Origin of the sequence: Plebeiibacterium sediminum, from assembly GCF_026013605.1 — a bacterium.
Taxonomy (GTDB): Bacteria; Bacteroidota; Bacteroidia; order Bacteroidales; family Marinilabiliaceae; genus Saccharicrinis; species Saccharicrinis sediminus.
The window spans coordinates 1-56,250 of the sequence record NZ_JAPDPJ010000043.1 but is presented as its reverse complement, the minus strand read 5'-3'; the positions used below and the strand labels follow the sequence as shown (position 1 = coordinate 56,250).

Genomic DNA, 56,250 nt, shown 5'->3' with positions numbered 1-56,250 from the left:
TTTCATAGCCAATTAGTATTTTTATGATTAGACACCACAAAAATAATTGTTCCAGGAAACTGGAACCTAATTGGCTTTATTTAGGACAGATGTGATTTTAACTATAGAATTATTCCTATTTTTTTTCGCATTCAGCTTTTGCTTTCTTGCATTCGCTTTTCTTTTCTTTTGAACAGCATTCTTTTTTATTCTCTTTTGAGCAACACTCTTTTTTAGCTTCTTTTGAGCAGCATTTCTTTTCAGTTTTTTGAGGCTCCTGAGTATTTTCTGATGCCATTACTGGAGATGCGATTGCTACCATAAATAAAAATAGGAATGATACTGCTATTGACTTCTTCATAATTTTAAATTTTAAATTGATAAAATGTTACTTTGTACAAATATGATATGATTATTAATAAGTTCTTGTTATTGTCTTGTTAATCCATGTTAACGTGTTGTTAATTTGCGTATGGCTCTACTTAATTATTTCTATTTTTGTAATCTGTTTGAAATATAGTAACATAAAAGGTAACAATAGGTTTAAATGATAAAAAAGAAAGTTAGACAAGAGTGGTTAGCGGGGTTAACCTTTTTGGTACTTTTAAGTCTGGTAATTATGCAGGTCATGTTTTTAGTTAAATCTGCAAAGCTTGAACAAAAGCATTTTAATCATCGAGTGGTATTGGCATTAAGAGAAGCTCGTAATGAAATTGCACGAGAGGCAAATCAGTGCAATAATATGCATAATTACGTTTGTGGAAATAAATGTTCCAGCGATGTTCAATATATTAATTTTCATAAAGTTGATAGTATTATACAGTCTAATTTATATATTCATAAAATTAGATTAGACTACCAGTTTGATTTTATAAATGAAAACGATAGTGTTAAGGATAAAATTTGTATTTCCTGTTATGAACAATCATTAAATGGATTATTGGCTCAAAACGGAATCAAGCTGCAAATAGAATTTCCTGATCAAAGCAAGTTTATTTTTGCTCAATTGGGAGTGTTGTTTTATTTGTCTATAGCAGCAATTATTTTTGTTATGATTTCTTTTGTGATTATTTACCGACTGTTTGCTAAAGAACAATCCATATTGGTAAATACAAAAGATTTTATTGATAACATGGTTCATGAATTTCAAACGCCATTAGCTAACATTAAGTTTGCCGCCGGTTTGATTAGGAAAAAAGTGGATTCAGATTCAGAAGGTTCATCAAAAATACTTCAGTATACATCTTTAATTCAGGAAGAAAATTCAAAGTTAAGTCAGAATGTTAATGATATCCTGGATGTGGTGTTATTGTCTTCAGAATCAGGTGAAGCAAAGAATGTAAATGTGCATGAAGTATTACATTCTTGTGTTGATATGTATCAATCCTCAATGGAAGAAAAGCAAGGTGCAGTGAATTTAGATCTTAAAGCTAATAATTTTATAGTTGTGGGAGATGTAAAATATTTAAAGCATGCTTTTTTAAATCTATTGGATAATGCCATAAAATATACTAAGGTTGCGCCTGTTATTGATATAAAAACCTATAATAAAAACAATAAATTGGTTATTATTGTCAAAGATAATGGTATTGGTATTCCTGCAATTGAGCAAAATAAGGTGTTTGAAAAATACTACAGAGTATCTACTGGTAATTTGCATGATATTAAAGGTTTTGGATTAGGACTTAATTTTGTAAAGAAGGTTGTAGATAAGCTTAAAGGAAGTATAAAGATAAAAAGTGAACTGGGTAAGGGAAGTGCTTTTATCATTACTTTAAAAGTTAATGAGGTTTAAATATGGAAGCGAAAAAAATTCTGCTTGTTGAAGATGATACTACCATGGGTTTTTTGTTGGTAGAGTTTCTTGAGTCGAATGGTTTTGATGTTAAGTTATACAAAGATGGACTGCTGGGATTAAATGCATTTAGTAATTATAAATTTGATTTTTGTATTCTTGATGTAATGCTTCCTGGTTTAGATGGTTTTTCAATAGCAGAAAAAATTAGGTCAAAAGACAAAAAAGTACCGATTATATTTCTTACTGCTAAAACATTTAAAGAAGATAAAATAAAAGGTTTTAATCTTGGTGTTGATGATTATATCGTTAAACCATTTGATGAAGATGAATTGCTTTGTCGAATAAAAGCAATTATGGCCAGATGTGATCAAAGTATTGAGCAGGTTGCATGTCCGGAGTTTTTTGAAATAGGGAATTATACTTTCGATTATAAAAACCAGTTATTGAAAATTGATAATGAATCAAAACGATTAACATTTAAGGAAAATGAAGTTCTTAAAATGTTAGCTTCTTCAAAAAACCAATTGGTAAAACGTGATGATATATTAAATACCTTATGGGGCGATAACGATTATTTTAATAGCCGAAGTCTTGATGTTTTTATTGCAAAACTCCGGAAATATCTAAAAGGCGACGAAAATATCATCATAGAAAATGTTCCAACTGTTGGTTTTGTGCTAAAGGATTAATGCTTTTTTGTTGAGAATTGTAATATTTATTCAATAGTTATTAATAATTTCCATAAATTGGAAAAAATACAAGTATCAATCATATAGTTATTTATCGTTAATTTCTTGTGAGTTATAAAGAATAACGTTGATGAGATACTAGTAAAAATGCTAGTTTTGCCTGTTATTAGGGGATGTAGCATTTACATATAAGAGCTAAAGTTCTTATATTGTATTTTATATCAGTCGTTTGTGGAAATTGGCGGTAACATGAAAAGATCTTTTATAATTTTTGTAATATTAAGCATAGTTTGCAGTAGTGTTTTTGCTCAAACAAAATCCAGATCGAATAACACAAAGCTTTTTAAAAGAGCTATGTATCTGGCAGATGAAGGGAATTATAAAGATGCTATCAGTAATTTTAAAGTACTTCTTCAAAATGATCCTAAAGATCTTGATGCCCTTTTTAATATTGGATTATGCTATTTAAATACTTCAGATGGGGCAGATACTGCAGTAATGTATTTAAACCGTGGGATGGATATACTTACCGAAGATCAGAAGAGTGGTTATTTTGGTAGGGAATTTGGAATGTCTATAGGTAAAGCTTATCAGGTTTTATTAAAACCACTTAAAGCAATTGAAATATATGAAGATTTGTTAGTAAATGTTCCAGAGGAAGATAGTTTGATAATGAAAGAGTTGGAATACGAGATTCAAATCTGTCATAATGCAAATTTCTTTTTACAACATCCGGTTGATATTCATGTTAAAAATATGGGGCCAGAGGTAAATTCCATGTACGATGATCATAGTCCGTTGGTAGGCGTCAGTGAAAATGAATTGTTTTTTACTTCCCGTAGAAATTGGATGAAGTTATCGTTGTTGCCTGATGGTCAATATGCTGAAAAAATATACTCGGTTCCACTGTCTGCAAAAAATTGGGAGAGTGCGCGATTGTTAAAAGTATTTTTCAAACAAAATGAGCACGAGGCGGCGGCATCTTTGTCTCCCGATGGAGATGATATGGTTCTGTTTAGAAATGACGTTCATGGTAAGAGTTTGTATATAAGTCATTTTGATGGTAAAAATTGGTCAGAACCAGAAAAGTTACCTTACCCCATAAATAGTTTTGCTCAGGAAACACATGGTTCATTATCGGCAGATAAAAGTACCTTGTTTTTTACAAGTGACAGAGAAGGAGGATTGGGAGGTATTGATATTTATATGTCTAAAAAGAACCCTGATGGCACCTGGGGAGAGCCTAAAAATCTTGGGCCAAATATCAATACAGAATACGACGAGGAAACGCCAATGATTCATTATGATGGTAGAACGTTATATTTTTCATCAGAAGGGCATAATTCAATGGGAAGGTTAGATGTATTTTATGCTCAAATGAATCCTGATTCAACATGGAGTAGACCGGTCAATTTGGGTTATCCAATCAATACTCCGGATGATGATTTCTTTTTTGTACCAACCGTTAATAAAAGTCATGCTTATTATGCCTCCTCCAAGTTTGATGATAACTATGGAGGATCAGATATCTATGAGGTAACTTTTGAATCGGATGATAATACAGAATTGGCAGTAATTGAAGGTCAGGTAGATGAGATTTTTGGAGATAATATGAAGGACGTGAGGCTATTGGTGACCAGAAGAAAGGATAAGCGACTTGTGGGAGATTATCGCCCTAATCCTACCAATGGTAAATATATGATGTTTTTAGAGGTGGGTTATGAGTACGAAATAGAACAAACCAACTCTGACGAAAGTATTAAAGAGGTGGGATATGTAGACGTAACTCCTGAAATGGACTATCAAAAGAAAAAGCAACCCATTTTATTTAAAGATGTGGTGATGGATGCTCCGTTAGAAAAAATGGATAAAATAGTTGAAGTTAAAAACGAGGAAGTAGCATCTGTTGAATTAGATACAGAAAAATCTGAAAATATTGATAAATCATTAAAATTAGAGTCTAAAACTCATGACGAAACTTCAAAGGAGGTAGATAAACCAATCGAGAATGGTGAAAAGAAAGTTGTGATTGAATCTACTCCTGAAGTGAAAAAAGAACTAGTTAAAGAAGTTGAGAATAAAAGGTATATTCCAAGTACTAAAAAAGGTTATACAATTCAATTGATGGCCTTGGAAAAAGGACCACTTAAAGATCGTGCCTATTTTGAGAAACGAGGAGTTAAAAATATTCAGGAGATTAAATGTGTAGATGGGTTTACACGGTATGTTTTTGGCGAGTTTGAGGGTTATAAATCTTCTTTAGCCATTAAAAAGAAATTGCTTAGTGAAGGAAAGTTTCTTGATATATGGATCAGACCAATTAAAGATATTGAGGATTTAAAACAAAAATAATCCCCTCTTATTTTTTATCAATAAAGAGGGGAGTGTATTATTAATTTTCTTCAGGAGTATTATCCATATGAACTTCTTTTGATTTACCAGGTAATATTAAGTTTAATATTACTCCAACAACTGAAGCTAATCCAATTCCTGATAAAGAGAATGATCCAAAATCAATAGATGCTTTACCAACTCCCACTGTAAGAATAATAGAAACAATAACTAAATTTCTGGTTTTATGAAAATCAGATTTTGATTCAATTAATGTTTTTATACCTACACTGGAAATCATTCCGAATAAAAGCAACATAATACCTCCCAATACTTCTGTAGGAATCGATTTTAAGAAACCGCTAACTTTACCGATTAGTGAAAATACGATAGCTGTTATGGCCGCAATTCTTAAAACTCTGGGATTAGTAACTTTTGTTAATTCAATAGCTCCGGTAACTTCAGAATAGGTGGTGTTCGGTACACTTCCTATTAAACCTGCAAAACTGGTTGCAATACCATCTCCAAGCATAGTTCTGTTTAAACCAGGGTCTTTAATAAAGTCTTTTTCTGCGATGGCACTAATGGCATAAATATCTCCAACGTGTTCAATTAAAGGAGCAATAGCTACTGGAATCATAAATAAAATAGCCTCCCAGCTAAATGTTGGCCAGGTTACGTCAGGAAGTTGAAACCATGCGGCCTCTTGTATAGGTGTAAAGTCAATTCCTCCCATTGCAAATGATGTTAGATAGCCAACTATTATTCCAATAAATACCGGAATTAGTTTAATAATACCCTTAAAGTAAACAACTGATATAACAGCAGCAAGTAATGATATTCCTGCAATAGTCCAGTTTGTTTTGGCCATATCAACAGCAGTTGAAGCTAGTGAAAGTCCAATTACCATAATAACAGGTCCAACAACTATGGAAGGAAAAATTTTCTTAATAAATTTTACGCCTCTTAATTTAATTAAAAAAGAAACTAATGAATAAACTATACCAACCGCAATTATTCCGGATAGAGTTCCTGCAAAGCCAAATTTTTCTGTGGCTAAGGTAATTGGTGCAATAAAAGCAAAACTACTTCCTAAAAAAACAGGAACTTTTCCTTTGGTTATCAGGTGGAAAATAAGTGTTCCTACCCCAGCAGATAGCAATGCAATAGAAGGATTAATACCAACTAATAAAGGAACGAGTACTGTTGCACCAAAGGCAACAAATAAAAATTGTACTCCTAAAAGGATTTGTTTGGAATTTGATAATGGAGTTAATGAATTCATATTTCTTAAATTGGGTTTCGGCAAAAATAAGAAAAAAGTTGAAGAAGAGAGATTTTTCTATTAGTTTGGTAATGAGCATTAAAAAAGCCGGAAAAACACCCCTGATTTTCCGGCTTCCTCAAAGATTTCTGTGTAATCTAAACCTATTAAGAATACTTGCAAGATAAACATTTTTAAACAATTGGTCAAGATTCATTTTATGAATTATCTCATGTTATTGGTGGGTTTCAATTAAAATATTGCGCTTGTTATTTTTTTTCTATTTTTGAATAGAAGATTCCAAAAATAGAGGTTATGCAAAAAGCAGTTACAAATCCAAATGCAACCTTTGGTTCAATGCCGGTTTTTATGACGGCAATTTCTACTATCCTAGGAGCAATACTTTTCTTAAGATTTGGTTGGGCTGTTGGTCATGTAGGTTTTTTAGGAGTATTAACAATCATTATTATTGGTCACTTGGTTACTATACCAACGGCTTTGGCAGTGGCAGAAATTGCTACCAATCAAAAGGTTCAGGGAGGCGGTGCTTATTATATTATTTCCCGATCGTTTGGTTTGAATATTGGGGGAGCAATTGGTATAGCGTTGTATCTTTCACAGGCTATTAGTGTGGCTTTTTATATTATAGCTTTTGGTGAAGCTTTTGATGCGGTACTGCCTTATTTGCCTTTTGAGATTGATGCGGCAACCTTTAAAAAAGCGGTTACTTTAATTATGATGACATTATTAAGCATTATCGTTGTAATCAGAGGAGCAAACATTGGAATGAAGGCGCTTTATGTTGTGGTAGGAATTCTGTTTTTATCCATTATTCTATTTTTCATGGGTACTTCTACTTCTCAGAATCCAACATTCCTGTTTAGAGAAACAACTCAAAATCCTGAAAGTTTCTTTTATGTATTTACAATAATCTTTCCTGCATTTACTGGTATTGCTGCAGGACTTGGATTATCAGGTGATTTGAGAGATCCCAAAAAATCAATACCCAAAGGTACTTTATGGGCGACTTTGATAGGTATGGTTGTTTATGTTGCCATTGCTTATAAATTAACGATTTCAGCAACACCAGATGATTTAGCAGGTGATCAGTTAATCATGCAAAGAATAGCTATTTGGGGACCAATTATTCCCATAGGACTTGCAGCTGCAACATTATCTTCAGCTATAGGATCTATTCTTGTAGCACCTAGAACATTACAGGCGATTGGATTTGATAATATTTTACCCTACCCGAATTTAAATAAATGGCTTTCAAAAGGTAAAGTAAAGGATAATGATCCGGTTAATGGAACATTAGTAACCATAGCCATTGCTTATTTTTTCGTAGTTATAGGCGATGTAAACTTTGTAGCTCAGATTATTTCTATGTTTTTTATGGTTACCTATGGAGCCATCTGTTTAATTAGTTTTTTAGAGCATTTTGCAGCAGATCCTTCGTACCGGCCTACATTTAAGTTAAATAATTGGTATTATTCCTTAGCCGGAGCACTGTTGTCTTTTTGGTTAATGTTTAAAATGAATTTGACTTATGCGATTATATCCATACTTATTATGGTGGTGATTTATTTAATTATAAGTAAGTACAGACCAGAAAGAAGAGGATTGGAAAAGTTGTTTAAAGGTGTGGTTTTTCAGTTGAGTCGTCAGATTCAAATTTTTGTTCAGCGCGCCAATAAAGAAGAACAGGAGTATAATTGGCGTCCGTTTGCTGTTTGTGTTAGTGCAGATTCTTTTGAGAGGCAAAGTGCTTTTGATTTGTTAGGTTGGATATCTCATAAATACGGGTTTGGTACTTATATTCATTATGTGGAAGGTTTTCTGAATAGTACCACCTATCATCAGTCGAAAAAGACATTAGACCGGTTAATCGGTAGGGCTAAAGGAAGTAACACTCGTGTTTATATAGATACGGTTATAAGTCCTTCTTACACATCAGCCATTGCACAGGTTATTCAGTTATCTGGTATTTCAGGAAAAGGAAGTAATCTTATTTTGTTTGAATTTCCTAGTGATAAGCCCGAATCTTTAAAAAATGCCTTAGAAAATTATATTTTATTTGATTCATGTAAAATGGATGTATGTTTCTTAAATACCTCATTAAAAGGTTTTGGCTATAAAAAGGAAATCCATGTATGGATTGGTCGTCATGATTTTCATAATGCAAACCTGATGGTATTGTTAGCTTATATTATTTTAGGACATCCGGATTGGAAAAAAGGTTTTATTAAGATATATTCGCTCGTTCCAGCACAAGAAACAGAAGAGGAAAAGAAAAAGTGGTTGGATAGAATTAAGTCGGGTCGTTTACCTATTGCACCTGGAAATGTTACAATGGTGCCATTTAAAGAAGGTGACCATAAAGAAAGCATTGTAAAACAGCAAAGTCATGATGCGGATTTAACTATACTTGGATTTTCGTCAGAAGATATAAATAAAGGAATTGATAGGTTTACAAAGTACGATAATATGGGTAATATATTATTTGTAAATGCATATCGTAAAAAGGAAATTGAATAAATTTAGTTTAAATGAGTAATAATCAATCTAAGGATAATCTTATCCTAATGGATGATAAAATAGAAAGCTGGCTAAGAGATCGGTCAGCTTTGCTTTTTTACATATTGGCAGGTGTATTTGTTGTTTTTAGCTTTTTGTTTTTCAATGCACGGGTTAGCATTACTGGAGATGATTCAACTTATATTACCAGAGCAATTAATTTCTGGAGTTCAGGAAAATTTCCGGATTACCAGGGCCCTCTTTATCCAATTGTACTTTCATTGTTTGCTGGTATTTTTGGAATGAATGTAATACTCCTCAAGCTAACTTCCTTTGTGTTTTTGCTGGGTTCTTTTGTGTGGTTCTATAAAACGTTTAAGGACAAAATATCATATACCAGTCTGTTTTTCACAATGGGAATAATGGGGCTGAGTCATTATTTTTTGTTTTTCTCAAGCCAAACATTTTCTGAAGCGTTTTTTATGTTGCTTCAGATCGGTATGTTTTATTACGTATTTAAAGTTGTTGAAAGGGATGAGGATAGTTCAGATAAGAATTGGAGGAGCCAATTAAAGGTAGTTTTACCGATTGTAGTTTCTGCCGTATTAATGTTCCTTACAAAAACAATTGGAATTGGAGCTATATTAGCATTGTTGGTGTTCTTTCTTGTATATAAGGAGTTTAAGAAAGCTTTGTTTATATTATTCGGGTTTGTTGTGTTAATGACATTTTTTGTTGGTGTAAAAAGTGTTGTTTGGGATCTTCCCCCAACTACAGGAAAGCAAACCAGCCAATTGTTGAATAAACATCCTTACGATGAAAGTCAGGGGAAAGAAGATTTTTCTGGATTTATTCAGCGATTTAAAGATAACTCCAACCTGTATCTGTCCAAACACTTTGTGCGAGTATTAGGATTTAAATCAGGGCAAAAAAATAGTACAAATCCCGCTGTTACAATCTTGCTATATGTGTTGTTTTTGTTGGGCTTTTTCTGGTTTCCTAAAAGAAATAAATTTTTATTTTTCACCTCTGTATACCTTGCAATACTGCTCGGTATGACCTTTTTCTCATTGCAGAAATTGTGGGATCAATATCGATTAATTATACCATACGTACCTTTTGTGATATTATTTTTAGTGTCAACAGTAATTCAGGTATCAAAAGAAAAGAACATTGTTTTAGTTCGAAAATTCTTCTTTCTGGTATTGATTCTTTCATTAGGTTTAGTTTCCGTGAGCGGTTATAATAATATGGATCTGAAAACCTTATCAAAAAATATTCAAGGAGATAAGTTTGCCGGCTTTACACCTGATTGGGTAAGTTATTTAAAAATGGTGGATTATGTTGAAAGTAATTTATCAAAAGAAGACACTTATGTAGCTTGCAGAAAACCTAATATTGCCAGAATATATGCAAAGGGAAGAAAGTTTTATGGCGTATATCGTATCCCTGAAGGTTCGGCAGAAGATTTAGTGCAGCAATTAAAAGATAGAAATGTAACGCATATTATTGTCGCAAGCTTGCGAAAGAATCCACATGTATTTACAGGGCAAACCATAAACACTATAAAAAGATACATGGCAGTGATTGTAAAGGAATATCCTAAGATGTTTAAGTTGGTTAAGAAGTATGGAGATAAAGAGCCAACTTATCTTTTTGAAATAGATTATTCTCAGTTAAATAATCCTGTTGTTAAAGTAAATGAGAATAATAAGTAAAGGAATGCAATTATATAGTACTGAAATTAGAGATTATTGGGAGCAATTTGCTTGTAAGTGGGTAAAATACCGAAAGCGACGTTCTTATTATTGGAATTCAATATCTAAGTATTGTAATTATTTTATTCATCCTGAAAGTAGTGTTCTTGAAGTTGGATGTGGTGGAGGTGACCTGTTAAATGCTATCAATGCAAAAGAAAAAACTGGCGTTGATTTTTCACCTGCAATGATAAGAATTGCAAAGGAACAGTTTACGGAAATTACATTTCATGAAATGCCTGCAGAAGACTTAAATCTGAATGATAAGTATGATGTGGTTGTCTTGTCAAACCTGATTGGTTTATTGCCGGATATTGAACAGGCTTTTAATCAGGTTCATAATGTAGTTCATGAAAAAACCCGTTTGATTGTTACCTATTATAGTCGAATGTGGGAACCAATCATTCGTTTTGCAGAGGTTATCCGTATTAAAAGAAAATCGCCAAAGCAAAATTGGTTGTCTTCTCAGGATATTCAAAATTTATTGTACCTGGCCGGTTTCGAAACATATAAGGCCAATAGAAGTATGTTATTGCCATATAATATTCCGTTAATATCTGGCTTTGTAAATCGTTTTCTAAGTCGTTTGCCCCTGTTTAATTTGTTGGGATTAAATCAATTTGTTTTTGCTCGCCCAATACCTAAGACCTTAACACAGGAAGAGATTGATAACAAGTATTCCACTTCAGTCATTATTCCTGCCCGAAATGAAAGTGGTAATATAGAACAGGCCATAAAACGTATTCCCAAATTAGGAAAGCATACTGAGATTATTTTTGTTGAAGGAAATTCAAATGATGATACCTGGGAAACCATACAGAATGCGCAGAAGAAATATGAAGGGGAGTATGATATTAAGATTATGCAGCAGGATGGTAAAGGCAAGGGAGATGCAGTTCGAAAAGGGTTTGCAGCTGCAACTTGTGATATTCTGATGATTTTGGATGCAGACCTTACCGTTCCTCCTGAAGATTTGCCAAAATTTTACAATGCTATAACAACAGGAAAAGGGGAGTTTATAAATGGAGTAAGGTTAGTTTATCCCATGGAGAAGAATGCCATGCGTCCATTGAATACCATGGGCAACCATTTTTTTAGCAAATTTTTTAGTTACATTTTAGAAAGGCCTATAAAAGATACTTTATGTGGAACTAAAGTAATGTTTAGGTGGGATTACGAAAAGTTAGCAGCAAATCGTAAGTTTTTTGGGGAGTTTGATCCGTTTGGAGATTTTGATTTGCTTTTTGGAGCCTATAAATTAAATCATAAAATAGTTGACCTGCCAATTAGGTATAAAGAAAGAAAGTATGGTGACACTAATATCAGTAGGTTTAAACATGGTTTGATATTATTGCGTATGGCTACTTTTGCAACAATAAAAATAAAGTTTTGGTAAGTAGGTTTTGAGTGCTGAAAGTATTTTCACAACTTTATGCCGATTAAATATTCTTTGGTAAAAATTTAAGAAAGAGTTAATGAAACGTGTTGCGATATTTCCGGGATCTTTTGATCCTTTTACAATAGGTCATGAAAATATAGTACAACGAGCGGTTGGTTTGTTTGATGAGATTATTATTGGTATAGGTTATAACTCAAATAAGCAAGATTTTTATCCCGTTGATACCAGGGTTGAATGGGTTGAATACCTGTTTAAAGATGAACCGAAAGTAAAGGTGGGAAAATACGAAGGATTAACCGTTGATTTTGCCAAAGACTGTAATGCAGGATATATACTAAGAGGTATTCGTACTGCCGCCGACTTTGAATATGAAAGAGCCATTGCTCAAGTAAATAAAGCGATGACAGCTATTGAATCTGTCTTTTTGCTTACAACTCCGGAACATACTCCGGTTAATTCTAGTATTGTTCGCGATATCATCAGACATAAAGGAGATCCAAGTAAATTTATTCCTGAGAGAATTTTTGAGAAGATGAAAAATTATAATATGCAGGGAAAATAATGAGGTATATTGTTCTCATATTTGTTTTAATAGTTGCACAGTGGGTGAAGGCAGAAAGGTTAGATAGTGTTACTATCTATGGAAGTGCTGTTGAATATGCAAATATGAACCTTACTGTACAGCGTCAGAGTAATTATATAACAAGGGATTTTAAAGACTTAAGATCTTTTAGAGTTAATAAAAAGGGTGATTTTATCACTTCCTTCTTTGTTGATGATGTAACAAAAATATATATAAGCCTTGGTGAAATGCAAGGTTATTTATTTGTAGAACCTGGTAAGTCTTATAATATTGAATTACCTCCTTACAGACCAATGAAAGAGGAGAATAAATTAAATCCATTTTTTATTCCAGAACCGGTTCTGTTAGGTGTTAAAAATGAAAGTAGTGTTGATTTAAACAGAGAGATTAAAGAATTTAATTTATCGTATAATCAGAAGTTTGCCGATAATATTAAGAAGATTGTATTAACCAATAATAAAAAGTTAGCCTATCAAATTATAGATGAAACTGAAGAAGAATTCCCAGCTTCAAAAGATACCTGGTTTCATCAATATAAATCATATAGCTACATCAATCTTAAAAATTTTATCAACTCTAATCAAAAGCGAAAACTGATTAATGAAAATTTTAGTCATGTTCCGGTTCAATATTCATTAGATCCTTATTGGGAAGCTTTTAATCAGGTTTTTTCTAACTTCTTTTATTCGTATTTTAATTCTAAAGAAGGTGAGGAAGTTAAAAACTTATGGCCAAAGGTGGAGTCCTTCGATAGTTTAGCCATTGCTTTTGGTAAAGATTCTCTTTTTTATAACCGAACTTTAACTGAATTGGTTGTTATTAAAGGTTTGTATGATGGCTTTTATTCGGGAAATTACAATAAGGAAAAGATTATTACCTTAATGAAAAGGGCATCAGAGGAATGTAATAGCGATATGAATAAAGAAATAGCGGGAGATATATTTCATAAGTTTACAAAGCTTCGAGTTGGTTTATTAGCTCCTTCATTTTCGTTAACAACCTTGTCTGGTAAAAGTCGTGAGTTAAAAGATTTTCAAGGAAAGTTTATCTATCTCAACTTTGCGAATACGGAAAATTATGCCTGTAAAAAGGATTTTCAGATATTGAGTCAGTTTGCTGAGATGTTTAAAAAGGATATGGTGATTGTTACTATCCTTACTGATGAGGATCCGGATAAAGCTTATGAGTTTGTGAAGCAGCATAAATATAAATGGAATTTCCTTCATTTTTCACATAATGCAAAGGTGTTGTTAGATTATGACATCAAAGCCTTTCCAACCTATTATTTAATAGATCCCGAAGGAAATCTCATTTTTGCACCGGCACCTGGGCCTGAAGAAAACTTTGTTCCGATGTTCTCAGAAACATATAACCAGTGGAGGTATAAAAAGATGAGGAAAGAGAAACCTAAGGCAAGAACTATATACGATTTGTAATTTTTTGAGATTAGAATAAAGACAAAATAGGGGTGAGTTATTTTATTTAAGTATTTGATTTCTTAAATCTGAAAATTCAAAGGGGTTTGGGTCATAAAAGTTTAAAAAAAATCTGATTCTAAAGAAAGTCTTTTTATCTAACTATTAATGTATTAAGTTAGTTATTTATTAAACATTGGATTTTTTTTGATAAAGAGTCAGTTTTGTTGCATTAACATATAAATCGTGTAGATGTAGGAGGTGTGCATATTCATACAAAATGACTATGTTTGTATAGTTAGTAAAAGCTATAGCCTCATTGTATGAAACATATTCTTCACATTCTTCTGTTTTTTGCTTTTAATCTCATTTTTACAACCGTAAATGCCCAAGATCCACCTTATCCTACTGTTACAATAGTTAGTGATGATGTAGAATTTTGTGAAAGTGGAACTGCAGACGTAACCATTCAGTTTACAGGAGAACCTCCATTTGCAATTTATTATGAAATTGGAGGAGCTTATCAAACCGTAGGTTTTGATGAAGGAACAGGTTTACAGACTATTTCAAATTACGAACATACTTTTTCAATAACACAAACATCAACAGACGATGTTAATATTTTAAAGGTTTATGATAATAATTATCAGATTGCACCTTTAAATCATTCAACAAAATTAAATTCCGGTTCTGATCTTGTAAGTGGTTCAATGAATATTCAGATAGATCAGATGCCAACGCCTGATGCAGGGGTTACTGATAAGATCTGTGGCTATGAATATACGCTTCAGGGAAGTGTGAGTGATGCAACTCATACTATATATTGGAATGATATGACAGGAGTTGGAAGTTATTCTGATATAAATTCATCAACTTCAACTTTTGCTAAAAATGAAGAGGGTCAGGTCACTTTTATACTTACAGAGGAAAATGGCGCTTGTACTGCAACCGATGAAGTTACGATAGATTTCCACGGTTCACCTACAGCTACATTAAATTCACCTGGAGAATATAAATTTTGTTCCACAGATTCCGAAGCAGATATTGTAGCTTATAGTGTTAATTTTACAGGTAATGCACCATTTGATTATGTGATAAAGAATAATACAAATTCTTATAATGAAACTTCAACTACGCTGACTGCTAATTTGGAATACCCCGTTAGTACTTCTGATCAGTTTTATATTTTGTCTGTTACTGATGTAAATGGATGTTCAGCTATAGAGGAAGATATTACTGGAACCCAAATTGTCACAGATTTAAAACCAAATACACAGGCTGGAGAAGATCAGATTGTTTGCGGAAAAGAATTTACGCTAGAGGCTATTCCTAGTTCTGGAACAAGTGGAGAATGGAGTTCAGCGGCTACCGGAATTAATTATGGAGTGAATTCAAATGCAAATACATCTGTTACATCTGACAATTATCAACTTGTCGCATTAACCTGGACTGAAACCTCAGATGAACTTAGTTGTATAAATAGTGATGAGGTTCAGATACGTTTTGCAGAACCTCCAGTTCTGGAATTACTAAATACCGAGGATCAAATATGCAATGGAAGTTCTACCTATGTTAATTTAAATATAACAAATGGTAATGCACCTTTTTCTGTATCATATAATGACGAAACAGAGACGTATTCTAAAACTGAATTATCATTGGGTAGTATTTCGTTAGAGTTAAATCCAACTTATGATATTACTTCGCCTGTTCAAAGTCAAACAGATTTTCATTTTACTAGTATTGAGGGGGTATATGGATGTGAAGCTTCATACTCAGATTTAGTTTATTCAGTAAGTGTAGATCAGCAACCAATGGCAAACGCAGGTGATCCTAGTTTAGATTCTCCTTGCGATGATACAATAGAACTACAAGCAAGTAATTCTGTGGGTGAAGGTTATTGGAGTCCTAGCTCAGAAGGAACATTTGATGATGAAAGTAATCCTGAAGCTATGTTTACAGTTTCCCCAATTAATGAACCTACACAATATATTTTAACATGGAATGTTATTAATGGAGAGTGTTATGATTCGGATAATGTGGAGTTCACTGTAAAACCTTTTCCGACTCCTGTGATTGCAGGGAAAGATTCAACAATTTTTGCTTTAGATAATATTCAATTATATGCAGAAACATTGGAAGTAGGCTCAGGAACATGGTCTTTGTTAGAAGGTAGTGCTACAATTGTTGATCCCTCAAATACCATTTCTGTAGTTACAGGCATGGAACCAGGAGTTTATCGTTTTAAATGGACCGTGGATGTAGAAGAAGGGGGATGTGCTATTGAGGATGAGGTAACAATTACTATGAAGGAATTATTTGAAACTGGAGGTTTCTCTCCAAATGGAGATGCAATTAATGACGAGTTTAAGATTCCTGGATCAGAGAATCTACATAATATTAAGTTTGTTGTATTTAATAAGTTTGGGAAACTTGTTCATGAAGAAGTTTACTCTGAAAATGTTCGGATTTCTTGGGATGGAAAAGGTTTGGATGGAGAGGTTGTAAAGGAAGGAGTATACTATTACATATTTGATGCAGATGAATTAAGTAAGCCGGTTAAGAAATATTTGGTTATAAAACGATAAGTAAAAGAAACACACACTCATAATGAAGCATCTTATAATAGCATTAATGTTACTTATTACAATTTCATCTTATGGACAAAGAGAAATTGTGATGAGTCAATATATGTACAACAGATATAGTATAAATCCAGGTTTTGGAGGTTCACATGATGTTATGTCTATCTTTGGATCTTATCGTAAACAGTGGATGGGATTTGAAGGTGCTCCAACTACTGCTTTATTTACCGTTAATACTCCTCTGAAAAATGAAAAGGTAGCTTTAGGAGCACAAATATTTAATGAAAGTTATGCTATAGCCGCAAATACAGGTTTCAATTTTTCATATACGTATCGTTTACCTTTAAATAATGGCTCAAAAATTGGTTTGGCAGTATCTGCAGGATATGTAAATTATAAAACCAATTGGAATGATGTGGATATTGTTGAGCAGGATGATTTATTCGCAATGACAGAGAATAGTGGTTCTCCAATATTTGGTTTTGGTGCTGCAATGTATAATTCCAACTATTTTTTAGGTCTGTCTATTCCAACTTTTTTATACCATGACAGATATATTACCGGAGAAAATTCAGTTGATTTTAATAAGATAGATTATCTGCTGACAGCGGGATATTTGTACGAGATTTCAGATAATATTAGTCTTCAACCTTCAGCGCTGCTACGAGTAAATATGGATGATGAAACCTTTGTAGATGTGAGTGCTACTGCTATTTTGTTAAAATCATTGATGATTGGGGCATCATACAGAACTGTGGGCGATATTGTGGGGATGCTAGGTTATCAGATTACTCCTCAGTTGCGATTTACATATAGTCTTGATTATAGCATGGAAAAAATAGCATCTTATAATAATGGAACACATGAAGTATCTCTTCAATTCGACTTTGGTTATAAGATTCATTCACCAAACCCAAAATTCTTTTAGAATATGAAGTCGTTGTTTTATAATATTATAATAACCTTAATTGTTTCATCTGTTTTTGGTATTGACCTTCTTTCGCAGGAAGTAAAGGTTGAGGCTATTCCGAACAATAGTGCATTGAAAAATGATTTTGCACCTTATGTAATTGATTCAACATTGTATTTCACAAGTAACAGAAAACATGAGTTTTTAAAAACATATCTGGATCAAAATAATGAGGGGTTGTATAGAATTTACAAAACAGATATTTTATTAAATGATGATTTTAGTAAAGAAGTTGCTTTAAATTCTTCCAAATTCAGTAAGCTAAATACTTCCTCAATTTGTTTTAGTCAGGATAAAAGCAAAATTTTTATTACTCAGAATCAATATTCAAGTGTAAAAAGGAGCAAGGGTAGAGATAATCTTTTGGGTATATTTATTATTGATAATGAAGAAGGGAAATGGAGCCGCCCAACAGCATTTGCATATAATTCAAGAAGAAGCTTTTCAAACGGACAAGTTACTGCAACACCAGATGGAAATACTATTTTTTATGTTTCAAATCAGGATGGAGGTTTTGGTAAAACAGATATTTATCAATCAACTTATGAAAATGGAGCGTGGACAGAGCCTGTTAATTTAGGAGATAAAGTAAATACTGAAGGACAGGAATTATTCCCCTTCTATCATCCTTCAGGTAAATTATATTTTGCTTCGGATGAGCATAAATCAGAAGGTGGATTGGATATCTTTTATACTTCATGGAATGGAAAAGAGTGGACTACTCCGGTACATTTAGAGGAGCCTATTAATTCTCCTTATGACGATTTTTCATGTTATATTTACCCGGAAGAAACTGAAGGTTTTTTTGCGTCAAACAGGTCAGGGAATGATGATATTTATAGGTTTACAAATCCTTATCCTACTTTTCCTGATGTAAGTGATCAGGTAGAAGATAATTACTGTTTTACATTATTTGAAAACGGACCTTTTAAATCAGACACATTACCGTATAAATATAAATGGTATTTTGGTGATGGAGAATCTATGGACGGAATTGAAGTCAGGCACTGTTTCCCTGGACCTGGAATGTATAATGTACATTTAAGTGTGGTGGATACATTGGCAAACGTGGATTTATTTACAGTTGCCCAGTATGAACTTGAGCTTAAGCAAACTCAACAAGTTTATATTACTTGTCCTGACACAGTGAAAGTTAATGAACCAGTTACATTATCAGCTTCAAAATCCGTATTAAAAGACTTTAAGCCAGCTCAGTATTATTGGAACTTAGGTAATAATAATCGGGCAAAAGGTGTAACTATTAATCATATTTTTCGAACAAAAGGTACATATAGTATAGAATGTGGGGTAATAGCAGAAGATAATATCACAAATAAAATGGCCTCAAAACGTAAAATTGTAGTAACAGAATAAAAGATTAAATATATGCAGCACAACGTTTTATTGTTTTTATTAATATTTATTTCAATTAAAACATTTGCACAGCCAGTTCCGGCTGTTGATGAAAATATACCATACCTAGTAACATTTGGAAAAGAAGGGGACAAAGCTTGGGGAGATAGTGATTTTACACAAATAATCTTTTTTTCGGTACCTAAGAATCATACTGATCCAATTTTTATACGCGTTTTTGATCCAGAAGTTGGCGGTGATGTCGATGAGCAAAAAGGAGAGTGGGATACACGAATGAAATATAGTATTTATGGAGGTAAGGAAGCATGTTCAAATGAAGATGCCATGAAGATTAATTTAGGAGGAAATTTTCGAAGTGGAACATTACTGGCAACTAAATCATTTACCGAAAACGCTCGTTACGAACAGCAATGGTATACTTTTGGACCTATAAATCCAACTGAAGGTGAATATCTTCCTGATTATGGAGGTTATATTTTTAAAGTAATTATTGAAGGTATAGGAGGTGATGATGGTAATTTGTACAGACTGTTTATGAGTCAGCTATCTACAGAAAATCAACCAGTTGAAGGAGCGTTTGCTTTTTACTTTAAATATAAATTCAGATTACATGATGATGTAAATGAAGTGTCACATATTTATCCATTTATCGACGATAAAGTTCTAGCTGTAAAACAATCTAATTTTGATTGGGATAATGATGGATTTATAAGAATTATCTCCGTGGCTAAAAATGGTGAGTTTTTAAAAGTTTCCGGAGATAATGAATGGTGTGAAAGTATGCATGCAGTTCAACCAGCAGAAAAAAATACATCTTATGATATTCAGATTATTAAAAAGAAAAATGCTCATATTAAAAGTAATAATGTCGTTATCTTTTTAAAGAATCAATATGATGAATTAATGCCATTTTATAGTGTACCTATCGGTGGTATTCCAAAATATAAATATAGTATAGGTATTAAACCATAAACAGCAATCCTATTTAATGATTTATAAAAATACTATGCGAAATAAAATACTTATTCTATTATTTTTTATCTCAGTTTTTAGTAAGATTGGAGCTCAATCGTTTGATTTTAAGAGTTTTGATTCTGATATGGGCTTACCTCAGAACTTCGTTTATTGTCTTGCACAGGACAATAGAGGGTATCTGTGGATTGGTACAGGAGAAGGGTTAGTCAGATATGATGGACTTAGATTTATAACATATACTCGTAATGATTCGTTAGCATCAGATTTTGTTCATTCACTATTTGTTGATCACACTGGTGTTTTATGGGTAGGTCATGGAAACGGAACCTTATCCTATTATGATGATGGTTTTCATAAGGTAATTCCCAAGGAATTGGCCACAAGTCCAATAAAGGATATTTGTCAGGATGATTCAGGAAATATATGGGCGACAGTTCAAAATAATGGCCTCATAAAAATATCACCCGATAAAAAGATTAAGACATTTTTTGATAGGGAAATGTTTGGGAATAAACTCTATTATTCTATTGCCAGTATTGATGAATTCCACTTTTTGTTGGGTACATCGGATGGTTTATTTGCTTTAAAAATTGGGTCGGATGATGAAGTCCGTACACTTGAGGAAGTTGATGTAGTACCTCCTACAGTTATTAATAAAATTGTAAAAAGAAGGGCTATTGAAGGTGAGTATTGGATTGCGACTGAGGATGAAGGATTTTACTTATATAAGTATGATAGTAAGACAGCTGAGCATTTTGCTAACAATCAACTTTGTATCAAGTTTGATGTAGAGCAGGAAAATATTTTGGATATTTTCGAAGAAAAGGATGGAAACTTAATGTTGGCAACCTGGGGTAAAGGAATCATCAAATTATTCTGGGATAATGCTACACAAACATTTACTGAATCATTTAATTTTTCAACAGCCAATGGTCTTAATCACGATTTTATTAAGAGTATTTTGGCGGATAGAGAAAATAATTATTGGTTTGCATCATACGGAGGTGGTGTTTCAGTTCTTTTGGATGAAAGCTTTATTCATTACGATCTTGAGGATATTGGTTTTAAACAACTAAAAGCAATATCTGTATTAGCCACAAATGATAAACTCTGGATAGGTTTAGATAATGGAGTTTTAAAAACAGATCAGTTTTGTTTTTCAGATCACGAATATTACGATGCCGCATTGGGAATTCCAAATGATAGAATTACAGGTTTTGAATATGATAAAGATGGTGTATTATGGGTTTCTTCATTAAATCAAGGATTGTATTATCGAAAAAAAGATGATCTTAAATTTAAAAGATATAATTACACATCTTCGATTATAGGCAACTATATTAACGATATGGCTTTATTAGATACTAAAATCTATTTAGCTACATCAGGAGGTTTTTTTATTATAGATACTAAAACTAATCATGTTGAAAAATATACAACTGAAAACAAATTACCACATAACAATATAAACTTTGTTTATATAGATAAAGATGATAAGGTTTGGATTGGACCAAAATCCAGTGGAATTTGCATGTTGGATTCTACAAATATTGAGGTACATAAATTATCTCAGGCTCCTATAAATGTTTCAGGAATGACGAAGGACAAGGAGGGTAATATCTGGTTGTCTACAGTAGGTAAGGGTGTGTTGAAATATACAAGAGACACCTTGCAATCCATTTCGGTGTTGGATGGTTTATCAAAAAACTACTGTTATGATATCGTTTGTGATAAGAATAACAGACTATGGGTTTGTCATTGGCCTGGCATAAGTTCCATTGATTTAAATACCATGCAGATTAGAAACATGGGATTTAAAGATAAAATGGGAGGTGATTTTTACAGAGTTTGGGAAGATAAAAGTGAAAATATCTGGTTCGCATCCAGTCATGGGGTTGTTAAGTATTTCCCTGATCGAGATGAAAAGAATCTAGTTGCACCACTGTTAAATTTTACAGAAATTGATATCTCAGGAAAGAAATATCCAGTTAATAAACCAATTGTACTTAGTTATCCTTACGGTAAGCCTAATTATCGTTTTAGGTTTGAATTTACAGGTATCAGCTTTAAAGATCCACTAGGTGTAACTTACCAGTACAAAATGATTGAAGATGGAGAGGGTGAAGATAAAGACTGGGATGATTTAGGATCTACCAATTTTAGAGAATATGAATTTTTACCTTCAGGAAAATATACACTTAAGATAAGGGCCTTTAATGCAGACGGGGTTGTTACCAAGAGTCCTATTGCTGTAACTATTGAAATTAAGCTTCCTTTCTGGAAAAAATTCTGGTTTTATTTGTCTTTAGTTGCTTTTGGAGTTTTAGTAGTATTTTGGATTATTAAGTACAGAGAAAGAGCTTTGAGATTACAGAAGGAAGCATTGCAACAAGAAGTAGCTTCTCAAACTGTGGTTTTACGAAAACAAAAAGCTGAAATTGAAAAGAAAAATCAGGATATAACTGCCAGTATTACTTATGCAAAACGTATTCAGAAGTCTATACTTCCTCAGGTAGATACCTTAAGATCTACATTTCCTGAGTCTTTTATATTTTTTGCACCTAGGGATATAGTGAGTGGTGACTTTTATTGGTTTAATAGAACAAAAGATGTTTTTACGCTTTGTTGTGCTGACTGTACAGGTCATGGTGTGCCAGGAGCTTTTATGTCTATGATTGGATCTACGCTTCTAAATGATATTTATAAACTAAATGGAATCAATTCTCCGGCTGATATTCTTGAAAGATTAGATGCTGATATTAGAATATTACTTCAACGAGAAGGTGATGATCAGGCTAAGGATGGAATGGATATTTCAGTGATTCAAATTAATATGAGTACAGGTAAGGTGGTGTTGGCATCTGCAAAACGTCCGGTTTATTTGTATATTAATAATGAACTTACTGTTTATAATGGAACAAGAAGAAGTATTGGTGATGATGACATGACATCTGATACAAGTTTTGTGGATTATGAATATGAGTGTTCTAAAGGTGATTCTATTTATCTCTTTTCAGATGGTTATCCTGACCAATTTGGAGGACCTAGAGGTAAAAAGATGATGAAAGTTGGTGTAAAGAGATTGCTTGAAGAAATACATGAAAAACCAATGGAAAAACAAGGAGAACTGGTTAGAGATAACTTTATGAATTGGATGGGAGATCTTGAGCAGGTTGATGATGTTTTGTTTATGGGATTAAGATTATAGCGAATTTCTTGATAATATTAACATATGAATTAAACGGCTGTTGTTCTTCAATAGTCGTTTTTTTATGCCATAAAAAAGCCATCCCAAATTCGGGATGGCTTTGATAATATATAAAGTAATTATATTTTAATTACTCTGCAGCTTGAAGTAATAATCCTAAGATATCACAAGCAGCTTTTGATACTGAAGTACCAGGACCAAAAATAGCAACTGCACCAGACTCGTATAAGAAATCATAATCTTGTGCCGGGATAACACCACCACAAATAACCATGATATCTTCACGACCAAGCTTTTTAAGCTCTTCAATTACCTGAGGAACTAAAGTTTTGTGTCCTGCAGCTAATGAAGATACACCTAATACGTGAACATCATTTTCAACAGCTTGTTTTGCAGCTTCAGCAGGAGTTTGGAATAAAGGTCCCATGTCAACATCAAAACCTATATCTGCGTATCCTGTAGCTACAACTTTAGCACCACGGTCGTGACCATCTTGTCCCATTTTAGCAACCATAATACGTGGTTGACGACCTTCTTTTTCAGCAAATTCTTTTGCTAAAGCAGTTGCTTTTTCGAATTCAGGATCTTTTCCTGCTTCACTAGAATATACTCCACTAATAGAACGGATCACAGCTTTATATCTTCCAACAATTGTTTCACATGCATCAGAAATCTCACCAAGAGAAGCGTTCTTCTTAGCAGCATCAACCGCTAATTCAAGTAAGTTACCTTCACCTGTTTCAACAGCTTTAGTGATAGCAGCAAGAGCAGCTTGACATTCTTCTTCATTACGCTCTGCTTTTAATTGCTTTAAGCGCTCAATTTGAGAAAGACGTACAGCTGTATTGTCAATATCCAAGATATCGATTGGATCTTCTTTTTCAAGACGATATTTGTTAGTACCAACGATAGTTTGAGTACCAGCATCGATTTTAGCTTGAGCACGAGCCGCAGCTTCTTCAATACGCATTTTAGGTACACCACTTTCGATCGCTTTAGCCATACCTCCAAGTTCTTCAACTTCTTCGATAAGAGCCCAAGCTTTTTCTACTAATTCATTTGTTAATGACTCAACATAATATGAACCAGCCCATGGATCAACAGACTTACAGATTTGAGTTTCATCCTGAATGTAAATCTGAGTATTACGAGCAATACGAGCAGAGAAGTCAGTAGGTAATGCAATAGCCTCATCTAATGCGTTAGTGTGTAACGACTGAGTGTGACCTAATGCAGAAGCCATTGCTTCAATACAAGTACGACCAACATTGTTGAATGGATCTTGCTCTGTTAATGACCATCCTGAAGTTTGCGAGTGAGTACGTAATGCTAACGATTTTGGGTTTTTAGGATTGAATTTTTTAACAATCTTAGCCCATAACATACGTCCGGCACGCATTTTAGCAATCTCCATGAAGTGGTTTGTTCCAATAGCCCAGAAGAAAGACAAACGTGGAGCAAAAGAGTCGATATCCATACCAGCGTTAACACCAGCACGTAAATACTCTAAACCATCAGCCAAAGTATATGCTAACTCAATATCAGCTGTAGCACCTGCTTCTTGCATGTGGTACCCTGAGATAGAAATAGAGTTAAACTTAGGCATGTTTTTAGAAGTGTATTCAAAGATATCAGCGATGATTTTCATTGAGAATTTAGGTGGGTAGATGTATGTATTACGCACCATGAATTCTTTTAAGATATCATTTTGAATTGTACCTGATAATTGATCAAGAGTTGCACCTTGTTCCAATCCTGCCACAATGTAAAATGCCAATACAGGAAGTACAGCACCGTTCATTGTCATAGATACAGACATCTTATCCAATGGAATACCATCAAAAAGGATACGCATATCTTTAATAGAATCGATAGCCACACCCGCTTTACCAACGTCACCTACTACACGCTCGTGATCTGAGTCATATCCACGGTGAGTAGCAAGGTCAAATGCTACAGAAAGACCTTTCTGTCCAGCAGCAAGGTTTCTTTTGTAAAATGCATTTGATTCTTCAGCAGTAGAGAATCCTGCATACTGACGAATAGTCCATGGACGCATAGCATACATCACTGAATATGGTCCACGTAGGTAAGGAGGCAAACCTGCAGCATAGTTCAGGTGTTCCATTCCTTCTAAATCGTCTTTTGAGTATACACTCTTAACTGGGATACGTTCTGGTGTAATCCAGTCCTTTTTAATCCCATTTTTTTTCTCCCATTCTTTGGCATCAACTTCGCCACAAGGAGAACTTTTTTTGAAATCTATATTTTTAAAATCTGGTCTTGCCATTTTTCTTTAGATTATTAGATTTTAGATAAGAGACTAGAGATTTATTCCCTTCTTTCTTACCAATGATCTATTTATAAACCTATATGTTTAATATCGATTAAGTATTTAGCTAATTAATACTATTATCTAAACCTGTAATCATTTTTTCAATCTCATGAATAATTTTTAGAAAATTATTCAAAGTGGGTTCATCTATGTAATTTACATCATAAGATAAGTAGATGTGAGTTTCAAGTTCAAGTGCCGATCCATATGCATATTCAAGAAAGCGTTTAAAATCTTTGTTAGATTTTCTGCCGGATCCTTCTGCAATATTTGCAGGGATACTTACAGAAGCTCTTCTCATTTGGTCTGTTAAGCCAAAAGTCTCTGCTTTAGGAAAATTTAAAGTGAGTAGGTAAATTTCTTTAACTAAAATTCGTCCTTTTTGCCAAACTTTAAGTTCCCTGAAGTTATGCATTTGTCTTTCTTATTTGTCTCCTATCTCTTATCTAATGACTTTTATCTTAAAGTCCTAATTCTTTACTAAAGCCTTGAAGTGTTTCAAGTACGTTAGAACGAACATTAATAAAGTTTGTAATTCCTTTTGCTTTTAAATCATCAGCGCAAGCAGGAGCTCCGGCAACAACAAATATTGCTTCACCATTAATAGCTTCAAATGCTTTAGGTGCAGCTTCTGTGTACTCGTCATCAGATGAACAAAGAACAATAATATCAGCACCGGCAGCTTTAGCAGCTTCAACTCCTTCTTCTACAGTTTTAAAGCCGTTGTTGTCAATTACCTGGTATCCAGCACAAGCAAAGAAGTTACTAGAGAACTGAGAACGAGCTAAACGCATTGCTAAGTTACCGTAAGTAAGCATAAATACTTTTGGTTGTTTAGCAGCAGCCTCTGTAGCTAAGCGTAATGCTTCAAAATCTTCAGCACCGCGAGATGAAGGTAAAGCTTCAACTGTTGTGTCTCCATCACAAACACTTCTTCCTTTTTTATCTTGATCAGGATTAATTGCTCCGGCTACTTTCTCTGTGAAGTTAGGGAATTGGTTTGTTCCTAATAGGTTTTCACGACGAGTAGCAATTGCTTTTTTGCGTTTGTCAGCAGTTTCTTTAACTGTAGATTGAATAAATCCTTCTTTTAAAGCTTCAGTATATCCACCTTTATTTTCAACTTCTACAAATAAAGCCCAAGCTTGCTCAGCAATGCTATTTGTTAAGTTTTCGATGTAATATGAACCAGCTGAAGGATCAGTAATTTTATCAAAATGAGACTCTTCTTTCAACAATAATTGTTGGTTACGAGCGATTCTTTCTGAAAATTTATCAGATTCTTTGAAAATAGTATCAAATGGTTGAACAGTAAGTGAGTCAGCACCACCAATAGTTGCCGACATTGCTTCTGTTTGCGTACGTAACATGTTCACATATGGATCGTAGATTGTTTTGTTCCATTGTGAAGTTTCGCAGTGGATAGCCATTTTTGTAGGTTCGTTACCTGTTGGGCTATAAGATTTTACGATAGTAGCCCATAACATACGAGCTGCACGTAATTTTGCAATTTCCATGAAGTAATTACCACCAACTCCAAAGTTGAATTTAATAGTAGAAGCAGCATCATTTACAGATACCCCTCTTTCAACTAATTGAGCTAAATATTCGTTACCCATAGATAAACCAAATGCTAATTCCTGAACAATAGATGAACCGGCATTATTGAATAACTTAGCGTTAACACAAATGGTTTTAAAGTTTGGTAAATCTTTACCAGCTTCTACAACTTCTTTTGCATGGTCAAATAACTCATCAAAAGAGTGGCAAGCTTTACCTGTAGATGTTAAACATCCTAAAGTATCAAAGTTAACAGAACCTTTAACTTTGCTTAAGTCACGATTGGTCTTTTTTAAATAAGCAACCAATGCTTTTAATAACTTTTTACTTCCGTGAGTAGTAGAAAAGTTGATTTCAATTTCGTCAGAGATAATGTTTTTTAAAACTTTTTCAAGTTCACTATCAAAGTCTTCTACTTTTTTACAGAATGTAAAGCCAAGTGAGTTTACACCTTTTGTTAAAACATCAAGTGCTTTTTCATTAGCAGCAACGCCATCAACAGCTTTAATGTCTTGACGCACGTACCAGCTGTTTTCTTTTTTTGTTCCTCTTACATAAGGGAATTCTCCAGGAAGACTGTCAAGGTACTTTACACCATCTAAATCTTCTGAACGATAAAAAGGGCGAACGTTGAAACCTTCGTTTGTTTTCCAAACCAGCTTTTTCTCAAAGTCGGCTCCTTTTAAATCCGCTGTGATTTTTTCCATCCATTGCTCAGTGGTAACTGGAGGAAATTCACTCAATAACGGCTTTTTAGTTTTATCTGCCATAATATAACTATAATAATAACTGTTTGTTTTTTCAGACCGCAAAATTAACCCTTTTCAATAAATTAAGGAACTTATTCGAGGTGTTTTATACCTGTTTTGTAGCATGATTATCAATTAAGTAAGTGTTATTGAAGAAATATTTCTTTATTATTAGGCTTGTAATCCTATGATTGATAGAAAGATATCTGAAATATTTCCTCAATGCTAAGTATAAAATTGATTAAAGATTATTTCGCATATTAATTTGAAATCATCGAAAAATATTAAGTGAAATAACATATCAAGGAATTCATATTACAAGTAACTTTGGTAATTTTGCATATCAGATGAATGCATCATATGAATCATTTTATAGTAAAGTTTTATTTTATTAATTTATGTCTAAAGCACTAATAACTATTATTCTTTTAACTATTTCAAATACCTTTATGACCTTTGCCTGGTATGGACATTTGAAATTTAAAGAAATGGATTGGTTTAACAACTTAGGTTTAATAGGTATTGTGTTAGTCAGTTGGGGGATTGCTTTATTAGAGTATGTTTTTCAAGTACCAGCAAACAGAATTGGATATTCACAAAATGGAGGACCATTTAATTTATGGCAGTTAAAAGTTATACAGGAGGTTATTACACTTTCAATATTTACAGTATTTACAATCTTCTTTTTTAAAACTGAGACCTTAAGAATGAACCATATAATTGGTTTTGGATTTCTAATTCTTGCTGTTTATTTTATATTTAAAAAGTAAGATTGTTTTGTCATAAGGTTGTTGTACTATTTCCAATAGGATAGTTTTTTAAGTACTAAATCATCTTTTGTAAAAGGAAATTAATAAGTGTGTAGGTAAGTTGTTGTTTAATTACTATTACCTTCAAAATATTTCCTTTATTCTAATACTTCTGTATTAAAAAAATACCTCCCAATAATAAAAGTATGCCAATAATTCTTCCAGCACTAATTGTGTGTATGTTGATTCCAAAAAAACCATAGTGATCAATTATGGATGCAGCAATAAGTTGACCTGCAATTGAGGCTGCTAATACCGTTGTGACGCCAATTTTTGGAATAAAGAAAATAACAGATGAAACAAATATGGCTCCAAGCATTCCTCCGACAAAAAGATACCAGGGCGCTGTTTTTACATAACCCCAATCCGGAACCTGAGTTTTAAATAAAAAGTTTAAACCAATTAAACAGATTGTACCAACTAAAAAATTCACAAAAGCACCTTGTAAAGGATGTTTTAAAAAGGTGGTTAGTTGGGTATTAATACTTCCCTGAATTGCCAAAAAGCAACCAATAAACAGTACAATTAATGTATAAACCAGTTTCATAGTATAAATTTTTGCACGAAGTTAATAAATGTATATACATAACTTTTATTTAAGTGTAAAAAGAAAATGGATTGTCTATTTATTAAGGGCTTCAATTTTAAAGGAGGTGTTTAATGATAATTTAATAATGGATTAAAATCTTCTTAAAAATGTAATCAAAGCTTAGACATATTTTTGTATTTATACTCATCAATAAAAAAATCGATTTATGGTTAATAATAATAGGGAATATAAGGAGGTTTTGGGATACAGAGAGCGTAAATTTGATCATGATCGGGATTTAGCTGTAAATGAGTTTGATATGATGTCTGAGGATTTCTATTTGTCGGGTTATGAAGCCATTTTAATACCACAGGTACAGTACATCTCAAAAAAGACCGTAATTGCATCAACTATTTCTTTCGATAATGAGGTCTTACTTTTAAAAGGAGCTAGTAATAACTATGAAGTCAAAGAAATATGTACTGATTTAGGTGTAAGTTATCTGGAATTAGATTGCTGTTGTAATGATGCTTGTTTGGTAAATGTTGAGCTGGTTTTAAATGCTCATAAAGATATATCGCATGTATATGTAGAATTTAACGAATCTAACTTACCTATAATTAATGAATTAAATAGGATTTGTAATGATGCTAAAGTGAATTTAATAGCAAATATTGAATCTTACGATCATAGTTTAATTGGCAGGTGTATTACCAATCAGGTACCTTTTGTAATAATGCCTAATGATCAGGAGTCTGTGGTTATTGCAAGCCGAAGAAATTTAGTTCAGACAGAAGGTGTATCCAGCTCTTTTACTTATGATTTGTATACTCTTTGGCAAAATAGTTTAAATAAAAGAAAACCTTGTATTACTCCAATGACTGCATAAGTTAATATTAGATAAGATATTTTAAGAGGCAGCATCATTATTGATGTTGCCTTTTTGTTTATAGGTCTATCAGTGTGTAAATGTGATATTTACATTAAATTAACGTGGGTGTTAATGCTTACAGTTTCTTCTTTTTAAGTTCACGATAAGTTCTTTCTTCCCCATTAGATTTGTTTCATTAATTGTTGAAGAACAGAATGAATACAAAATCAAAAAAGGAACTCAAGCGATTAGACGCCGTTGTGATTTCAGATACGCACTTGGGTACAAGAAGCTGTAAAGCAAAAGAACTGTTAGCATATTTAAAATCAGTTCAACCTAATCATCTTATATTAAACGGAGATATCATTGATATCTGGCAGTTTTCAAAATCCTATTTCCCAAAAGCCCAACTAAAGGTTGTCCGTCAAATTATTAAAATGATGGAACAAGGAACAAAAGTTCAATATGTTGTTGGGAATCATGATGAGGCCTTAAGGCGTTTTGTGGGAACTACTGTAGGTAATTTTTCTATCGTTAATAAGGTAGTATTGGATATAAATGGAGCCAAGAGCTGGATTTTTCATGGTGATGCTTTTGATGTTGTGATGCAGCATTCAAAATGGTTGGCAAAATTGGGTGCTACAGGATATGCTTTATTAACGATCATCAATAAAATAGTGAATGTCTTTCTGTCTCTTTTTGGCAAGATGCGAATTTCTTTATCTCGTGATATAAAACGAATGGTAAAATCCAAAAGAGATGATATTACTACAAAGTTTGAAAAAACAGTTGCAGAGTTAGCTATTAAAAAGAGATACAAATATGCGATTTGTGGACACATTCACTGGCCGGCAAAGAAGTTCATAGAAAACGATCACGGTAAAGTAATGTATCTGAATTCAGGAGACTGGGTTGAAAACCTTACTGCTCTGGAATTTGAAAATAACGACTGGGATCTGGTTTATTTTAATGAAGAGGATTCATTTCTTACGGATGAAGATCTTGTGGATGATGCAGATCAAATGTTGGTGTCTGATAAACTGTTGTTTCAAACCATGTTTCAGGATGTTTTAAGTGATTAATTCCAAACATTTACTGCTATGAGAATACTTTATGCAATTCAAGGAACCGGAAATGGTCATGTGGCAAGAGCCCTTGATGTTATTCCTGTGCTGCAAAAATTTGGAGAGGTTGATATTGTGCTAAGTGGCAATCAATGCGATATTACTTTGCCTTGGGAAATAAAATATCGGTTTCATGGAGCGAGTTTTATATTTGGTAAAAAAGGAGGTGTTGATTTATGGAAGACGATGAAAAATATTAGTCTCATAAATTTCCTTCTGGAGATGATTAAAATACCTGTTCGCAATTACGACTTAGTTATAAACGACTTTGAACCTGTAGTGGCGTGGGCCTGTAAATTAAAAGCCAAACAATGCGTTGGAATTTCGCATCAGTCTGCCGTGCTGCACAAAAGTGCACCTCAGCCATATTTAAATAGTTCTTTTGGAAGAGCTATTCTGAAGTATTATGCTCCTACAAAAAAAAATTATGGGTTTCATTTTAAAAAGTTGGGCGAAAATATTTTTACTCCTGTTATAAGAAAAGATGTACGATCATTAAGGGCAACTAAAGGCAACCATTTTACTGTATATCTTCCAGCATACTCCAATGATGCAATTGTAGCTTTCTTATCAAAATTTAACGAAGTAAATTGGGATGTCTTTTCAAAGCATTGTAGCGAAGAACAGGTTTTTGGAAATGTAAAGATTCAGCCTGTAAATAAAGATAAGTTTGTAAAAAGCATGGCTGGTGCTGTAGGTGTTTTTTGTAATGCAGGTTTTGAAACACCTGCCGAAGCTTTGTTCCTAAAAAAGAAGTTGTGTGTTATCCCAATGACGGGGCAGTATGAACAACAATGTAATGCTGCAATGCTGCAGTCTATGGGTGTGCCTGTTTTTTCTACATTGAATGAAATCAATGAAGATTTATTTAGAACATGGCTACAGGAACGTTCAATTGTAAATGTTGAATATAGTGATGATACAGATTGGATTATCTCTTCTATTGTAAAAGCTCATAGTAAAATAAATATTGAAGAACCTGTTTTTGCATAGCGTGTAAAAGTCAAATAAATGAATCTAATAACTGCAGAAAGATTAAAAGAATCAGGAATTCTTAATGTTAAAAGTACAACAGCGCAAAAAATGCTGTTTAATTATCTGAAAATTAATAAGATTAATAATCTTATTAAACAAACAAATGTGTCTGCTCAAGTTGGTGAATCAGTACTTATTAATAAAGTGCTGGATAATTTAAACATACATGTTAGTATTCCTGAAAAAGAACTAAAAAATATACCAAAATCAGGTCCTTTTATTATTATGGCGAACCACCCGTTTGGATTTTTGGATGGGATAATAATGATAAAGACTTTAAATGAAATTTATCCTGAATTCAAGGTGTTGGCAAACTTCTTTCTTAAAGATATTGCACCTTCTTTGAATAATTCATTTATCGATTTAAATCCTTTTGATAATAACAGTAAGGATAATATTCAGGGATTAAAGAAAGCTTTAAATCAATTAAGGAATGGTAATCCATTGGGCATATTTCCAGCCGGAGAGGTTTCAACAATGCAAAAGGGTTTAGGTAAGATTGAAGATAAGGAATGGGATAGTAGTGTTATTAAATTTTTAGTTAAAGCAAATGTGCCTATTGTGCCCATGTTTTTTGAAGGACATAATAGCTTAATATTCCATTTGTTGGGGAAAGTGCATCCATTCTTACGCACATTATCTATTCCTTCTGAATTTTTTAAGAAGGAAAATAAAACAATTCATGTTCGAATAGGTAAGCCTATTTATCCGGATACTTTAAATGAACTGACCAGTATTGATAGAAAAGGAAAGTATCTAAGAACCTGCTTGTTTGCATTAAAATCCACAAATGAAACTAAGAAATTAAAAAGAACTTATAAAAAGCCTGCTGATATTATCTTACCCGTATCTCCCTTATTAGTAGAACAGGAAGTTGAAAATATCAGGAGTAAAGCTTTGTTATTCGAGAAGTCCGGATTTGAAGTTTATTTAGCGGAATCAAAAAATATTCCCAATATAATAAGAGAATTAGGTCGTTTACGAGAAATAACTTTTAGAGAAGTAGGTGAAGGAACAAATCAAAAAATAGATATTGATAGTTTTGATGAATACTATTTACAACTTTTTATTTATAAGAGAACTACCAGGCAGATTATAGGTGCATATCGGGTAGGTTTTGGAAATCAGTTTATTAAACAGAAGGGAATTAAAGGATTTTATGTAAATAGCTTGTTTGATTTAGATGAAAAAATGGTTCCTGTTTTGAAAAACTCTATTGAACTGGGAAGGTCCTTTGTTATTAAAGAATTTCAACAAAAACCACTTCCTCTATTTTTGTTATGGCAAGGAATATTAAATATTCTCATGAAAAATAAAGAGGTGGAATATATAATTGGACCGGTGAGTATAAGTAATGATTTTTCCCGGTTTTCAAAGGATCTGCTGATTGCTTTTATTAAGAAGCATTGTTATGATCATGAATTAGCCAAGTTTGTTCAGCCTAAGAAAGAATTTAAGGTTAAGACTGATCCTGAATCAATAGAGGTGATTTTGGAACGAAATAAAGGAGACTTACAAAAGCTGGATCGGTTTATTTCAGGAATTGAACCTGGATACTTAAATATTCCGGTTTTATTAAAGCAATACATCAGACAGAATGCTAAAATTATAGGATTCAATGTGGACCCAAATTTTAATGATAGTCTTGATGGATTAATGATTCTGGCAGTAAAGGATTTACCGGAAGAAACTTATCGCTTTTTAGGCAGTAAATAAAAAGTGGGGCTTTATAAGCCCCACCTTAATTTAACTATAAAATAGTATCAATATTTTCAACAGGTCGGCCAACAACAGCCTTTGATCCGTTTATAATAATTGGTCGTTCAATTAGTTTAGGATGATCAACCATCGCCTGAATTAATTCTTCATTAGAAAGATCTTTACCTTTGATTTCATTCTTATAATAATCTTCATTTTTTCGAATTAATTCATCAGGTTTCATTCCTAATTTCTTTAAAATTTGACCGATTTCTTCAAAGTTTAAAGGAGTATCAAGGTATTTAACAACCATCGGTGTAATACCTTTTTCGTCTTTTAAATATTCTAAACCCTGACGACTTTTTGAACATCGGGGATTGTGTAAATACATGATCATAGCAATGTGTTTTTAATAATTTGTCTTTGATTAATTCATCTGATAAACCGCAGGAATATTTTAATTCTCTTCAGTTCCACCAAACTCCATTAAGTAAGCTTTAATAAAATCATCAATTTCACCATCCATTACGGCCTGTACATTTGAGGTTTCGCAACTGGTTCTTACATCCTTAACCATTTTATAAGGCTGAAAAACGTAGGAACGAATTTGAGAACCCCATTCTATTTTCTTTTTATTGCTTTCAATCTTATTCTGCTCCTCCATACGTTTACGAAGTTCCAATTCGTAAAGTTGAGATTTTAAAAGGCGCAAGGCATTTTCTTTGTTACCTAATTGAGATCTTGATTCGGTATTTTCAATCATGATTCCTGTAGGTGCATGTCGAAGTCTTACTCCGGTTTCAACCTTGTTTACATTCTGTCCACCAGCACCACCGGATCTAAAAGTTTCCCAGGTAATATCAGACGGATTGATTTCAATTTCAATTGTGTCGTCAATTAATGGAGTAATAAACACTGATGTAAAGGATGTCATCCGTTTATTTGCAGCATTAAATGGGGATAAACGAACCAATCTGTGAACACCGTTTTCGCTTTTTAAATATCCATAAGCATAATCACCTTCAAATTGTAATGTAACAGTTTTGATTCCGGCATCATCACCAGGTTGGTAGTTTACTTCTTTTACTTTGTACTTATGCTTTTCGCCCCAGCGTATATACATACGCATCAACATTTCTGCCCAATCCTGACTTTCAGTACCTCCTGCACCTGCATTAATTTTAAGTACAGCACCAAGTTTATCTTCTTCACGACGAAGCATATTTCTAAGTTCAAGTGCTTCTGTTTTTTTTAGTGCAATATCAAACTGCTCATCAACATCTTCCTGCGAAGCTTCTCCTTCTTTTAAAAAGTCAAAAAGAACTTTTATATCCTCAATAAGAGTTTCAATTTCTTCATAATCATTTACCCAGGCTTTTAGCTCCCTTAAGTTTTTCATATGAATTTCAGCAGCATTTGCATCATCCCAAAAATCAGGAGCCTGCGATCGCATTTCTTCTTCTTCTATTTCAATTTTTTTGCGATCAATGTCAAAGATACCTCCTTAACGCCAGCTGACGTCCCGCTAATTCCTTTAGCTGTTCAATAGTAGTCATAGAAAATAATTTTTCGACAAATGTAATTGTTTATTGTTTAGAAGACTAACGCCTGGAGCCTTTTGATGTGACTTTGTTACAATATCTGCTCATGTATTTTACGGCTTTAAAGTGTCCTAATTGTCCGGCTTTGTCCCAATCGCTGCAACTTTTTTCTTTCATACCAAGGTTAAAGTATGCCAATCCTCGGTTGAATAAGGCATGTGTGTCATTGGGATCAATAGATAAAGCTCTGTCAAAATCGGCAATTGCTTCTAAATAATTTTCAGTTTGGATTTTTAGTGTTCCCCTGATAGAATATGCACCAGGTAGCATTTTGTTTAAACTAATGGCTTTGTTAATATCTTCAAGCGCAAGCGTATCATTATTTAAATACTGTTGCAATAATCTGCTTCTCTCATAAAATGCGTTGGCATATAAAGGGCTGCATTGAATGGCTTTATTATAACATTTTAGTGCTGTATCAATATCTCTGCGAAGTTCAACTGCTAACAATCCAAAGTCAACTAAAGATGGAGAAAATGAATCATATTGCTCAATACTAGAAATAAACTTAACGAATGCCTCGTCTTTCTTTTTTTCTCTGAGAAGATATTCAGCTTCAAAATAGTCAATTAAAAAGTGATTTGGATTGAGTTGTCTGGCATGTTGAATGTCGGCTCGCATTCCTACAAAATTCTCATATCTTCGTCGGGCTTCTCCTCTAAAAATATAAGCAATTGTATTTTCCGGGCAATTTCTTATTTCAAAACTAAAGCTTTTGGCTGCATCAATCCATTGCTCATTTAAAAAGCGAATGATTCCTTCGTGCATGTTAGGATGTAGCGCAGCGAAATGATCGTGATAGACTGATTTTTTCCAATTGTTATAAGGATGGTTAACCCATAACGAGTCGTTTAAAATATGAGTGCTCATATAGTAACGGGTACCTGATTCTCTTAAATATCCTGCAATACCAACCAATTCACCTTGATTATTAATTACAGGAGAACCTATGGACATTCTGTCGAAGTTGGAGTTTACAAAAACCACACGATCTAAATATGGAGCCTGAAACACTTTTAAAATATTACCTAATGAAACACCTTCTTCTGTTTCGTTTGGATGAGACAGAATCAAAACTTCATTTTGATTTCTCTCTGTTTTTTGTGAAGGAATAATGTATTCAAACCCTTTACCACGATGGTCTTTGGCTTTGATTAAGGCCAGATTTGCCATTTTATGAGTTGAAAGTATCCTGTCAACAGAATAAACCCGGCCATTTTTGAGTGTTAATGCTAAGGAGTCGGCTTTTAGAAATACTTTAGAGGGAACAATAGCAATTCCATCAGGACTGATAAAAAATCCTGAAGTAGTATAATTTAAAGATCCATCCTTAGTATAAGAAGAAATTGAGAAAACAGCTTTTTCGTATTTGTTTATCTTATCCAATACACTTTGTGCGCTGGTATTGGCATATACCAGAAGGAGTAAGGTTATAAAACAAAATAATTTTCTCATATTCATAGTTATAGCTCAAGGTCCAAAAATAGGAAAAAAATCAAAAGGGTAGGTTGTGGATTTGTTACGAACACTTATTATTACCTAGGAGTTTGATTAACACCATAAAAAGTTACAGTATTATAAATAAAATGCTTATAGATTTCGAAATGCTATAAAATAAGAAAGACCGGATTTGCATCCAGTCTTTCTTATAAAGTAAAATATTATTATCTCATTAAGAATGAGAATTTGTGTCTGTTTTTTAGTGCAATTCCAGTTCCACGAGCTACTGCATGTAATGGATTTTCTGCAATATGGAAAGGAATATTGATTTTATCAGTTAATCTCTTATCCAAACCTCGTAATAATGCACCACCACCAGCAAGGTAAATACCATTGTTTACGATATCTGCATATAACTCAGGAGGAGTTTGCTCAAGAGCACTTAAGATGGCAGTTTCAATTTTAGAAATTGACTTCTCAAGGCAATGAGAAATTTCCTGATACGATACAGGCACCTCAATTGGTAATGCAGTCATCTGGTTAGGTCCCTGAACGATATAATCGTTTGGAGGAGTTTCTAACTCAGGTAATGCTGAACCCACATGGATTTTAATTTCTTCTGCAGTTCTCTCTCCAACCTTGATATTGTGCTGACGACGCATGTATTCCATAATATCGGCAGTTAAATCATCACCTGCAATACGAATTGACTTATTGGTAACAATTCCACCTAATGAGATTACAGCAATTTCAGTAGTACCACCACCTATATCTACAACCATATTTCCTTGCGGAGCTTCTACGTCTAAACCAATACCTAATGCTGCAGCCATTGGTTCGTATATCATATATACTTCTCTACCTCCCGCATGTTCAGCAGAGTCTCGTACCGCCCTAATTTCCACCTCTGTACTTCCTGAAGGAATACATATAACCATGGTTAGTGAAGGTGTAAATAATCTGGAGTTGGTGTTAATCATTTTGATCATGCCTCTTATCATCTGCTCAGCAGCGTTAAAGTCGGCAATTACACCATCTCTTAGTGGTCTGATTGTATAGATATTATCGTGTGTTTTACCGTGCATCTGACGTGCTTTTTCACCGATAGCCATAAGCTTATCAGTTCGCCTGTCAAGTGCAACGATAGAAGGTTCATCAACTACAATCTTATCGTTATGAATAATGATTGTATTTGCTGTACCCAGGTCAATTGCAATATCTTGAGATAAGAATGAAAAAAATCCCATAAGGTTCGGGTTTTTAATGTTTAAAATGACGTTTTCCTGTGAATAGCATTGCTATTCCAAATTCGTTACAAGCTTCAATAACTTCTTCGTCACGAATACTTCCACCTGGCTCAACAATATATTTTACATTGTATTCGTTGGCAGCTTCAATACTGTCACGGAATGGGAAGAATGCGTCAGAAATAACTACTGAATTCTTAATATCTACACCTTCTTTTAAATCAAAGCGTGGCATAGTTAAGTGACGTAAGCTATCTAAACGGTTTGGTTGTCCCATACCTGCTCCTGTTAACCAAAATGAACCATCTTCATTTTCAGTAACAATAGCAATAGCGTTACTTTTTAAATGTTTACATGCTGTAATACCAAACTTAGCTAATTCCATTTTAGTAGCATCAAACTCAAGTTTAGTTACATTTTTGAACTCGTTATCTACACCTTCATCTTCATCTTGTACAAGAATACCCCCACTTACAGAACGAATTAGTTTTTCACCTGTAATTTCGTTTTTAATTGGAGTTTCAAGTAATCTTAAATTCTTTTTCTTAGCAAAAACTTCTAATGCCTCAGGTGTAAACTCAGGAGCAATGATGATTTCAACAAAACGCTTCGCAAACCATTCTGCAATAGTACCAGTAACTGTACCTGTAAAGCAAATAATTCCACCAAAAGCACTAATAGGGTCACCAGCCCAAGCCAACTCTAATGATTTCATAATGTCATCAGTAACAGCTAACCCACACGGATTTAAGTGTTTGATAACAGCAACAGCTTGTTTGTTTTCAATATGTGTAACTGAGTGATATGCATCACTGGCAGCTTTCCATGCAGCATCTGCATCAAGCATGTTGTTATATGAAAGCGCTTTTCCTTGTAATACGTTTGCATTAGCTAAAGAAGCACCTTCTTTAATGTTGTTGTATTTGTATACAGTAGCTTTTTGATGAGGATTTTCACCGTAACGTAAAACATCACCATCATTTAAACTGATGCGTTCCATATCATCAGCTTCCGGGTTGAAGTAATTAAAGATTGCTGAGTCGTAGTGTGAAGATACAGCAAAAGCAGCACCTGCAAACTTCTTTCTTTCATCGATTGTTGTTACACCATCAAATTCAACTAAAATCTTTTGTAAATCCTGATATTGTGCCTGAGATGGAACAATTACAACATCTTTGTAGTTTTTAGCAGCAGCTCTAATTAAAGAAATACCACCTATATCAATTTTTTCAATAATATCTTGTTCAGGAGCTCCAGAAGCTACTGTTGCTTCAAATGGATATAAATCAACAATAACCAAATCCAATTCAGGAATTTCAAATTCACCAAGTTGCTCTTTGTCAGAAGTATTTTCTCTTCTGGCTAAAATTCCACCAAAAACCTTTGGGTGAAGTGTTTTTACTCTTCCTCCTAAAATTGAAGGGTATCCGGTAATATCTTCAACAGCAGTAACTTTAATTCCAAGATCTTCAATAAAGGTTTTTGTTCCTCCGGTACTATAAAGTTGAACTCCCTGCTTATCTAATGTTTTAATAATTTCATCCAATCCATCTTTATGGAATACCGAAATAAGAGCGGATTTAATTTTTTTAGAGCTACTCATTTTAATTTAATTATGCAATGTAATGTAATAAGATTAAATCACAGATATCGCAATTTATTATAAAATTCAATAGCTTTTTATGCTTTGACTAATAAATTTTTACACGAAATTTCTGGACTTGCCGCAAAATTAAGAAAATAAGCACATTTATCAAGGTAGTAATTGATTTTATTCATAGTTTTATAAGTGATTAATTTTGAGATAAAAGTGTAAAACACATATCGTAATATTGCTGTCTGGATGATTTTATATGTAAAATTTTTAAGAGAAAGTGTCTTGTTTGCCGCCAATGCGCTAAAGGCAAATAAATTACGTACAATCCTTACTTTAAGTGGAGTTACTATTGGTATTTTTTCGATTATAACTGTTTTTACCTTAATAGATTTTCTTGAAAATAAGATTAGAAATAGTATTCAATCATTAGGTGAGAATGTTATTTATGTGCAAAAGTGGCCCTGGACTCAACCTGAAGGTGAAACGGAATATCCTTGGTGGAAATATCTCAATCGTCCGGTTCCGAAATTAAGCGAGCAAAAAACAATAGAAAAAAGATCTCAACTTGCAGAAGCATCAACATTTTGTATCGGAGCTAGTAAGACTGTTTTGTATCAGGATAATTCATATGAAAATGTAAGAGTTTTTGGTGTGTCTACAAGCTTTGATAAAAACTGGAATTTTGAAATCGAAGATGGTCGTTATATTTCTCCATTTGAGTTTAATAATGGTAATAATGTGGTGCTGATGGGAAACGATGTTGCATCTGAACTTTTTCAGGGCGAAGACCCTATTGGAAAGAGAGTTAAAATGATGGGGCGGAAACTAACGGTTATTGGTGTATTAAGAAAAGAAGGTGAAGATATGTTTGGAAATAGCCTGGATAAGAATATTATCATACCCATTAATTATGCAAAAGGATTGTTTAATATCAGAAGTGATCGTGTTGATCCATTTATCATTGTTAAGGCAAAACAAGGTGTTAGTGTGGATGATTTAAAGTGGGAATTGGAAGGAATACTTCGTTCGGAACGCAATATCAAACCTTCTGAGGATAATACTTTTGCGTTGAATCAGATAAGTATTGTTCAAAAACAGTTTGAAGGATTGTTTGGGATCATAGATTTAGCCGGATGGTTGATTGGGGGGTTTTCAATTTTAGTAGGAGGATTTGGTATCGCTAATATTATGTTTGTTTCGGTAAAAGAAAGAACCCGCATCATAGGTATTCAAAAGGCTTTAGGGGCCAAAAGAAAGTTCATTTTAATGCAATTTCTGTTTGAGAGTGTATTCTTAAGTTTATTGGGTGGGGTAGTAGGTTTGTTGATAATATTTTTGATTATAGTTGGCGTAAATAGTGCCATGGATTTAGGGGTTCAATTAACATTCTGGAATATTTTCAGAGGTATTGCTATATCGGTTGTATTAGGAGTGGTAAGTGGTTATATACCATCGAATAGTGCAAGCAAACTTGATCCGGTAGTCGCAATAAATAATTAAAAAAGCTGTTTCGTGAATGAAACAGCTTTTAGTTTTATAATCTGTATATTATTATATCGATAATATTTCAGTTAATTCCAATAATGTTGGATTCAACTTTTTCTTGTGTTTAAGAGCCTGGTTAAATGGTACGTGAACAACTTCTTTGTTTACCAAACCAACCATGATACTTTTTTGATCATCAATAAGTGCCTCAACAGCAGATACTCCTAATCTACTTGCAGTTACTCTATCAAATGCTGATGGAGTTCCGCCTCGTTGAATGTGACCAAGAATAGTTACTCTGGTATCGTAACCTGGATATTCTTTAGATACTCTTTCTGCGGCCTGAATTGCTCCTCCACTAATTTTTTCACCTTCAGCAACTAAAACAATACTACTGTTTTTGTCTTTTCTCATTCCTTTTTCAAGGAATTTATTTAGTTGTTTAAAGTCTGTATCAATTTCCGGAACCATAATAGCTTCTGCTCCAGAAGCAATACCACTTCTTAAAGCTAAGAAACCTGCATCACGACCCATTACCTCAATAAAAAATAAACGGCTGTGTGCACTGGCTGTATCTCTGATCTTATCAACAGCTTCAACTACAGTGTTTAAAGCAGTATCATATCCAATCGTATAGTCAGTACCATAAAGGTCATTATCAATAGTTCCTGGAACACCTACAATGGGAAAGTTATGTTCTTGTCCAAAAAGTCTTGCTCCTGTAAAAGTACCATCTCCACCAATTACAACTAAAGCATCTACATTATGTTTCTGTAAGTTCTCAAAAGCTTTCTTTCTACCTTCAGGAGTTCTAAAACTTTGACTACGTGCAGATTTTAAAATTGTACCACCTTGATGAATAATATTACTTACTGATCTGGAGGTCATTGGTTCAATATAATCGTGTATTAAACCATGGTATCCTTGCTTTACACCAACGACTTTAAGTTTATGGTAAATAGCTGCCCTTACTACAGCTCTGATTGCTGCATTCATTCCAGGTGCATCACCCCCTGAGGTAAGTACACCAATTTTTTTTACTTGTCCCATATTTATTTGTCTTTTGTTATTCTTCTAATTTCCTCTGCAATTTGTTGCATTAGCCAAGGCGGTGTGGATGTTGCTCCACAAATTCCAACCGATTTTGGTAACTTTAAAAACCAGTCTGGATCAATCTGGCTCTTATTGCTCACAAAATAAGACTGTTTATTGGATTTTTTACATTGGTTAAAAAGCATCTGGGCATTACTACTTTTTTCACCTCCAACAAAAATGATTAACTCATGCTTTTGGGCAAAAGTGGTCATTTTAGGCAATCTGTTGGCAACTTGTCGACAAATTGTATCAAATGATTTATATTCAACTCCTGCTTTCATGTTTTTAGAAAGATATTCATTGATCTCTTTAAAAACATCTATGCTCTTTGTTGTCTGCGCATATAAATGAGTTGGTTTGCTTAAATCAATTTTTGATACTTCATCCAACGATTCAATAATAAAAGCTTCATTGTTGGTTTGCCCCATTAATCCTATTACTTCAGCATGACCTTTCTTACCATAAATAATAACCTGTCCGTTTTTTTGTTTTAAAAGTTCCCAGGATTTTTTAATCCTGTTTTGAAGTTTTAAAACAACCGGGCATGTGGCATCAATTATAGTAAGACCTCTGGATTTGGCCTGCTGATAGGTTTCTGGGGGTTCTCCATGGGCACGGATAAATATTTTGTTGCTTTTAATCTCGCTTAATTCGTCTTTATTAATCGATATCATCCCCTTGCTCCTGAGGCGATCCATTTCCATATTATTATGAACAATATCTCCAAGACAATATAGAATTCCATTGTTATCCAATTCGTTTTCAGCTGTTTCAATGGCTTTTACAACACCAAAACAAAAACCAGATGATGGATCGATTTCAAGATTCAAAGATGACACTTTTAAATAAATTATTTATTGCTTATAAGATTATAAGAATCTTATTTAAAATTATTTAACAATTAATATACTGCTTACTGTATTAAATCTCTTTTTTTGAGTTCTTCAACAATAAAATTCAATTGTTCTTCTTTACCAATTTTACCATTATCTAAAACAACAGCATCGTCTGCTTTTTTTAGCGGACTCTCTTCTCTTGTTTCATCAATATGATCTCTTGATTTTACATTTTCCAGTACTTCATCGAATGAAATATTTTCATTCTTTTCCTGAAATTCTTTAAATCTTCTCTCAGCTCTTATTTCAGGAGAGGCAGTCATAAATAGTTTCAAATCTGCATTTGGAAAAACAACAGTTCCTATATCACGTCCATCCATTACAATGCTCTCTGTTTCTCCCATTTTTTGCTGAAGTTCAACCATTTTTTTTCTTACAAAACCAATGGCACTAATAGAACTAACATGGCTGCTCACTTCCAGGCTTCGTATTTTACTCTCAACCAGTTCGCCATTTAAATAGGTTTCGTTGGTTTTGGTTGCAGCTTCAAATTTAAACGAGATAGAGATGTTATTTAAGGCTGATTTAAGTTTGTCTTCATCAATTTTATCACTATTGATCATTCCATTTTCGAGTGCATAAAGTGTAACACAACGATACATGGCTCCGGAATCGATGAAAATAATATTTAGAAGTTTAGCAAGGTCCTTTGCTACTGTACTTTTTCCACATGATGAATACCCATCAATAGCAATAACCAGCTTTGATTTTTTTATTGTCATTCTGATAAATTTGAGCTGGTAAAAATACTATGATTGTTTGACTTTAACCCAAATTATCAGAAAATTTTATATTAAAAATTTGAGAGGTTTGTAGTGATGGAAAAATGATTGGAACTACCACCTAAATGGTAACGGGCTGATCCATAGGAAAACATAAATTTATAAACTCTGAAGCCAAAACCCCATGAGTATCCAGCTGTTGACATTTTTTCTTCGTAACCTAATTCTTTTCGTCTACGATGGTTGTATCCAAAATCGATATGAAAGTTTTTAGCAGGTAAAAACTCAACTCCAATAACCATATGGCGCATAAATTTATCACCAAAGGATGCTTCATTTACTTCATCAGAAGATGATGAGGAATTCGATTGTTCAAAGTCTGCATAGGTTAAATCCCAGTCTAATAAGTTTTGTGCGGTAATTGAAAATCGAAAAGGCGCATGGGCCAGTCTTTTTGTGATACCAATCTGCAAATCTGATGGCATATCTTCTTTTGTTTCTGCATAGGAAGATATTTGTGACCCAAGATTTCTTAGTACAATACCTAAAGAAAAATGTTTGTCTTTTCTGTTATAATTGAATCCAAAATCAGTAGCCAAACCAAAAGATGTATAGGCATCAAATTTAGAGTAAACCGGCTTAATACTCATGCCCATTGAAATATTAGGGCTAAGCTGACGTGCATAGGTTAAAATAAAAGCATATTCGGCGGCTGATGCTGTGCCCAAAATTTCTCTGTATTCATTGGTTCTGGTAAAATTTCCGTAATTAACATTATGAATACCAAGACTAAAAGTTCCTATGTTCTTAAAGTATTGCGCGTAGGCAACATATCCATAGTTTATATCTGCAATATATGGAACGTAATTCAATGCCAGTGCATGATTCATATTAGCCTTAAGAAGTGCCGGATTATGAAATACAAAATTCAAATCTCCAATGCTGTCGTTAATAGAAACATTGGTGCCACCTAAAGCTCCAACTTTAGCTGAACTTGTAAGATTCAGAAAATCGTAAGTGCTTTCACCTCCAAACTGTGCCTTTGTTAATTGAGATATAATAAGGCATAAAACTATTAAATGTAGTTTCTTCATATTTATTTTTACCATCTCCATTACAACGACAAATTTACATTTTTAGTGTGTTTACAATGAAACAACTATTTTAATATTCTGTTTTTAATGTTTCCAATACCTCATAAACAGCAGGACATACAAAAGTGTTTTTGTATGTGAGGTTTAATATTTGATAAAATCGTTTTCTGTCGGTATGAGGATATTCCCTGCATGCTCTGGGTCTCACTTCATAAATCATGCAGTAATTATCAGGCATTAAAAACGGACAAGGAGTTTCTTTAAATACATAATCTTCATCCTCGTCAATCTCAAAATATTGGTCAATCAATTCCGACCTTTTCATTTTAAGGTGCTTGGCAATTCGGTCTATATCACGGTCAATAATTATCGGACTTATAGATTTACAGCAATTTGCACATTCCAGACAGTCAATTTTTTCAAAGGCTTCATGGTGTGCATTCACAACTGAGTCGTCAAGAGTTTTAGGTTTCTTTTTTCTTAAACGAGTAGTAAACACTTTATTTTCTTTTGCCTTATTAAGGGCCATTTCTTTATATCGCTCTAAATCAAGCTTCATGCTTTTTAATTCTAATTTGAGAAATAAACAATCCAATAATTACTGTGGCTATACCAAATATTTTTTGTGCATCTATTTTGTCGTTTAAAATCCACCATGCAAAAACGGCTGTAAAAACAGGAATCAGGTTAATAAACATATTTGTTTTAGCCACTCCCAATTGTTTAATGGACTTTGCAAAAAATATAAATGCAATTGAGGAGGCAAAGATAGCTAATTGTAAAATTGCCAGCCCGGCATTTAATTTAAAATCAATGTTAGATAGTGTTTTAAGTTCAAGTAATAAAAATACCGGAAGAAACATGAAAATACCAATCAGATTTTGGTATGCAATGATATTAACTGGAGGATATTTTGATGCTAACTTTTTAAGAGAAAGTGAATATCCAATAGTTGAAAGTACAGATCCAAACATTAGTAATATACCCAATATAGGTGCACTAAGCTGAAACCCATTTTCAAATATTAAGATACTAACTCCTGAAAATGAAATGATAATCCCAATTATACTAAATATGGTTAAACGTTCTTTTAATACTAAAAAGGCAAAAATTGAAGAAAATATTGGGGTTGTTGATATAATTACTGATGCTAATGTGCTAGAAACTAGTTTTAAACCAAAACTTTCACACATAAAATATAGTAATGGTTCAAATAGTGCCAGTAGTAAAAATAGTTTGTAATCGCTTTTATGAACAGGCTGTAACTTTTTTGTAATTTTTAATACTAAAAATAATAACAGTGTACTTATAATCAGGCGTGCAAAAATTGTGGTCACCGGACCAAAAGATTGATAGGCTTCCTTAACCCAAACAAAGGAAAAAGCCCAAAATATCATGGCCAATATGATATTTAAGTATTTTGTGAATTGCCTTGCTACCATTTTTAATTATTGAGTTGGTAAAAGTAGGTAATTCATATTTAGAAATAGATGACTTAAATGAGTTTAATTATAAATTTACCTGCTCCATTTTAGGAAGAATGTCTTCAATTATTTTATTCTCAGCTTTCTGTCTGGCATTTTTTAAAGCATGTTCATAACTGCCTGGAAGCATTCCTTTTAAATCACTAAATCCATCAGCAAAAATTTCCATTTGGGTTTTATTGTCTATGATAGATAAGTTAAACTCAACAAATACAATATACAGTGCATATCCTTTCCCTTTTTTTTCATCTCCTGCTATGAAATTGGAATTTATTTTTACAATGAAATCAGCATTGTTTTTGTCGTTGGTTATGTTAAAATAACTTTGTGCCAACTCAGCTCGCATCATATTACTGAATGTTTTGGTATTGGGAGTTTCTCCAAAAACAACTTCGTTAAGAATTAAATAAGCTGATGATTTTTGTAATTCAATGTTAAACCTTGCCGACGGTAAAAACTCGTCGTAAAAAAATGCATGTAAAAGTACTTTTGTTTCATCATCTTCACTGTTGTATAGTTTGTTAGCATCAAATTTGGCAGTGATTTCCTGACTTTTTCGTTTTGAAATAAAGCGATTAACATCGCAATTGGCTTCCCCATTGTTATTCGTCAATCCGGAAGAAGAAAGATCACCTTCTCCTTTAGTAAAAGAGAATTGTAGAGGCAGATTGGCGATAGGAGTTTTCTCACCAGTTTTATTAAAATAGAAAGCCTGTAAAGACAACGGAACAGTTAATTCTTTACTAAATTGAACTGTATATGCATCTTTTCCTGGTTCTAAGTTTATTTTCTTTAAACCTTCCTGAATCCCATTAAAGATGTCCACTCCCAAATTCAAACTGCCATCAATATCCTTATATGAAAGGTCTTCTCCTACATGGTTTTTGATCGCTTTTATAGCTTGAATGTAGGTTAAAAGACCCTGGTAAATTTCACCATTATCAACAGCTTTTTTTCCGGAATAATAATAAGTTGCACTTATTTTTTTAGCATTGTCAAGTTTTAATTTTTTATTGAGCGCATATTTTTCCTTCGATAGACGCATCATCACCCAATACTCCTTATTATTTTCCCAGGTGAATACTTCATAACCTTCCAGAGTGGCTTCAATTGATTCGTAGGTTTTAGATTCAAACTGTTCTTTTACCTGGTAATTATCCTCGAATTGATGTAAAATGGAGTTGGAAGAGATGTTAACCTTTATTTCCGAACTTAATTGTTTGAGTGCCTTATTTCTGGTTTCTGTTCGGTAAGTAACTTCCCCTTCGTGCTTTATTGCATTAGCAATACCTATATAATAGGATGAATCATTAGGTCGTTGTTTTACCCAATCAGGCTTTTTCTTTGCTTCTACTGAAATGGAAGAAAATAGAATAGGAAGAACAATCAAAATGATAAATTGCCAGCGTATAGATTTTGGGTTGAAGAAGTAGTTCATATTTTATGGGTTTTGTATCGTCTTATAATTCAATAGATTCATCAATGACCTGATAAATAAGATCCGGCTCAAAGCCTCTTGAGGATGCATACCTGATCAAAGAACTTTTTATTTTGTATATATCTGTTTCTTTAATTGAAGATCTTTTGTTTTTCAATAATTGAGCCAAAGCATCTTTGTATTCCTCTTTATCAATATTGTTCAATACTTCATCAACATATTTGCCATAAATGTTTTTAGCTTTTAGCTGCCATTTAATTTTTATTTTGCCCCATCTGTTAAAAGTAAATTTATCTTTCACATAGAACTTTATATAGCGTTCCTCGTCGATAAATTTTTCCTTGATCAGCTGATCAATAACCTGATTGCTAATTTCTGGTTCAACCTTCCAATCGTATAGTTTTTTTTCAATGTCGGAAATACATTTCTCCTGACGTGCACAAATATTTGAGGCCTTAATCAGCGCTTCTTTAAAAGTCATTAATGATTAAAATATGCTGGTTATTTAATGTATATGGTTTTTATGTTTACAAATTCTTGTAATCCATACATTGATAATTCTCTTCCATAGCCACTTTCTTTAATTCCTCCAAAAGGTAAACGCGGATCTGAGCGAACAAAATCATTAACAAAGCAACAACCTGCTTCTATCTCATTTTCTGCAATATATTTCGCTTTTTCAATGTCTGAAGTGAAAATTGCAGCACCTAAACCAAATGTTGTGTCGTTGGCAATTTGTATGGCTACGTTTTCATCTTTTGCTTTAATTAGAGAAGCAACTGGTCCGAATAGTTCCTGACTGTATGCCGGCTGACCAGGAAGTACATTTGACAAAACTGTTGCTGGGAAGAAGAAGCCCGGGGTTTCAATAAATTTCCCTCCGCAAAGTAATTGGGCTCCTTTGGATATGGATTTATTCACCTGACTTAATAAATCTTCTCTGATATATCCACGGGCTAAAGGTCCCAGTTGATTGTTTTCATCAAAAGGATCTCCAATTTTGGCAGCCATCATTTTTTCTACAAATAAGGACTCAAATTCATCGTATACCTTTTCTGTTATTATAAACCTTTTAGCTCCAATACAACTTTGACCTGTGTTCAACAATCTGCCTTTAACACAAATATCCACAGCTTCGGGAATATTAGCATCGTTAAGTATAATATAAGGATCACTGCCACCTAACTCAAGAACACTTTTCTTTAAGTATTTACCGGCAGTCTGTGCAACAGCTTGTCCTGCTTTAGTACTTCCGGTAAGCGTAATTGCTTTAATTCTTTTGTTTGCAATCATCCGCTCAACTTTTGTATTTGTAGCTAAAACACTTCGGAAAATATCATCAGGAAAATCAGCTTCTAAAAATAAATTTTCAATGGCCAATGAACATCCTGGAACATTTGAGGCATGTTTTAATACCGCAGTATTTCCTGCGAGCAATGCAGGAACAGCAAAACGAAATACTTGCCAAAAAGGAAAGTTCCATGGCATAATTGCTAAAATTACACCAAGAGGTTGTTGGGAAACATATGATTCAGTGGCTTCGGTTTTGATATATTGATTTTGTAAAAACTGTTCAATGTTGTCGCAGTAATAATTACAAACCCATATACATTTTTCAATTTCAGCTCTGGATTCGTTAATAGGCTTACCCATTTCTACAGATATTGTAAATGATAAGCCTTCCTTTTTTATGTCAAGTAATTTAGCGAGCGCTTTAATTTTTCCAATGCGGTAATCAAGCTTTGTTTTTTTCCACGAATGAAAAGAAGCATCAACACTACGAATGATATTATCTATTTCTTCCCACTGGTATTCCGGGTATTCTCTTACAACTTCTCCACTATTGGGATTAATACTTTTTAGTAGCATGTGTTTTTGTTTTAGAGACTCAAATATGATAACTCTTTTACAATTTATATAAAAAATAAGATGAAACGAGCATGTAAATCTTAATTCTAACAATTATACATGGTATAATGATCAAAATTTCTTGAAAGTTTCATGTAACAAATGAAAGAAAATTTAAACATGAAATCTCTATTTTAATATCAAAATATTGATGAATACAGCCGTTGTTGTGTATGATAATGATATTTTTAATTTCTTAATGTTCATTTTATGGCCAGTTAACATTGAAGCTATACTTTTACACATGTAAAACGAAAGGTTTTTACCAGATAAGCGTAAGTAATCTCATAGGAAAGATTATAACTTATCAAGGTGAAAAACCTTTTTTTGTTTATATCAATATTAATTTGAGTTTTTATCGTGGCCCGAAGAATTTAAATTTTAAGGCTTTTGTACTGACTACTCCAATACAGCCTATGATTACAAGCAGGGCACCAATCCATTCCTTAAATGTAAGAACTTCATTAAAAAGGTAATATCCTGTAATAATATTAAAAACAGGAATCAGCATATACATAGTTGATCCTTTAGAAACCTCTACGTATTTATAGCCTTCAGTCATAATTAACTGTCCAATGGCCGATACAATCCCAATAGCAATTAAGATAATGGCAATATTTACATTACCCTCAAAAGATACTGTGTTAGCCGGAAACATAAATAACCAAAAACCAATTAAGCTTTGAGAAAAGAAAATGGAGGTTGAGGAGTCGGTGTGATGAAGTTTCTTAACAAGAATTACCGATATAGCCGAAAGTACACCTCCTGTAATAGCTAAAAGTTCATTGGATGATATTTGACTAATATCCAATCCATTTTTTATGGATAATAATATGATACCAATAAAAGCAATTAAAATAAAGAACCATTGAATGGGTTTTACCTTCTCCTTAAATATAATAACGCTTAATAATGTTGCAAAAATAGGATAGGAGTATACAAAAACAGTAGCTTTTCCAACTCCAATGTTTACAATAGAGTAATATAAAAGAAATACTGCAAATCCACCAGTTAATCCTCTAAGCAACAGCAAAAAGGAGTTGTTGAAGGTTAGTTTTATCTTTTTAGTAAGGGCTAATAAACCTAATATGCCAAATCCAACTGTAAATCTTACAAAAGTTGTAATTGTAGAGTTTATTTCAGGTATTGATTTTACCAAAGCCGACATGATGGAGAAAGAAATAACTGAACCTGCAATTAATAGATATCCTTTGGTTGTTGACATGATGATTACTTTTTTATATAACATAGCAAAGATATCCTGATTCTTTCGGATAGCTAAAAAAAGATTTAAATATTATTTAGTAGTTTTATCACTAGTTTATGCAATTATGCAGTTAAAAATTAATTTTATTAATTATGAAAAGTAAAGTATCACCAATTATCTTGGGAGTATTTGTAGTAGGACTAATTTTATTGTTCTTATTCGGTAGCAGGGTATTTCATATTATTCAACCTGGAGAACGAGCAGTTGTATTTAAGCCATATACTATTGGGTTAGATGTTGATAATATTAAAACTGAAGGATTGGCCATTATAGCACCCTGGAATCAGTTGATTACGTATGTAGTAAAAGAGCAGACTCGTGAAGAAACTATGGATGTTTTAGATAAAAACAGTATGTCCATAAATATGGATATCACTGTTCGTTTTAATCCTGTTTACAATAAAATAGGACAACTGCATCAAAAATTCGGAGAGGGATATGTTAATGTTCTTGTTATTCCTGAAGTTAGATCTGTTGTAAGAAGTGTTACAGGTAGATATACTGCTGAGGAGTTATTTTCAACTAAAAGAAAAGAAGTTGAAGATTTGATAAAAGAAGAAACATCTAAGGTTTTAAGAGATAATAATATTGAGTTAAGAGCCTTGTTGATTCGTTCTATTCAACTACCAGCGCAGATTAAAGCTGCCATCGAAAGTAAATTACAACAGGAACAGGAAGCTTTAGCTTATCAGTTTAAACTGGATAAAGAAAGAAGTGAGGCTGAGAGGAAACAGATTGAGGCTGAAGGTATTGCTAATTATAATAAAATTATAAACGCTAGTTTAACGCCTAATATAATCAAGCAAAAAGGTATTGATGCTACTCTTAAATTAGCTGAATCGCAAAATGCTAAGGTTGTAGTTGTTGGTTCCGGTAAAGATGGTTTACCTTTAATTTTAGGAAATAATTAATAGAGATAATAGATAGGAGATATAGGTTCCCAAATCTATTATCTCTTATCTTATTTTAATAATATGCCTGACTACCTGTTGTACTGGTTCCGGTAATTAAGATACTACCTTTCCCTACTTTCAAAGATTTTTTCTTCGATTTACCCATGGCTCTTAAAAATGAATTATCAGATTTTAATTCAAAAGCCAAATCTGTTTTAGTATTCAATTGCATTTTAATATTACCTTCGGTAGTTGAGAACGAAGAAGAACCTGTAAACTTGATTCTGGTTCCTGTTAAACCTCCAGTTGAAGCCTGAACATTATAAATACCTTCTGATTGAAATATTTTTTGATTACCCTCAAATGATCTGGTTGTTATATTTCCTTTGGCTAATGACAATTTAATATCTCCACTAGTAGATTTTAGCGAAATATCTCCATTAATATTTTCAAGTTCCTGATTTCCTGCTCCACCATCTGTTTTTATGTTTCCATCAAGTTGATTAATAGTAAAATCACCCTTGTTCGAATTTAGGTTAAAGTCGCCTTTAGCATTGTTAATGATAACTTTTCCTGTTTTTGATTTGGATTTGATGTTCCCTTCAAAGTTATTAACAACTATATCACCTGCAGGAGAGTTGCTCTCAATATTTCCTTTTACATCAGTAATATTTACGTGCCCGGATTTGGAATCAATGTATAGGTTTTTAACAGTTAATGAACTCGCATCCACTTTACCAGATTGAGAACTAATTTCTATGATTAATTCATTAGGTACCTTAAGTTCAATTTCTCCCCAATGCGAAGTCCAGCTAGATGGTTTTTGTACTTCAATATTTAGTTTGCTACCTGTTACTTTAGTAATTAATTTATATTGGTCAGCATTTTCGTCTGACTTAATAACTCCATTGAATTCAATAGTGTTGCCTTGGTATCCTGTCAGTTTAACCACACAAAAATCTGCATCAACTTTAATACTGTCTACCTTGTTAAAACTTTCCTGTTTTTGAGTAGCAATGTTTTGAGCCGTTAATTGCGAGGGTGCGAGATTCCCCAGAATACTAATAAGTGAAATAATAAGAAGTAAATGTTTATTCATCTTTCTGAAAATATAAGATTGATTAATAATTAAATTGGTACTATTTATCAACTTTATTACGGCAAGTGTTTTTTTTAGTTTCAACTTTTAGTTTATTTGTAATGGTAGCTTTAAGTATAATTTACTTACTTTTACAGTACATCAAATATTTATTCATAGTGGATTTTAGCAACCTAAAAGTTTTAATTGTCTACAGTAGTCAGGGTCTTTTTGCTCGTAAGCATTTAGTTACAACTCAAGGTACAGCTCTTGAAAAGATTGGTGTTAATGTAGATTATTATGATATCCCCGGTAAAGGTATACTGACTTATGCCAAGCATATATTGCCTCTCAAACGATATGTAAAGCAAAAACAATTTGATTTAGTTCATGCCCAATTTGGTTATTCAGGATTTACCTGTGCCATTGCCGGCTGTAAGCCTTTAGTGGTTTCATTAATGGGAACCGATTACAGACTGGAAAAAGCCACATCGTTACTGACCCGATTTTTTGCTCGCTCCTTTTGGTGTTTTACAATCGTAAAATCACAAAAAATGTACAATGTGTTAAAAATCAAAAACTCAAAGGTTATTCCTAATGGAATTGATTTTGCACGTTTTAATACAATTGACAGAGAAATTGCCAGGCGACAGGTAGGGTTTAATTCTTCGGCACATGTGTTGTGGGTTTCAGATCCAGAGAGAAAAGAGAAGAATTTTGATCTGGCACGTGAAGCGCTTAGCTATTTGAAAACAGAGGATGTGGAATTAACAGTGGTAAATAATGTTGAACTCGATCAGGTTCCATTCTACTATTATGCAGCTGATGTATTATTAGTAACTTCAAAATGGGAAGGATCACCCAATGTGGTTAAAGAAGCTATGGCTTGTTCGCTTCCCATTGTTTCAACAGATGTTGGTGATGTAATTGATATAACTAAGGATGTAGATGGATGTTATATTACAGAACCTAATCCTGTTGAGGTAGCCAGGGCCGTAGATACTGCTTTAACTTTTGGTAAAAGAACTAATGGGCGGGAAAAAGTGAAGTATCTGGATGTAGAATATATTTCTGAAAGATTGCTGGATACCTACAGAGAGGTTTTAAGAAAACGTAATAAGTCATAAGAATTATAATTCTCGATCATTTAGATAAGAAATTTTAATGAAGTCCGGCTTTAAGTCGGACTTTTTATTTTTAAGAAAGTTACTAGTACCCAATAATAGTGATATATATTCATGCTTAATTAATATTGTATATATATGTTAGGTGTCAGTAAATCAGTAGTGTATATTATTAATCGGACTTCTGTTTACCGAATTATTGAGTGTAATATTCTGTGATTCAAATATTCTGTTAAAAAATACCCAATTGTGGCCATTTCCAGTAAAAATGCCATTCCATAGTTTTGTATCAGCATTAATAGTTAATTAAATAATAAAATTATGAAGGGGATATTTTTACTATTATCATTATTTGTTTTTACAGGATTTTCGTTTGCTCAAACAGAGAATACAAATAATTTGTATGATAATTCTGCAGAACGATTATTAAAGAGTGATGGAAATTTAACCATTGGAGGTTATGCCGAGGTACATTACAATCAACCAATGGGAAATAACCCAAAAAGTAATGCAACTTTAGATGTACACAGAGTGGTAATGTTGCTAGGTTATAAGTTTAATGAAAGAACTCAATTTATTTCTGAAATTGAATATGAACATGTAAGTGAAGTATATATAGAACAAGCATTTTTACAGTATAAATTATCTAAAGGAATCAATTTACGTGCTGGTTTATTATTGGCTCCAATGGGGTTGATTAATGAATATCATGAACCAAATACATTTAATGGAGTTGAGAGACCATTTATAGATGCATATATTGCTCCAACAACGTGGAGGGAAATAGGAATTGGTTTGTCAGGAACTTATTTACCAGCAAATATCCGTTATCAGGCCTATGTAATGAATGGTTTTAATGGATATGATGGTGCAGCTAAATTTAGTGGTAAAAATGGATTGCGTAAAGGAAGGCAAAAGGGTGCAGAATCGTATATGAGTAGTCCTAATTTGGCTCTTAAGTTAGAGTACTTTGGAATTAAAAATTTCAATATAGGACTATCTGGTTACTTCGGAAAATCTCAAAGTGTATTGTATGATGAAGTAGATGATGCTGTTGCAGATTCTTCAGTTGTTGATATTGCTATGATTGGGGCGGATTTTAGATATGCGAATAGCGGATGGCAACTAAAAGGACAACTCTACTACAATTCGTTAGGAAATACAAAAGAATACAATGAGTTTACTTCTGATGGTTTAGTTTTAAATGATCTTGGAAAATCAATGATTGGCTATTATGTTGAGTTAGGCTATAATTTATTTAAATCTAATAATAATATTACTGATGAGTTGATTCCATTTGTGAGATATGAAGGTTATGATACTCAAAATACTGTTGAAGATGGAGTGGTCAGAAGCAAGTCTAACGCTGCAACTATCATTACATCGGGGTTAACCTGGAAAATTACGCCTAAAGTTGCATTTAAATCAGATGTGCAGTTTGTAAAAAAGAAATCAGATGATAAATCAGTAGCCACGTTTAATGCTGGTTTTGGTTTGATGTTTTAAAATGAGAATGGTTATACCTGAGTTTGATTTTCAATTATCGAACTCAAGTTTTATTAAAGTATAGAGTATGAGAAATATTGTTACAGTTGCATTTTTGTTAATCTTTGGCCTATATGTTAAATCTCAGGATATTAATTATCACCATAAAAGTGTTTCAAAAGAGATTAATCGTTTGTGGAAAGTAAATGATGAACGAACTGAATTAACTGAGTTGAATAATAAAGATTTGCGTATGGGTAAGTTTTTTGAATTGAAGGCAAACGAAAATAAATTTATTTATATAGGCAGAGTTAATAGTTGTAGAGCAGGTGGTTGCGCTGTTGATAACCATAATAGTGGGCCAAGTGAATACTTTGATTATTTGGTATGTTTTAGTGCAAATGGAATGGTAGAGGGAGTTAAAGTTTTTAATTATGCGGCAACTCATGGATATGAAATCGTAGCTAAGGGGTGGTTAAAACAGTTTTCAGGTTATTCTTCAGAACAAAATTTAGAGGTAGGAAAAAATGTTGATTCTATTTCCGGAGCCACAATTTCTGTTTTTGCCATAACTGACGATGTGAAAGCAAAAACACAACTTTTATCTAAATATTTAAGTAAAAAATCAATTTTTTAGTGGTAAAAAGTAATTTTCGTGCGTTTTTTTCGTGATTTTGTCAAAAAAACGAGGACTTTACCAAAACTTAACAAAAAATTAGCAACAATTTCTTTCATTTTAGCGTTTATAAAGAGAGTGTTCAAAACTTTGTGTCATAATAGATTAAAAAGAAAATAACTTTGCCTCATGACAAAAGAATTTGATTACAAAAAGTTTAAAGAAG

45 protein-coding genes are annotated in these 56,250 nt (G+C 33.1%); 23 read left to right on the top strand and 22 right to left on the bottom strand.

The window, feature by feature from the left end:
* Window positions 1-115 precede the first annotated feature (115 nt).
* Window positions 116-340 (bottom strand): hypothetical protein, encoded by a 225-nt coding sequence (locus OM075_RS16485; RefSeq protein ID WP_301191639.1) that lies wholly within the window; start codon window positions 338-340, stop codon window positions 116-118.
* 186 nt (window positions 341-526) lie between these two features.
* Between OM075_RS16485 and OM075_RS16480 the strand changes: the two genes are divergently transcribed.
* The 3 genes from OM075_RS16480 to OM075_RS16470 all read left to right on the top strand — a co-directional run bounded on the left by OM075_RS16480 (window position 527) and on the right by OM075_RS16470 (window position 4,818).
* Window positions 527-1,774 carry a sensor histidine kinase gene (locus OM075_RS16480; protein ID WP_301191638.1) on the top strand — a complete coding sequence of 416 codons (1,248 nt, stop codon included), beginning with the start codon at window positions 527-529 and terminating at the stop codon, window positions 1,772-1,774.
* Between the two features lie 2 nt (window positions 1,775-1,776).
* Entirely contained in the window at window positions 1,777-2,466 is a 690-nt protein-coding gene (locus OM075_RS16475) for a response regulator transcription factor (RefSeq protein ID WP_301191637.1), read from the top strand.
* Window positions 2,467-2,715: 249 nt separating this feature from the next.
* On the top strand, window positions 2,716-4,818 hold the full coding sequence (locus OM075_RS16470) for a hypothetical protein (RefSeq protein WP_301191636.1): 2,103 nt from the start codon (window positions 2,716-2,718) through the stop codon (window positions 4,816-4,818).
* Between the two features lie 40 nt (window positions 4,819-4,858).
* Here the strand turns inward: OM075_RS16470 and OM075_RS16465 are convergent, their stop codons facing one another.
* Window positions 4,859-6,082: a uracil-xanthine permease family protein gene (locus tag OM075_RS16465; protein ID WP_301191635.1), complete on the bottom strand. Its 1,224-nt coding sequence runs from the start codon at window positions 6,080-6,082 to the stop codon at window positions 4,859-4,861.
* A gap of 294 nt (window positions 6,083-6,376) precedes the next feature.
* Between OM075_RS16465 and OM075_RS16460 the strand changes: the two genes are divergently transcribed.
* The 10 genes from OM075_RS16460 to OM075_RS16415 all read left to right on the top strand — a co-directional run bounded on the left by OM075_RS16460 (window position 6,377) and on the right by OM075_RS16415 (window position 22,844).
* Window positions 6,377-8,599: an amino acid permease gene (locus OM075_RS16460; protein ID WP_301191634.1), complete on the top strand. Its 2,223-nt coding sequence runs from the start codon at window positions 6,377-6,379 to the stop codon at window positions 8,597-8,599.
* An 11-nt stretch (window positions 8,600-8,610) separates the two neighbouring features.
* Window positions 8,611-10,296, top strand: coding sequence for a glycosyltransferase family protein (locus OM075_RS16455; RefSeq protein ID WP_301191633.1), 1,686 nt, complete (start codon window positions 8,611-8,613; stop codon window positions 10,294-10,296).
* Entirely contained in the window at window positions 10,280-11,731 is a 1,452-nt protein-coding gene (locus OM075_RS16450; protein ID WP_301191632.1) for a glycosyltransferase, read from the top strand. The genes OM075_RS16455 and OM075_RS16450 overlap by 17 nt, the downstream gene beginning before the upstream one ends.
* Before the next feature lie 79 nt (window positions 11,732-11,810).
* Window positions 11,811-12,296 (top strand): pantetheine-phosphate adenylyltransferase, encoded by a 486-nt coding sequence (gene coaD / locus OM075_RS16445; RefSeq protein WP_301191631.1) that lies wholly within the window; start codon window positions 11,811-11,813, stop codon window positions 12,294-12,296.
* On the top strand, window positions 12,296-13,753 hold the full coding sequence (locus tag OM075_RS16440) for a TlpA family protein disulfide reductase (RefSeq protein ID WP_301191630.1): 1,458 nt from the start codon (window positions 12,296-12,298) through the stop codon (window positions 13,751-13,753). The genes coaD and OM075_RS16440 overlap by 1 nt, the downstream gene beginning before the upstream one ends.
* 302 nt (window positions 13,754-14,055) lie before the next feature.
* Entirely contained in the window at window positions 14,056-16,320 is a 2,265-nt protein-coding gene (locus OM075_RS16435; RefSeq protein ID WP_301191629.1) for a T9SS type B sorting domain-containing protein, read from the top strand.
* A 22-nt stretch (window positions 16,321-16,342) separates the two neighbouring features.
* Window positions 16,343-17,245: a PorP/SprF family type IX secretion system membrane protein gene (locus tag OM075_RS16430; RefSeq protein ID WP_301191628.1), complete on the top strand. Its 903-nt coding sequence runs from the start codon at window positions 16,343-16,345 to the stop codon at window positions 17,243-17,245.
* A 3-nt stretch (window positions 17,246-17,248) separates the two neighbouring features.
* A complete protein-coding gene (locus OM075_RS16425; RefSeq protein ID WP_301191627.1) occupies window positions 17,249-18,661 on the top strand; it encodes a TolB family protein in 1,413 nt (470 codons plus the stop codon).
* Between the two features lie 12 nt (window positions 18,662-18,673).
* Window positions 18,674-19,633 (top strand): hypothetical protein, encoded by a 960-nt coding sequence (locus tag OM075_RS16420; RefSeq protein WP_301191626.1) that lies wholly within the window; start codon window positions 18,674-18,676, stop codon window positions 19,631-19,633.
* 34 nt (window positions 19,634-19,667) lie between these two features.
* A complete protein-coding gene (locus OM075_RS16415) occupies window positions 19,668-22,844 on the top strand; it encodes a two-component regulator propeller domain-containing protein (protein WP_301191625.1) in 3,177 nt (1,058 codons plus the stop codon).
* Between the two features lie 130 nt (window positions 22,845-22,974).
* Here OM075_RS16415 and scpA read toward each other — a convergent pair whose 3' ends face one another.
* The 3 genes from scpA to mutA all read right to left on the bottom strand — a co-directional run bounded on the left by scpA (window position 22,975) and on the right by mutA (window position 27,509).
* On the bottom strand, window positions 22,975-25,134 hold the full coding sequence (gene scpA, locus OM075_RS16410) for a methylmalonyl-CoA mutase (RefSeq protein ID WP_301191624.1): 2,160 nt from the start codon (window positions 25,132-25,134) through the stop codon (window positions 22,975-22,977).
* 109 nt (window positions 25,135-25,243) lie between these two features.
* Entirely contained in the window at window positions 25,244-25,594 is a 351-nt protein-coding gene (locus OM075_RS16405; protein ID WP_301191623.1) for a four helix bundle protein, read from the bottom strand.
* A 46-nt stretch (window positions 25,595-25,640) separates the two neighbouring features.
* Window positions 25,641-27,509: a methylmalonyl-CoA mutase small subunit gene (gene mutA / locus OM075_RS16400; protein WP_301191622.1), complete on the bottom strand. Its 1,869-nt coding sequence runs from the start codon at window positions 27,507-27,509 to the stop codon at window positions 25,641-25,643.
* 377 nt (window positions 27,510-27,886) lie between these two features.
* On the opposite strand from mutA, the gene OM075_RS16395 reads away from it, so the two are divergent.
* A complete protein-coding gene (locus OM075_RS16395; protein WP_301191621.1) occupies window positions 27,887-28,258 on the top strand; it encodes a DMT family protein in 372 nt (123 codons plus the stop codon).
* Window positions 28,259-28,400: 142 nt separating this feature from the next.
* Here OM075_RS16395 and OM075_RS16390 read toward each other — a convergent pair whose 3' ends face one another.
* Window positions 28,401-28,844: a DMT family transporter gene (locus OM075_RS16390; RefSeq protein ID WP_301191620.1), complete on the bottom strand. Its 444-nt coding sequence runs from the start codon at window positions 28,842-28,844 to the stop codon at window positions 28,401-28,403.
* 208 nt (window positions 28,845-29,052) lie between these two features.
* Here OM075_RS16390 and OM075_RS16385 point away from each other — a divergent pair, with 208 nt between their 5' ends.
* From OM075_RS16385 to OM075_RS16370, 4 genes are all read left to right on the top strand, one after another.
* On the top strand, window positions 29,053-29,715 hold the full coding sequence (locus OM075_RS16385; RefSeq protein WP_301191619.1) for a hypothetical protein: 663 nt from the start codon (window positions 29,053-29,055) through the stop codon (window positions 29,713-29,715).
* A 197-nt stretch (window positions 29,716-29,912) separates the two neighbouring features.
* Window positions 29,913-30,779, top strand: coding sequence for a UDP-2,3-diacylglucosamine diphosphatase (locus OM075_RS16380; RefSeq protein ID WP_301191618.1), 867 nt, complete (start codon window positions 29,913-29,915; stop codon window positions 30,777-30,779).
* Window positions 30,780-30,797: 18 nt separating this feature from the next.
* A complete protein-coding gene (locus OM075_RS16375; protein WP_301191617.1) occupies window positions 30,798-31,814 on the top strand; it encodes a glycosyltransferase family protein in 1,017 nt (338 codons plus the stop codon).
* 18 nt (window positions 31,815-31,832) lie between these two features.
* Window positions 31,833-33,572 (top strand): bifunctional lysophospholipid acyltransferase family protein/GNAT family N-acetyltransferase, encoded by a 1,740-nt coding sequence (locus OM075_RS16370; RefSeq protein ID WP_301191616.1) that lies wholly within the window; start codon window positions 31,833-31,835, stop codon window positions 33,570-33,572.
* Between the two features lie 34 nt (window positions 33,573-33,606).
* On the opposite strand, the gene arsC is transcribed toward OM075_RS16370, so the two are convergent.
* The 5 genes from arsC to purH form a co-directional block, all read right to left on the bottom strand.
* Window positions 33,607-33,951 carry an arsenate reductase (glutaredoxin) gene (arsC, locus tag OM075_RS16365; protein WP_301191615.1) on the bottom strand — a complete coding sequence of 115 codons (345 nt, stop codon included), beginning with the start codon at window positions 33,949-33,951 and terminating at the stop codon, window positions 33,607-33,609.
* Window positions 33,952-34,011: 60 nt separating this feature from the next.
* Window positions 34,012-35,110 (bottom strand): peptide chain release factor 2 gene (gene prfB / locus OM075_RS16360; protein ID WP_301191614.1). Its coding sequence is split into 2 segments (ribosomal slippage): window positions 34,012-35,046 and window positions 35,048-35,110, totalling 1,098 coding nucleotides; the frame shifts between segments, so codons are not numbered across the junction.
* A 45-nt stretch (window positions 35,111-35,155) separates the two neighbouring features.
* Window positions 35,156-36,610: a tetratricopeptide repeat-containing S1 family peptidase gene (locus OM075_RS16355; protein WP_301191613.1), complete on the bottom strand. Its 1,455-nt coding sequence runs from the start codon at window positions 36,608-36,610 to the stop codon at window positions 35,156-35,158.
* 209 nt (window positions 36,611-36,819) lie between these two features.
* Entirely contained in the window at window positions 36,820-37,842 is a 1,023-nt protein-coding gene (locus OM075_RS16350; RefSeq protein WP_301191612.1) for a rod shape-determining protein, read from the bottom strand.
* A gap of 13 nt (window positions 37,843-37,855) precedes the next feature.
* Window positions 37,856-39,445 (bottom strand): bifunctional phosphoribosylaminoimidazolecarboxamide formyltransferase/IMP cyclohydrolase, encoded by a 1,590-nt coding sequence (purH, locus tag OM075_RS16345; protein ID WP_301191611.1) that lies wholly within the window; start codon window positions 39,443-39,445, stop codon window positions 37,856-37,858.
* Between the two features lie 240 nt (window positions 39,446-39,685).
* Between purH and OM075_RS16340 the strand changes: the two genes are divergently transcribed.
* Window positions 39,686-40,939: an ABC transporter permease gene (locus OM075_RS16340; RefSeq protein ID WP_301191610.1), complete on the top strand. Its 1,254-nt coding sequence runs from the start codon at window positions 39,686-39,688 to the stop codon at window positions 40,937-40,939.
* A gap of 51 nt (window positions 40,940-40,990) precedes the next feature.
* On the opposite strand, the gene pfkA is transcribed toward OM075_RS16340, so the two are convergent.
* The 10 genes from pfkA to OM075_RS16290 all read right to left on the bottom strand — a co-directional run bounded on the left by pfkA (window position 40,991) and on the right by OM075_RS16290 (window position 50,786).
* Window positions 40,991-41,974 (bottom strand): 6-phosphofructokinase, encoded by a 984-nt coding sequence (pfkA, locus tag OM075_RS16335; protein ID WP_301191609.1) that lies wholly within the window; start codon window positions 41,972-41,974, stop codon window positions 40,991-40,993.
* Between the two features lie 2 nt (window positions 41,975-41,976).
* Entirely contained in the window at window positions 41,977-42,858 is an 882-nt protein-coding gene (locus OM075_RS16330) for a 4-hydroxy-3-methylbut-2-enyl diphosphate reductase (protein ID WP_301191608.1), read from the bottom strand.
* A gap of 74 nt (window positions 42,859-42,932) precedes the next feature.
* Window positions 42,933-43,637: a (d)CMP kinase gene (cmk, locus tag OM075_RS16325; protein ID WP_301191607.1), complete on the bottom strand. Its 705-nt coding sequence runs from the start codon at window positions 43,635-43,637 to the stop codon at window positions 42,933-42,935.
* A 71-nt stretch (window positions 43,638-43,708) separates the two neighbouring features.
* The gene (porQ, locus tag OM075_RS16320; protein WP_301191606.1) at window positions 43,709-44,731 is read right to left on the bottom strand and encodes a type IX secretion system protein PorQ; all 1,023 of its coding nucleotides are present in this window, start codon (window positions 44,729-44,731) and stop codon (window positions 43,709-43,711) included.
* Window positions 44,732-44,801: 70 nt separating this feature from the next.
* Window positions 44,802-45,290: a YkgJ family cysteine cluster protein gene (locus OM075_RS16315; protein WP_301191605.1), complete on the bottom strand. Its 489-nt coding sequence runs from the start codon at window positions 45,288-45,290 to the stop codon at window positions 44,802-44,804.
* Window positions 45,280-46,173 carry a DMT family transporter gene (locus tag OM075_RS16310; protein ID WP_301191604.1) on the bottom strand — a complete coding sequence of 298 codons (894 nt, stop codon included), beginning with the start codon at window positions 46,171-46,173 and terminating at the stop codon, window positions 45,280-45,282. Before OM075_RS16310 ends, OM075_RS16315 begins: the two co-directional genes overlap by 11 nt.
* 67 nt (window positions 46,174-46,240) lie before the next feature.
* Entirely contained in the window at window positions 46,241-47,653 is a 1,413-nt protein-coding gene (locus OM075_RS16305; RefSeq protein ID WP_301191603.1) for an LPP20 family lipoprotein, read from the bottom strand.
* 22 nt (window positions 47,654-47,675) lie between these two features.
* Window positions 47,676-48,134 (bottom strand): regulatory protein RecX, encoded by a 459-nt coding sequence (locus OM075_RS16300; protein WP_301191602.1) that lies wholly within the window; start codon window positions 48,132-48,134, stop codon window positions 47,676-47,678.
* A 20-nt stretch (window positions 48,135-48,154) separates the two neighbouring features.
* Window positions 48,155-49,522 carry an NAD-dependent succinate-semialdehyde dehydrogenase gene (locus OM075_RS16295; protein ID WP_301191601.1) on the bottom strand — a complete coding sequence of 456 codons (1,368 nt, stop codon included), beginning with the start codon at window positions 49,520-49,522 and terminating at the stop codon, window positions 48,155-48,157.
* Window positions 49,523-49,916: 394 nt separating this feature from the next.
* Window positions 49,917-50,786, bottom strand: coding sequence for a DMT family transporter (locus OM075_RS16290; protein WP_301191600.1), 870 nt, complete (start codon window positions 50,784-50,786; stop codon window positions 49,917-49,919).
* Between the two features lie 134 nt (window positions 50,787-50,920).
* On the opposite strand from OM075_RS16290, the gene OM075_RS16285 reads away from it, so the two are divergent.
* A complete protein-coding gene (locus OM075_RS16285) occupies window positions 50,921-51,739 on the top strand; it encodes a prohibitin family protein (RefSeq protein ID WP_301191599.1) in 819 nt (272 codons plus the stop codon).
* A 55-nt stretch (window positions 51,740-51,794) separates the two neighbouring features.
* Here OM075_RS16285 and OM075_RS16280 read toward each other — a convergent pair whose 3' ends face one another.
* Window positions 51,795-52,820 (bottom strand): DUF4097 family beta strand repeat-containing protein, encoded by a 1,026-nt coding sequence (locus tag OM075_RS16280; RefSeq protein ID WP_301191598.1) that lies wholly within the window; start codon window positions 52,818-52,820, stop codon window positions 51,795-51,797.
* Window positions 52,821-52,978: 158 nt separating this feature from the next.
* On the opposite strand from OM075_RS16280, the gene OM075_RS16275 reads away from it, so the two are divergent.
* The 3 genes from OM075_RS16275 (at window position 52,979) to OM075_RS16265 (ending at window position 56,045) form a co-directional block, all read left to right on the top strand.
* Complete coding sequence (locus OM075_RS16275; RefSeq protein WP_301191597.1) at window positions 52,979-53,926, top strand: glycosyltransferase family 4 protein; 948 nt, start codon at window positions 52,979-52,981, stop codon at window positions 53,924-53,926.
* A 318-nt stretch (window positions 53,927-54,244) separates the two neighbouring features.
* Window positions 54,245-55,429: a hypothetical protein gene (locus tag OM075_RS16270; protein ID WP_301191596.1), complete on the top strand. Its 1,185-nt coding sequence runs from the start codon at window positions 54,245-54,247 to the stop codon at window positions 55,427-55,429.
* Window positions 55,430-55,496: 67 nt separating this feature from the next.
* Window positions 55,497-56,045: an FMN-binding protein gene (locus OM075_RS16265; RefSeq protein ID WP_301191595.1), complete on the top strand. Its 549-nt coding sequence runs from the start codon at window positions 55,497-55,499 to the stop codon at window positions 56,043-56,045.
* Window positions 56,046-56,250 lie beyond the last annotated feature (205 nt).

Excerpts from the sequence above, each read along its gene's own strand:
- OM075_RS16475 (WP_301191637.1), top strand. The coding sequence starts at position 1,777 with ATGGAAGCGAAAAAAATTCTGCTTGTTGAAGATGATACTACCATGGGT.
- OM075_RS16435 (WP_301191629.1), top strand. The coding sequence starts at position 14,056 with ATGAAACATATTCTTCACATTCTTCTGTTTTTTGCTTTTAATCTCATT.
- OM075_RS16290 (WP_301191600.1), bottom strand. The coding sequence starts at position 50,786 with ATGTCAACAACCAAAGGATATCTATTAATTGCAGGTTCAGTTATTTCT.
- OM075_RS16425 (WP_301191627.1), top strand. The coding sequence starts at position 17,249 with ATGAAGTCGTTGTTTTATAATATTATAATAACCTTAATTGTTTCATCT.
- pfkA (WP_301191609.1), bottom strand. The coding sequence starts at position 41,974 with ATGGGACAAGTAAAAAAAATTGGTGTACTTACCTCAGGGGGTGATGCA.
- OM075_RS16440 (WP_301191630.1), top strand. The coding sequence starts at position 12,296 with ATGAGGTATATTGTTCTCATATTTGTTTTAATAGTTGCACAGTGGGTG.
- OM075_RS16460 (WP_301191634.1), top strand. The coding sequence starts at position 6,377 with ATGCAAAAAGCAGTTACAAATCCAAATGCAACCTTTGGTTCAATGCCG.
- OM075_RS16280 (WP_301191598.1), bottom strand. The coding sequence starts at position 52,820 with ATGAATAAACATTTACTTCTTATTATTTCACTTATTAGTATTCTGGGG.
- mutA (WP_301191622.1), bottom strand. The coding sequence starts at position 27,509 with ATGGCAGATAAAACTAAAAAGCCGTTATTGAGTGAATTTCCTCCAGTT.
- purH (WP_301191611.1), bottom strand. The coding sequence starts at position 39,445 with ATGAGTAGCTCTAAAAAAATTAAATCCGCTCTTATTTCGGTATTCCAT.
- OM075_RS16470 (WP_301191636.1), top strand. The coding sequence starts at position 2,716 with ATGAAAAGATCTTTTATAATTTTTGTAATATTAAGCATAGTTTGCAGT.
- coaD (WP_301191631.1), top strand. The coding sequence starts at position 11,811 with ATGAAACGTGTTGCGATATTTCCGGGATCTTTTGATCCTTTTACAATA.
- OM075_RS16395 (WP_301191621.1), top strand. The coding sequence starts at position 27,887 with ATGTCTAAAGCACTAATAACTATTATTCTTTTAACTATTTCAAATACC.
- OM075_RS16415 (WP_301191625.1), top strand. The coding sequence starts at position 19,668 with ATGCGAAATAAAATACTTATTCTATTATTTTTTATCTCAGTTTTTAGT.
- OM075_RS16310 (WP_301191604.1), bottom strand. The coding sequence starts at position 46,173 with ATGGTAGCAAGGCAATTCACAAAATACTTAAATATCATATTGGCCATG.
- cmk (WP_301191607.1), bottom strand. The coding sequence starts at position 43,637 with ATGACAATAAAAAAATCAAAGCTGGTTATTGCTATTGATGGGTATTCA.
- OM075_RS16340 (WP_301191610.1), top strand. The coding sequence starts at position 39,686 with ATGATTTTATATGTAAAATTTTTAAGAGAAAGTGTCTTGTTTGCCGCC.
- OM075_RS16270 (WP_301191596.1), top strand. The coding sequence starts at position 54,245 with ATGAAGGGGATATTTTTACTATTATCATTATTTGTTTTTACAGGATTT.
- OM075_RS16430 (WP_301191628.1), top strand. The coding sequence starts at position 16,343 with ATGAAGCATCTTATAATAGCATTAATGTTACTTATTACAATTTCATCT.
- OM075_RS16370 (WP_301191616.1), top strand. The coding sequence starts at position 31,833 with ATGAATCTAATAACTGCAGAAAGATTAAAAGAATCAGGAATTCTTAAT.
- OM075_RS16450 (WP_301191632.1), top strand. The coding sequence starts at position 10,280 with ATGAGAATAATAAGTAAAGGAATGCAATTATATAGTACTGAAATTAGA.
- OM075_RS16485 (WP_301191639.1), bottom strand. The coding sequence starts at position 340 with ATGAAGAAGTCAATAGCAGTATCATTCCTATTTTTATTTATGGTAGCA.
- porQ (WP_301191606.1), bottom strand. The coding sequence starts at position 44,731 with ATGAAGAAACTACATTTAATAGTTTTATGCCTTATTATATCTCAATTA.
- OM075_RS16300 (WP_301191602.1), bottom strand. The coding sequence starts at position 48,134 with ATGACTTTTAAAGAAGCGCTGATTAAGGCCTCAAATATTTGTGCACGT.
- OM075_RS16350 (WP_301191612.1), bottom strand. The coding sequence starts at position 37,842 with ATGGGATTTTTTTCATTCTTATCTCAAGATATTGCAATTGACCTGGGT.
- OM075_RS16315 (WP_301191605.1), bottom strand. The coding sequence starts at position 45,290 with ATGAAGCTTGATTTAGAGCGATATAAAGAAATGGCCCTTAATAAGGCA.
- OM075_RS16285 (WP_301191599.1), top strand. The coding sequence starts at position 50,921 with ATGAAAAGTAAAGTATCACCAATTATCTTGGGAGTATTTGTAGTAGGA.
- OM075_RS16295 (WP_301191601.1), bottom strand. The coding sequence starts at position 49,522 with ATGCTACTAAAAAGTATTAATCCCAATAGTGGAGAAGTTGTAAGAGAA.
- OM075_RS16405 (WP_301191623.1), bottom strand. The coding sequence starts at position 25,594 with ATGCATAACTTCAGGGAACTTAAAGTTTGGCAAAAAGGACGAATTTTA.
- OM075_RS16380 (WP_301191618.1), top strand. The coding sequence starts at position 29,913 with ATGAATACAAAATCAAAAAAGGAACTCAAGCGATTAGACGCCGTTGTG.
- OM075_RS16390 (WP_301191620.1), bottom strand. The coding sequence starts at position 28,844 with ATGAAACTGGTTTATACATTAATTGTACTGTTTATTGGTTGCTTTTTG.
- OM075_RS16355 (WP_301191613.1), bottom strand. The coding sequence starts at position 36,610 with ATGAGAAAATTATTTTGTTTTATAACCTTACTCCTTCTGGTATATGCC.
- scpA (WP_301191624.1), bottom strand. The coding sequence starts at position 25,134 with ATGGCAAGACCAGATTTTAAAAATATAGATTTCAAAAAAAGTTCTCCT.
- OM075_RS16480 (WP_301191638.1), top strand. The coding sequence starts at position 527 with ATGATAAAAAAGAAAGTTAGACAAGAGTGGTTAGCGGGGTTAACCTTT.
- OM075_RS16455 (WP_301191633.1), top strand. The coding sequence starts at position 8,611 with ATGAGTAATAATCAATCTAAGGATAATCTTATCCTAATGGATGATAAA.
- OM075_RS16375 (WP_301191617.1), top strand. The coding sequence starts at position 30,798 with ATGAGAATACTTTATGCAATTCAAGGAACCGGAAATGGTCATGTGGCA.
- OM075_RS16265 (WP_301191595.1), top strand. The coding sequence starts at position 55,497 with ATGAGAAATATTGTTACAGTTGCATTTTTGTTAATCTTTGGCCTATAT.
- OM075_RS16305 (WP_301191603.1), bottom strand. The coding sequence starts at position 47,653 with ATGAACTACTTCTTCAACCCAAAATCTATACGCTGGCAATTTATCATT.
- OM075_RS16465 (WP_301191635.1), bottom strand. The coding sequence starts at position 6,082 with ATGAATTCATTAACTCCATTATCAAATTCCAAACAAATCCTTTTAGGA.
- OM075_RS16385 (WP_301191619.1), top strand. The coding sequence starts at position 29,053 with ATGGTTAATAATAATAGGGAATATAAGGAGGTTTTGGGATACAGAGAG.
- arsC (WP_301191615.1), bottom strand. The coding sequence starts at position 33,951 with ATGATCATGTATTTACACAATCCCCGATGTTCAAAAAGTCGTCAGGGT.
- OM075_RS16420 (WP_301191626.1), top strand. The coding sequence starts at position 18,674 with ATGCAGCACAACGTTTTATTGTTTTTATTAATATTTATTTCAATTAAA.